Here is a 57,671-nt window from a genome sequence, read left to right on the forward strand (position 1 = left end):
TAATCCCACCGAGCATTCCACCACTGCGATTACTCATAAAGCCCTGAGAATCCATACAATCGTTATATTCGCTCCCTTTCATCATAGCAGATTCTTTCCCTGCACCGATTTCCACAGCTTTCACGCCGTTTAATCCTAACATTAACGCACCAATAGCAGAATCTAGCTTATAATACAACGGCTCGCCAAGCCCAATGGGGACACAAAAGGCTTTGATTAACGCCACGCCACCCACGCTATCGTGCGCTCTTTTTGCTTCTAGCACGCGCTCTTTTTGTGCTTGGGCAAGATTTTCATCAAGGGTGAAAATCTCGCACTCTTGCGCACGCTCAAAATCACTCAAGCCAAAATCTAATCGCGGGGATTGAATCTCTCCCACACCGATAATCCCTCCGCCTATGCGTATGCCAAATTCTTGCAACAAAAGTTTAGCAATCGCGCCACTTGCTACTCTAAGTGCGCTCTCGCGCGCCGAAGCTCTGCCACCACCGCGATAATCCCTAATGCCATATTTGTAAAAATAAGTAAAATCGGCGTGAGATGGGCGAAATATATCTTTAATGTTTTCATAGTCTTTGGACTTGCTCGCGTTATTGGCGATATAAAGCCCGATTGGCGCACCTGTGCTCACACCATTAAACACACCACTAAGAATCTCCACCTCATCAGCTTCTTTACGCGCTGTGGCATAGGCATTCCTCCCGCCTTGTCGCAAGAGCATTTGGGCGTGGATAAACTCCTCATCGATACGCAACCCCGCTGGAATCCCATCAATCACACACCCAATTCCTTTGCCGTGTGATTCTCCAAAGGTGCTCACGCGTAGGCGCGTCCCAAAAGTGTTCATTCCTCATTCCTTAATTTCTTATACACGATTTTTGCGCATTTTTGCTGTGCTTTTTTCTTAGAACCTCCACTTGCACGGGCATATTCCTTGTCATCTAAAAACAAAGCCACTTCAAAGGTCTTTTTGTGGTCAGGTCCGCTTTGATTGATAACCCTGTATTCTGGGATTGCGTTAAAGCGTTCTTGGGTGAGCTCTTGGAGAAGTGTTTTGTAATCGCTTGAGAGGCTAAAATCAATTTTTTCATAGCAAGATTCTAGCAATTCATAAGTGATTTTGCTCGCCACGCTAAGACCAGATTCTAAATACACTGCGCCAATAATCGCCTCAAAAGTGTTAGACAAAATAGAGTGCTTGTGCCTGCCCTCGTTGTGCTCCTCACTTTGAGAGACAAAAATATACTTGCCTAAATTTAACTTTAATGCAAATTTTGCTAATCCACTTTCGCTCACAATACACGCACGCAATTTAGACAAATCGCCCTCATCATCACGCGGAAACTTCCTAAAAAGATACTCACCAATAAGCAAGTCCAACACCGCATCGCCTAAAAACTCCAAGCGTTCGTTATTAGGCGCATCTTTACAGCTACGATGTGTAAGTGCCTTTATCAATAGCTTCTCATCGTTAAAGTAATAATTGATGGCTTTTTGCAATTCTTCTAAGTTTGCCTTATTGACTTCGCTCAAGTCCTCCACCTCTAAATCCTTGATAAAGAAATCCTTGAAAGTTGCCTAGCCATTATAGCAAAAATACTTTTTTATGGAATCTAATTTGCTACACTTTAGCGCAAAAATAAACCAAAATAGGCATAGAGAGGCAGTTGTATGAGAGTGAGTGAGGCAAAAGAAATTGTAAGGGGGAAGCTCATCGGAATCCCATCAATTAGTGAATTTGAAAACATCACAAACCTTGCAGATAAAATCAAGCGTGGGTGGCTTTTCATAGCCAGAGATTGCTCGAGTGCCACTCTTGCTAAAGCTATCGAAAATGGCGCGTATGGTGTGATTTATGCCAAAGATTCTCTTAATTTAGAGCAACGAGATGAAGAAATCGCGTGGATTGAAGTTGATGACTTGCAAGATGCCGTTGTGCGCTTGGTGCGAGATAGTATTTTGCGCAATGATATTGATGTTGTGAGTTTTAGCGAGATTCAATGTGCTATTGGTGCGCAAATCATCGTGGATAGAAGTGTGATTTTTAGCGATGGGGATTTTTTCGCCCTTTTGGAATCTCTCACCCCTCACACGCGCTACATAATAACAAACGAACAAAAACTTCTTACTATCGCCTTTAATGTCCTATCCCTACTTAAACCGCTTAGTATGCCTTTTAACCTCATTTCTTACACGCTTTTTGATATGCGCGTTTTTTATAATTCAAAAGAATACTTGCTTAATATGCCATTTTTGTTTGTCGATGATTTGAGCGCGGTGGTTGGCTTTTGTGAAGATAGAGGCGTTTTGTTTGATATAGCGAAGTTTCAATCACTCCCCTTTTTAAAGCCAAACTTTATCGACTCTTTTGGTAGGCGCAAGGAATATGGTGAAAGCCAACGCGTGCTTATCATAGAAGAGAATCTGGGTTATTTTGAGAACTATGTGCGTTACTTGGATAAATTTGCCAAATGGGGGAAAAAGGTCTATCTTTTACCCAAAGACAAAGAGCACGCGAGCTTTATGTTTATACACGGACAGCGGTTTTTGTTTTACAAAAATTATGAGGAAATTTTCCACTTTATAAGAAATGAAGAATTTAATTTTATGCTTATTTTTGGCTTACATAGCGATGGGTTGGCACGCATTTTTGAACTTGCTGCATTTGAAAATGCTCCAAGTCTCTTTGATGGGGTTTGCTAGGACTAAGGACAACTTTAAAATTTTGGGGGCAGAGGTGAATTTCTACTTAGAACAATATCTACAACACAAAATCAATCAACGCAATCAAAGCAGGGACTTTATGGCATTTTTAGAAAGCCTTCGTGCGTTGGATTACATAGATGATGAATTTGAGCTTGTCTTAAAGCCAAAGGACATTCAAAGCAATGGAATCGTTTTACAACCCAAAAAACCCCTAAGTGCTGACAAAAAAGAGCGCATACTCTCCATTGCTAAATCTCTCAAGCCGTGGCGCAAAGGACCATTTTTCATTGATGATTTGCATATAGATTCTGAATGGCGGAGCTGTATAAAGTTTAATATCCTCGCTCCGCACTTGGATTTGGATGGCAAAAGTGTGCTTGATATGGGGTGCAACAATGGCTATTATCTCTTTGAAATGCTTCGTTTCGCGCCAAGAGAGCTTTTTGGGTTTGACCCAAGTGCTGCAAGCAAAGCGCAATTTGACTTTATCAACCATTTTGCCAAAACTCCTATTGCATTTTATCGTTTGGGAATCGAGGAATTGCGAGACTTTTGCGAAGCACACAACAAGCGATTTGATAGTATCTTTTGTTTGGGTGTGCTCTATCATCGAAGCGACCCCATTGCGAGCCTTAAGCACTTGAGCGTGGGGCTGAAAAAAGGTGGGGAGTTATTTTTGGATTGTTTGTTGTTTGAAAACGAACAAGAGGTTTGTTTATGTCCAAAACAAAGCTATGCAAAAATGCGTAATGTGTATTTTATCCCTAGCATTAGTGCCTTGCAAGGCTGGTGTGAGCGAGCTGGGTTTGGGGAGTTTGAACTCCTCGCGCTTAACCCCACCACTACACAAGAACAACGCAAAAGCGATTGGATAGATTCTCTTAGTTTAGAGAGTTTTTTAGACACCAACGGCAAGACCGTAGAGGGATATGAACCTCCGCTTAGAGGATATTTTAAACTAAAAAAACTATAAGGATACACAATGGATGAGCAAAATCAAGAGCAACAACCACAAGATGGAAGCACCGCCCTAGAAACCGATGATATAAATGTTTGTAAGGATTTGTATAATTGCGGGAATATCACAAAATTAGCAAAAGGCAGGGCGGTAGTGCGATTCGTGCCTGATGAAAATATGGTTATGGATAAAAATGAACGCAACCAACTCATTCATTCAGGCTATGTGTTTAACGCTGCCTCTTATGCTGCAATGGTAACTATAAACAAGCGGTATAGCATAATGATTGCCTCTGATGTGAAATTTTTAGCACCTATTGAATTAGGACACGAAGTGTTTTTTTATACTCAAAGTATCCAAGATGATAGCAAAAAATGTGAAGTTAAAGTAGAAGGCTACTTGCTTGATATTAAAATTTTTGACGCGGTGTTTCATATCGCTGTGTTTGATAAAGCTCCGTTTTCTATCGCACTGGAAAAAATGAACTAATACCCCCTGCGCTAAGATTCTCCAAATACAACAACAAAATTTACTTAAAGTGTATTTTGATAGATTAAAAGCATTGCTTGCAAAAAGCTACCTCCTCTTACCACAACAACATAAGAGGAGGTATCAACAACAAATAAGGAAGGAAAAAGATGCTTGTTTCAGCCCAAAACCCACCCAACCTAAGCTTGATACACCAAGCCATAGCCTAAGCATCTTTTTAGAATTACCATAATAGCACAAAATTAAGAATGATATTTAAAAAATCAAATTTTTAAATATTTGACAACATTATACACAAAAAATAGTAAATGAAAAACAAATAATCGTTCTTATATATAAATTTTGTAACTATTTTCTTATAAAAGTAGCTACTTAAAGCCTGCCACGAGATTCCCAACCAATAAATTAAATCCATCAACGAGCACAAACACGAGAATCTTAAATGGCAGTGAAATCATCACAGGTGGAAGCATCATCATACCCATCGCCATAAGCACCGAACTTATCACCATATCAATCACAAGAAATGGCAAATAAAGCAAAAATCCTATCCAAAACGCTGTTTTGAGCTCGCTAATCATAAATGCTGGAATAGCCACAGTAAGTGGCACATCGTCCATTGTTTGAGGATTATCAAGGTTGCGGATTCTAAAAAAGAGTGCCAAATCCTTCTCACGCGTATTAGTAATCATAAATTCTTTAAAAGGCTTGATAGCAATATCAAACGCCTCATCATAGGAAATCTTGCTCTCACTATATGGCTTAATGCCCTCATTATAAGCCCTTGTAGCGATTGGCTCCATAATAAAAAATGTCAGCACCAACGCCAATGAAACTAGAATCTGCGTAGGTGGGGATTGTTGTGTGCCAAGCGCAGTGCGCAAAAATGCAAACACAATCAAAATCCGCGTGAAACTTGTCATCACTAGCACAAGCGAGGGTGCGAGCACCAAAAGCGTGATGACTATGATGATATTAAGCGTGCTTACAAGCTCATTTGGCTGGCTTGGTGGTGTAAGCGAGAGATTAAGCTGTGGAATCTGCACCGCTGGAGGCATTTTCACATTTGGCTTAGATTGTATATCTTGCGTGCGCCTCTCTGGTGTAACCTTATCTGGCACTTGTGGTGCAAGAGGGCGGATATTTGGCTCTTGTGGCAAATAGGGATTTTCTACTTCAATCATATAAGGGTGGGTTGAGCCATCAAGGGTTTGTTGTGGTGGCACTTGCGCGGGCACTTTTTGTGTTTGTTGAGATTCTACATTTGCGCTTAGCGAGACAAAAAACGCAATACAAAGAAACAATGCCCTTAGTGCTTTCAAACCAATCCTTTGGTGTAATTTCTTTAAAATCCGCGATTATAGGATTTTATGTGTTAAAATTCCATAAAAATGACTAAATTTCAAGGAATCTTAATGAAAAAATGCGCTAAATTGGAAATTTTTTCACATTCAGTTGTTATTTTATGCGCTGGAGCTGGCACACGAATGAAATCCCACACACCAAAAGTCTTACATACGCTTTGTGGGCGCAGTATGATTTCGCTTATCTTGCGCGAGAGCCTGCCAATAAGTGATGACATACATATCGTGCTCTATCATCAAGCCAATGAAATCACAGATTCCATTATGCGTGAATTTAGCGAGCATATCCCCTCACACATTCACTTCCACACCCAAGACCACAAAAACTATCCGGGCACGGGTGGGGCGTTAATGGGGGTAAAATGCAAGTATGAAAAAATCCTCGTGCTAAATGGTGATATGCCTCTAGTGCGCACCGCAAGCCTCCAAGCCCTATGCGCAAGGCGAGAATCTATCGTGCTAAGCGTGTTTGAACTAGCAAATCCGCAAGGATATGGGCGCGTGGTGTTAGATTCTAAAAAGGGGGTAAAAAGCTCGCCTCAAGTGCAAGCAATCATCGAGGAAAAAGACGCTAACGCCAAGCAAAAGGCGATTACAACGCTCAATGCGGGCGTGTATGTGTTTGAAAAATCCTTGCTTGGAACCCTTTTGCCACATTTATCAAATGCCAATGCCCAGCAAGAATACTATCTCACCGACATTATCGCTCTTGCGCGCGATACAAACCTCCTTAAAAAATGCAAAATTACACGCACCATAGACATTGGCGCGGAGTTTGTAAATAGTGAAGAGTTTATGGGGATAAACTCCAAAGCACATTTAGCAGATGCCCAAGAAGTGCTTTTAGCACGATTGCGAAATGAGGCAATGCAAAAGGGCGTGCGCTTTGACATTCCACAAAGTGTGTATATCGAATGTGGCGTGGAATTCATCGGGGAGTGCGTCATAGAAAATGGTGTGAGGATAAGCGGGGAGTGCGTCATAGAAGATTCCCACATTAAAGCCCATAGCGTGGTAGAATCTAGCACTATTAAGCGTAGCGATGTGGGACCTTGCGCGCATATCCGCCCAAAGTGTGAAATCATAGACACACACATTGGCAACTTCGTAGAAGTCAAAGCGGGCAAACTAAATGGCGTCAAAGCGGGACATTTAAGCTATCTTGGCGACTGCGAGATAGGCAGAGGGAGCAATGTGGGGGCGGGCGTCATCACTTGCAATTATGACGGCAAACAAAAGCATAAAACACTCATCGGAGAAAATGTCTTTATCGGTAGTGATTGCCAGCTTGTCGCACCAATCAGCATAGAATCTAGCGTGATAATTGCCGCAGGCACAACCGTAACGCAAAATATCCCAAGTGGTGCGCTCGCTATCTCACGCACCAAGCAAAGCAACAAACTTGGATTTTTTGCGCGGTTTTTTGGAGGGAGCAAATGAGTGAGTCTATACAAATCCTACTTAATGGCAAACCTCATAACACAAACGCGCAAACTATCGCCATCCTCGTAAGTGAGCTAGGCATACGAGCTCAAACTATCGCTATCGCTCAAAACACACAAGTAGTGAAGCAAGAATGCTGGGAGAGTGCCAAAATCGCGCAAAATGATGAGATTGAAATCTTGCAATTTGTCGGTGGTGGATAAACCCGCCAAAAACAACTCTCCTTGCCTGATTACTTTTTCTCTTCGCGTCTTTGGATTTCATTGATATTTAGGCTAATAAACTTATATGCCAAAAAGATGACTAAAGGCCAAAAGCATATCAAAAATAACGACCATAGCATTTCACACGCTCCTTTTTAGAAAATTTTCAAACGAATATAAATCTAACAAAAAAACCAAAATCTAGCAAACCCCAGCAAGCAAAATCTAGTATGCAAAATCATAGACAATTTCGCACGCAAGATTTAAAGCAACTTCGCACCCACGATTCACACACGATTGCACCATAAAAACCAAAATCTAATACGAATGCGAATCCAAATCGCTTAGCTCCATTTTTTTGCTATCCATTTTGCGCCACACAAGCACGATATAGCCTAGCACAAAGGGGATTGTGAGGCTTACATAGCCCATCACGCTTAGCGTGTAGTAGCTTGAGCTTGCATTTGCGATAGTAAGCGAGCTTTGCAAATCGCTTAGACTAGGATAAAACGCGCTATCCCCCAAGCCCACATTCAAAAACACCGCCATCACCGCGCACACCACGCCCACGCCCAAAGCAAAAATCCCTTTTGTGCCTTTAATGCTAAAAAAGATTCCCGCTAGCACGCACACCACGCCTATAAGAAGCAACACTACAATCAATGGATTTTGCAAAAAGCTCTGCAAATACAGATTCTCCACCATTACCACTTCGCCACTCTCACTTATGCCAAAGCCCTCTTTCAAACAAATCCACGCTAAAAATCCAAGAAAAAATGGCAAAAACAACGCCGTATTTACTACTATGTCTTTGCGGGATTTTTGCGTGATATTTTCGTTTGCTATGGCGTTTATGAAATAGCTCTCCGCCAAAATCCTGCTTAAAAACACGAGTGCAAAGCCTAGCAAATAATTACACGGATTTGCCAACGCTTCTAGCCCGCGCCACTCACTTTGCCACTCTACAAAATTTTGAGAATCAAGAGTGAAATATGAACCGCTAAAAAATGTGCTCACCGCCACGCCGATAAGAAACACGCCCAAAATCCCGTTGATTTTCAAAAACACTTCATAGGTTTTTGCCCCAAGTAGATTGCCCTCTTTTTTGCGGTATTCATAGCTCACCGCTTGCACAATAAAGCAAAAGAGTATCGCTAGCCACACCCAATACGCCCCGCCAAAGCTCGTAGCATAAAACAGCGGAAATGCCGCAAATGCCGCCCCGCCAAAAAGCACTAGCGTGGTAAATCCTAGCTCCCATTTTTTGCCCAAAGTATTGATAAGCAGGGATTTTTCGCTTTCATTGCTTGATAGCCTATCGATAAGCCCTTGCCCACCTTGCACAAAAAACATAAACACCAAAAGCCCGCCTAGCAAACTCTCTAACACCCACCAATACACCTGCAAATGTGCTAATTCTAGCCCTAAAAACATTTTAACTCCTTTGAAAACATCTAAAATCCTTTGCTTATGGTTTTTTTCATAATGCCAAGCTCGGCGAGTAAGAGCGCAGTGAATAAAAACAAAAATAAGAAAAATGAAATTTGAATGTTGGTGTGCGAGAGGTTTGTCGCAGCGATATGCACAGGCATCAAATCCTGTATCGCCCACGGCTGTCTGCCCACCTCTGCGACTATCCAGCCCGCCTCTGCTGCGATGTAGCCAAAGGGTATCGCCACCACGCAACACCACAAAATCTTTCTAAACTTTTGCACATCATTTGCCATAGAAAGATACAGCACCACGATAAAAAGCACAAAAAACGCAGAACCTAACGCCACCATCAAATGAAAGCTATAAAAAGTAATCGCCACAGGTGGCACAGCCCTCTCTTTTGATTCTAAGTAGCCATAGCCAAAGTTGCTCATATTTGCCTGCAAGATAGATTTTTGCTCCTCCATAGCCTGCGTGTCATTTTGCTCTTTTGCTTCTTTGTAGGATTTTAGGGCTTGCACGGCGAGTTTGCCTGAAGCGATTTTAGAATCTAGAGAGGGGATATTTTTTCCTCATTGCCAAAGACTAAGTCATTTATCCCGGGGATAAACCCGCCACTATCCCTCGTGCCTAAGATTGAGAGCGCGTAGGGAATAGTAAAATCAAACAAAAATGTCGGCTTTTCATCGCCTAGCTTTTTTTCAGGGTTTAGTATGCCAAATGCCACAAGCCCCGCCCTATGCTCGCCATCATAGATTCCCTCCATCGCAGCGAGCTTCATCGGTTGCTTTTGGGTAACTTGATACGCGCTCTCATCGCCACTAAAAAAGAGAAAAATCGAAGTGAGAAGCCCAAAGCTAGCTCCGACTATGAGAGAGCGTTTCGCCTCCCAAATATGCCGCCCGCGAAGCAAAAACCACGCGCTTATGCCCATCACAAAAAGCGCGGAAATCACATAGCCACTCGCAATAGTATGGAGGAATTTTGCCACTGCCACAGGAGAGAGAATCACCTCTAGCACGCTACTCATCTCATTTCGCGCACTATCGGGGTTAAATATCGTGCCGATGGGGTATTGCATCCAACCATTTGCTACGAGAATCCAAAACGCAGAGAGATTGCTCCCAATGGCAACGAGCCACGAAGAGAGCAGGTGGAATTGCTTTGAGACGCGATTCCACCCAAAAAACATCACCGCAAAAAATGTCGCTTCTAAGAAAAACGCGATAATGCCCTCAATCGCAAGCGGTGCGCCAAAAATATCGCCCACAAACCAGCTATAATTTGCCCAATTTGTGCCAAACTCAAATTCCATTATAATGCCTGTGGCGACACCGATAGCAAAATTTACGCCAAAAAGGGTGAGCCAAAATTTCGTAATTTTTAGCCATTTTTCATCGCCACTTTTGACATAGACACTCTCCATAATCGCTACGATGAAGCTAAGCCCCAAAGTCAGCGGGACAAACAAAAAGTGATAAATCGCAGTCAAACCAAACTGCGCTCTACTCCAATCGACACTTAATTCCATATTTACTCCTTTTGTGTGGGATTTGCAGGATTTGTGTATGCGTGTGCGGTGCTAGATTTTGGTTGGGTTGTGCTTTGCAAAGGATTTTGACTAGCATCGCTAACATCATAGGTGAGATTCTCTGTAATGGCTTTAGAATCTAAGTCAGGGTGCGTGAGATTGCCTAGCACAAATTGAGATTTTGCCTCGCTCGTGCCTAGAGTGGCTAGCGAAGTGTCATAGACAAAGACTTTGAGCACGCCAAACATTATGATGAGCTTGATAGCTATCACTGCCCAAAGCACTCTACCAAGCGTCATATTTCTAAACCCATCGACATAAAAGATAAAGATATTTTTTAGGAGTTTTGTCATTGTTATCCTTGTTTGCAAAAGAGTAAAACTTAGGTCCAACCCTTGCCACCTTGCCAAAATCTTGCCAAACCAAATATAAAACGCGCAATTATAAATATGATATTCTTAATTTATTCTTAAAAAACCAAATTTTGATTCCAAAAAATGCTGGCAAGCACTAAAGGTTAATTATTCGCTATCTACAATGCTCACACTTAAATCTAAAATTTCCTTATGGCTTTTGATAAATGTGTTGATTTCATCTAAAGTAAGATTGGTGATTTTTTGTGTGTCGCGCTTGTGATTATCAAGTGGCAATCCCCTAAAATAGTTGTTAAACTTCGCATCAAGTCGCTGAGAGAGTGTCTCCTCGCGCAAGGGCTCGCTACCTAAGATAAACGCCTTTGCCCCATCAAGCTCCTCTTGGGTGATTCCATTTTCTACAAATTCCCTCATTACCTCGCGCACCACTCTTAGTGCCTCATCTTTAGAATCTAGTCCCGTTTGCAAATGTCCTGTGCCATAGTTTATCACATCGCTTGAGCCAATAATACTAAAATATGCCGAGTATGCTAAACCTCGTTTCACACGCACTTCCTCCATAATCCTAGAGCCAAAACCACTGCTCCCAAGCACGAAGCTCATTACCTTTGTCTTATATGCTTCGCTTACATCGGCATTAAATGGCGATGAAAAATAAATATACGCCTGTTGTGTGGGCTTCTTAGATTCTATATGAGCGAGGTTTCTGTGTGGTTTAATTTGTGGTTTGCTCACAGCATCGCCTTTGGGTAAAAAGCCAAGCCGTGTGCGCAAATCGTTCTTTATCCCCTCTTTGTCCAAATCGCCACCAGCCACGATAATAAGGCGATTAAGGACAAGATTTTTTTCCAAATAATGTGTAATGTCGGCTAGGTGGAGTGATTGTATGCTCTCAATCGTCCGCTCAAAGCCTAATGGCGTGCCAGCAAAAAAGATTTTGTTTAAATTCACTCCTGCAATATAATCAAAATCATTTTGTTTGGCTAAAATAGCACTGCGAGCGAGTGCTTTAACTTTTTCAAACTCTTCTTCAGTTGTATTTGGGGATTGCAACAATTCTGCTAGACAATCAAGTGCGAAATCCTTATACTCGCCTAAAAATGATATATTAAAGCTTAGTGTTCGTGTGCTTGTAGCAGCATTAAGGCTTACTGCCTTGCTCTCTAACTTTTCGGCAAATCCCACGCTTCCTAGCTCCTTTGTGCCAGCATTAAGTAGCCTACTTGCAAGTGAGGCAAGTCCTGCTTTTGCCTGCACACTATCTTTTGCGCTAAATACAGTAGAATCTGTGCCAGCATTTTGCCAATCATACGCACTTCCTCCGCCATTAAAGACAAGCTGGACACTACCTATGGGTAAAAGCTCGCTTCGCTCAAAAATTAGTGGCACTTGCACGCCATTTATCTCTACAAACTCTACGCCATCGATATTTTTATCACTCCTTAGCATAATAAACAACCCTCCTATGAATATAAAGATTCCGACAATAAACACAACTTTTTTCATTTTATTTCCTTTAAAGCAATCTAAAAACAGAGAATCTAATCAAATCGCTGCAAAATGTTATACGCTGTATCGCGCTTAGCCGCCCTTAACCCCAAGTCTTTTATAAGTGCAATCATTTCTTGTTCATTCATTGAATGCGCCGCTCCTGCGCTTGAAACGACATTTTCTTCCATCATCGTGCTTCCTAAGTCATTTGCCCCAAAGCACAGCGCAAGCTGTCCAATGTAAGAACCCTGTGTAACCCAAGAACTTTGAATGTTTGTGAAATTATCAAGATAGATTCTCGAGCACGCAAGCAATCGCAAATATCGATTAGAGCTTGCTCGTTGTATGTGGGGAAACTCTCGTTTAAGCGGGGTGTTATCGGGCTGAAAACTCCACAAAATAAACGCACGGAATCCGCCATACTCATCTTGAAGGCTACGCAAATGCTCCCAATGCTCCACAATGTCCTCATCACTCTCCACACTTCCAAACATCATTGTCGCACTGCCTTTCATTCCAATCTTATGTGCCTCTCTATGCACTTCTAGCCATTGTTGTGTGGAGAGCTTTTTGGGCGCGATAATATCACGCACTTTATCGCTTAAAATCTCTGCCCCAGCTCCTGGGATTGAGCTAAGCCCAGCCTTTTGTAAGCGTTTTAGCACTTCAGGGATTGATATTTTAGAAACTTTGGCAATGTAGTTAATCTCAATGGCAGAGAATCCGTGAATGGTAATTTGTGGGTATTTGTTGTGGATAAAGCTCACAAGCTCCTCATACCACTCAATCTTTAGTTTGGGATGCACCCCACCTTGAAAGAGAATCTGCGTGCCTCCCACCGCTAAAAGTTCATCGATTTTTTGACTAATTTCATCAAAACTCAAAATATACAACCCCTCTTCGCCCACTCTACGCTTAAATGCGCAAAATTTACAATCCACCCAACACGCATTGGTGTAGTTAATGTTTCTATCCACAATAAAAGTAATTGTCTTGCTTGGGTGCAAAGAATCACGAATCTCACTTGCCATTTTACCAAGCTCTTTAAGCGGGGCGTTTTGCATTAAATCTAAAATTTCGCTTTTGCTTACGCGCTTGGTGTTGATTGTAGGTGTATTACTCATTGTTTGTCCTTATTGTTAGAATCTCGTTCCCATTGTGAATTCAAAACTTGATTGAGCGTCATTTGGTCCGGGATTGATGGCGCGTGGGAAAACAATCACAATAGGTCCCATAGGGCTTACCCACTCAAGTGCCAGCCCCCAAGATGACCGTTGTGTTTCATCTATTCGTTGGATTCCAATCATACCATAATCAAAGAATACTGCCAAGCGCATTTGTGCCTTTTCTAACAAACCAAAGCTAAGCTCCACAGAATGTGTGTTGATATAATTACCACCCACGCGCAATTCACCCTCATAAGGCGTAAGTGAGCTTACATAATAGCCTCTCACGCTGTTAATGCCCCCCATATAGAAGCGACTTGTGATTGGCACATGTCCTAAATCATATATCCCACCTATTTGCATTTTATAGCGCGCGATGACATCGACCCCGATGAGATTCTTTAAATGTTTGTATCCTGCGAACTTTCCATATAATTTGACATATTTTTCATCAAAGCCTAAGAATCCAACACCCGCTACTTCTCCGTAGGCTGAAGCGATGATACCATTTTTAGGGAAGTAGTAGTCATCGGTGTTGTCAAAAGATAGGCTTGGTGTGATAGCACTCTTAATTGGTCCCTCAAGCGGAGAGACTTCATAACCTTTGCTTGCAAAATATGGCTCATAGAGTGGCTTGTAATAGCTGTAATTTGTCGAGCTGTAATAATATCCAAATCGTTGGTCTGGAAAATCAATAATGGTCTTGCTAAGCGTGTAGCCTAAAGAGACGCGAAAGGTCTCAGTAATCAATCGCCCCACATTTATCGTAGCACCCGTAGTGCGTTCTCTATATTGCCAATTATAGTAGTTAGAGACAAAAAGGCTTACAGATTCTGAATACGCGGAATCTAAAATGCGCGGATTTACCAAAGTGAGATTGACAATCTGCCTATACGCACTCCAATCTGCATACAGCTGTCCGCTATGCCCTGTGCCAAAGAGATTGCGCTCCCTAATAGAAGCATTTATCATTAGCTTATCGTAGCTTCCATAGCCAAAACCAAACATAAGCTCACCTGTGCGTTGCTCTTGGACATTGACAAGCAAATCGATATAGTCCTCGCTAACGCGCCGCTCCTCAATCTCTACTTTTTCAAAAAATCCAAGTCTCCTTAGTGCGTTTTCAGAATTTTTGATTTGTGTGAGGTTGTATTCATCTCCCGGGGAAAGCAATAACTCTCTACGAATGATTCTATCTCCCGTGCGTGTGTTGCCAGAAATGATGACATCATTAACCCGCACTTTTTGTCCTGCTTGGATATAATAAAGCACGCGAACTTCAGCATTCGTAGAATCTTTATCCAAATCAGGCGATACGCGCGTAAAGGCATAACCCATATCCGCTATCTCATACTTGATAATCTCCATATCAGCGCGTAAATTTTCAATGTTAAACACATCGCCTTTTTGGATTCTGAGCTTTTTTAGGAGCTTTTTTTCGTTGATTTGTGGAGATTGGATAATGATTTGCACATCAGAGACTTTATACTGCTCGCCTTCACTAATGTCATAGCGTAACTTCGCGCTATAATCACTAAAATCCGCCTCCAAAAACGCGGGGCTTACTTGTGCGTCTAAAAATCCTCTACGCATATACGAATCTTGAATGCGTGCATTATCATATTCTAAGTCATATAAACGCAACTTGCCATCATTTCTCCCCCAAAACCAACCAGCAAATTGTTTTTGTTTGTTTGCGCTGAGTTCTTGGATTTCGCTTACCTTGAGCTTTTCTCTGCCATTGTATGTAGCCTCTTTGATGATAATATTATCGCCTTGATTGATATGAAGTGTAATGGCATACGCGCCCTCATCGCTTCCTACGGGTTGTATCTCTTCTTTTATCACCGAGCCATAATAACCTTGATACTCCAAAATTGTTTTTATGACATTTTTAGCGCGCTCCAATCGCACCTCATCATAACTATCGCCCTTTTTAATGCCAATTTGTCCATAGAGCGATTCTTTTTCGCTCTCGCTCCCATAGCCCTTAATCTCAATGCTTGCGACCTTTGGACGCTGCTTGAAATGAAAGGTAAGGATTCCGTTTTCAAACGAAGCATACACATCTTCATAATACCCCTGTTTGAAAAACTCTTTAATCGCGTTATCAACTTTGTTAATATCAAGTGTATCGCCTGCTTTGATATTAGCAATCTCGCTTGCAAGCGTATCAGAAATCGAAGTGCTCCCCTGATATTTAACCGCGCTAATTTGCGCACCAAGACACAATGTGGCACTAAAGGACAGCAAAAGCGCAAATACAAGGCGTTTAATCATAAAATTTAGCTCCTACTAAAAGTCTTTTATATTAGGCACAAAAAATGCAAAAAATGGTAATTATACTTTGAAATAGTAAAAATTTTACAAAATAAAGCCCTATCGCCCAACCACAAAACTTGCTTATCATTGCTTGCAAATTGTTATGCTAAATGTTAGCGCGCATAAAGGGATTGTAGGGATTGTATTTCTGCTTGGCTAAATCCTGCGCTAAGTCGTGCCTGTATGTTGGGAATCTTCCCCAAAAGGCGCAAATCACTAAACTCTGCACAAAGATTGATAAAACGCGCGTCCATATCTTTATGTGGCGTGGCACGAAGAGAAAAACGCCACCATTTATCACCCTTTAAGACATGACTTACCTCATCGCGCAATATCACATCAAAAGTATATTTAATGGCTGGCTTAATATCTAGTGTGGTTTGGAGGAGCTTTTCTTGCACAAAGGGATTGGCATCTAACCCCTTTGCTTCTAGTCCGCGATGCACGATTCCCATTCGTGTGCTTAGATTGTGTTGGGTGCGCTCTAATGCGTCAAAAAGGAGATTGTGCGTAGGAAAATCGCCATATTTATATCCAATCTCGCCCAAAATAGCATTAAGCAAGCAAAAATGTGAAATTTCTTCATTTGCCACGCTAAGCCAATCTTCATAAAATGCTAATGGCATATTTTTGAATCGATATGCCGCATCAAGGGCTAAAACAATAGCACTAGATTCTATATGTGCTACGGAGTGGAGGATTTTAGCACTTGCGATAGTGGAGTTGGCGTTTTTGGGGCGGCGGATTTTGAATGGAGAGAGAGATTTGCTACCACATAAATAAAGCGCGTTAAATTCCGTGCAAGGCACACTTTCTTGCTCGTTATTAAAAGTCATCTTGTGTGATTTAAAATCCTCATAAAAATGCGTGAATCTCTCTCGCAAAGTGGCGAAGTCCTCACTTTGAAGGACGCTAAGCAGTTGGCTAAAAAACTCATTTTTCTCTTGTTTCATTTGAGATATTATAGCGAGTTGTGCTTTTATCACACGCTTTTAATGCGCAAAATTAAGAAATTTTTATTACAATTAAGATTGTATTTTGTCAAAAGTGTATAACTCAACTTTAAGGAAATGTATGGATTCTCCAATGCAGGGTAAAAACAACCTCTCACTTGCTACGCCAATCTACGCGCCTGATATGGCTGGCTTTATGCAAGATTCTTATGCCATTATTGACATTCGCGATGAGAGTGATTACAACCACGCGCATATCAAGGATTCTCAACATTTTAGCAATGCCCAAGAAGTATTTGCCTTTAGCCAAAAGCACGCGCAAACAAAAATTTTGCTTGTGTGTTATAGTGGGCACACGGCGGCAAATTTAGGCACGGCGTTGGTGCAAAATGGATGCAAAAATATTTATTTTTTTGATGATTATTTTGCGCATTTTGAGCTTTTAGGGTTGCTTAACACCCAAGATTCTCAACATCAAACACCACAGGATTAACTAAAAGGATAGCACTATGATGGTTTTTAGCACTTTTTTAGAATCTCTTGCTCACATTATAAGTATGCTTATTAACATTTACATTTGGGTGCTCATTATTGCTGTGTTGCTAAGCTGGGTAAAACCCGACCCCTACAATCCAATCGTGCAGGTTTTAACGCGCCTAAGCGAACCTTTGTTTGCTAAAATGCGTTCTTTAATGCCTACGAATTTTGGCGGTATAGACTTCGCGCCGCTTATTGTTATTGTGATGTTAAAGTTTATTGATTTGATGTTTGTTCGTTTGTTATTAAAATACGCTCAAGGATTATAAATTGTATTTTTCTCGCTCCACACAATGTATCATTATTTTTGTTGCAGGTTTGGCGTTGAGCTGTGCGTATGGTAAAGATTCTCATACCAAAAAGCAAAAAACCCCCGACATCACACTAGAATTTTTAGAATCTAAGCCCAGCGGGATTGCACGGGATTTTTATATTTGGCGGTATTTAAGCGATGAAAACACCAAACTCCAAGATGCTATCAAAGCCTATGAGCTCGTCAGTCGCAAAAATCCAAAACTCAATACCCTTATGTCAAAAAAGGGGAAGCCAGATGAGCTCCCTGCGAATTTTTATTGTCGCTCACTTGATATAAACGCCCTGTTGCAAAAGGATTTGGCTTGTCTTAAGCAAGGATTGCGCCTAAGTCAAGTGCCAAACCTGCCTCCAAAAACACTCCAAGCCCTTAAAGAAGCAATTAAAAGCGATGTAAATTTGGCGTTAAAAGTAGAGATTCTTAGCTCAAAGCAAATTCTCACACAAATGCTAAACGCCGATGCTAAGACATTTGCTGAGATTTTTAACATACTTGGAGCTCAACAAAAAGAGCGAATCATAAACCAAACCATAAAACCAGCCAGCATTAAAAAACTCGGCGACCAAAATGTGCGAGAATTTAATAAAGTGCTTCAAAAAATCCTTTTTGAAGATTCTCTGCCAAAGTTTAAAAAATCTCTACTTGGCGCAAAAATAACGGGTGCTGATTCTTATACGAGCTTTTTGCTAGGGCTCTATGAACTCCAAAATGGCAACAAAGAAGCCGCCATTGAATATTTTAAACTCTCAGAATCAAAAAGCAAAGATTCGCTATTTATCAATCGGGCGCGGTTTTGGCAGTATTATTGTGGTGGCGATGAGGAGGTCTTAAAGGCACTCTCTCAAAGCAAAAGCCCTGATTTATACACACTCTACGCAATCCAAAAGCTCGAAGTCGCCCCGAGCTACACCATTGTGAGTGGATTTGAGAATCTTAGCTCTACCAAAAAGCCCGCGTTTGACATTACAGACCCATTTGAGTGGCAAATCCTGCGTGATAATCTCACACAAGTTAAAGATTCAAAAGCTCTTATGAAATTGGCTGAAAACTTTGCTTTTAGCGAGAGTGAGGCGCATTTCGCGTATGTGCATAATCGTGCGAGTAATTTTGCCAATAGCTACTTTATCACGCCATTTAGCGACAAACTTGAATGGAAAAGCACACACCAAAAAGCAATCACTTATGCCGTAGCAAAGCAAGAGAGCATTTTCTTGCCTGCATTGGTTTCGACTTCTTACGCGCTTGGAATGATGCAAATAATGCCATTTAATGTCGAGCCCTTTGCTAGAAGTTTGGGTATAAAAGATATTACACTTGAAGATATGTTTAACCCACTTACCGCCCTTGAATTTGGGAGGTTTTATCTTGGGGATTTAGAAAGAGAGTTTAAAAACCCTCTTTTCATCGCGTATGCGTATAATGGTGGTCCGGGATTCTTGCGCCGAACCCTTGCCAAAAAGACTCTTTTTAAGAAAAATCGTGCGTATGAGCCTTGGCTAAGTCTAGAGCTTTTACCCATAGAAGAGACACGCTATTATGGGATAAAAGTGCTTGCAAACTACATCGTCTATCAAGAGCTTTTGGGGAACAAAGTGAATGTTGAGGAGATTCTCAAGGCGACATTGGTAAATTAAATCACACTAAGGAGTATAAAATGATTGACAAATGTTTATTTCCAGCTGCTGGCTATGGGACACGCTTTTTGCCCGCGACAAAGGCAATGCCAAAAGAAATGCTTCCTGTGCTCACGAAACCGCTTATCCAATATGGCGTAGAAGAAGCCCTAGAAGCAGGTTGCCACACAATGGCAATCGTTACAGGACGAGGGAAAAGAGCCATAGAAGACCATTTTGACATAAATTATGAATTAGAGCACCAGATTCAAGGCACGGATAAAGAGGACTTGCTCAAAGACATTCGCCGATTGACTAATCTTTGTAATTTCTCCTACACACGCCAAAACGAAATGAAAGGGTTGGGGCACGCGATTTTGACAGGTGAGGTGCTTATCGGGCAAGAGCCTTTTGCGGTGATTTTGGCTGATGACCTATGTGTAAATAAAGGCTCTCAGGGAATCTTAGCCCAAATGGTAGAATTGTATAAAACCTATCGTTGCTCTATTGTGGCGATTGAGGAGGTGGATTCCAAAGAAGTGGATAAATATGGAATTGTGGCTGGTGAAATGATTGAAGATGGCGTGTATCGCGTAAATAATATGGTGGAGAAACCAAATCCACAAAACGCACCGAGCAATCTAGCAATCATCGGTCGCTACATTTTAACGCCTGATATTTTTGATATTTTGCGTGTAACCAAACCGGGCAAAAAAGGTGAGATTCAAATCACTGACGCGCTTTTAGAGCAAGCAAAACAAGGCAGAGTGCTCGCATACAAATTCAAAGGCTCAAGATATGATTGTGGCTCAATTAGTGGATATGTAGAAGCGACCATAAACTTATTTAAAGACTTTAAGGGGTAGGGTTGGGCAGAGACAATGTTTGATTTAATTTTTTATGTGTTTTGTTGGGTGGTGATGCTCTCTTTGGCGTTGCCCCTCATATTTGCTGGGATTTTAAGCGTAGCGGTATCAAAGCAAAGCGATGAAGCCCCACAACAACAAGGAAATGATTTGGTTGCATTGCTTGCATTAGTAACCGCCAATAAAGAAAACAAAGAAGCCCTTACACAAAACTACGAGACTTTCAAATATAAATTTAACAAATGTGATGGGAAAGACAAAGACACTTGGATTGAGATTATCCACGAATTTTGTGTAAATCCGCTCCTTATGGAGACAAACGAAGTAGCAAACTTCCGTGATAAACTCGAAGATGATAACCCTGAAATAAAAGAAGAAATCCGCAAAAAAATCGGCGAAGCCCTGCAACAACGCGAAAAAAAATAGGAGAAAGGTATGGATTATCTAAAAATCACGCAATCACTCAATTTAAATGGTTCTGTGCGCATTTCTGGGGCGAAAAATGCCGCACTTCCACTCCTTGCGCTTACTCTGCTAAGTGATAAACCTGCTAAAATAAGCAACCTCCCTGATGTCGCTGATGTCAAAACTTTTGTCAAGCTCTTAGAGCACTTGGGCGCGAATGTGGAAGTCTTAGATTCTCATAGCATAACGCTTGAGTGCGCTAACATTATCCACACCAAAGCAATTTATGACATTGTGCGCAAAATGCGTGCATCTATTTTGGTGCTAGGACCTTTGCTTAGCCGATTTCACAAATGCCAAGTAAGCTTGCCCGGTGGGTGCGCTATCGGTGCGCGTCCTGTGGATTTACACTTAAGGGCGTTAGAAAAAATGGGCGCAGAGATTCACATAGCTGGAGGTTACATTGTCGCTACCGCGCCAAAGGGCTTGAAAGGTGCGGATATTGTCTTTGATAAAATCACCGTAACGGGTTGTGAAAATATCATTATGGCAGCAGCACTTGCGCGGGGTAAGACACGCATTATAAACGCAGCAAAAGAGCCCGAAGTAGTGCAGTTGTGCGAGATTCTCAATGCTAATGGCATTACAATCAAAGGTATCGGGGAAAGTGAGATAGAAATCTATGGAAGTGATGGTGAGTTACCAGAGTTTAAGCCCTTTGCAGTAATCCCTGATAGAATCGAGGCGGGCACTTATCTTTGCGCAGGAGCGATTACAAACTCTACAATCAGCCTTGAGGGTGTAAATACCGCTCATTTGGGTGCAGTTATGGATAAACTTAGAGAAATTGGCTTTAACTTCGAGCAATCGCCCTATGAAAGTGATTGCGCGCTGTGTAATCTCCAAATCCTGCCAACCAAAAAATACAAGCCCTTTGAACTCACAACCACTGAATTTCCCGGATTCCCCACTGATATGCAGGCACAATTTATGGCTCTAGCCACACAATGTAATGGTGTGAGTAAAATTGAGGAGCGATTGTTTGAAAATCGCTTTATGCACGCCAGCGAGCTAGTGCGACTTGGCGCAGATATTAAACTCAAAGGCAATGTGGCTAAAGTGCGCGGAGGGAGAGAACTTTTAGGTGCGAGCGTGATGGCTACGGATTTGCGTGCGAGCTCAGCTCTTGTGCTCGCTGCCCTTGTGGCAAAAGGAGAAAGCGAAGTGCATAGAATCTACCACCTTGACAGAGGGTATGAAAACTTAGAGAGCAAGCTAAAACAACTCGGCGTGCAGATTGAGCGACTAAAGCGCGACTAAGCCTACTCAAAAAAGAGCAATTTCACGCACATCGCCACACACACGATGACTACTAATGGCTTGATAATGCTAATTCCATAGCGCAGGGCAAGCTTCGCGCCGATATTTGCACCCACAAACTGCCCCACAGCCATAGCCACACCCACCGCAAACAAAATATGCCCAAATGCCAAAAATACAAGCACGGAAGCGAGATTGGTAGCGAAGTTATACAGCTTTGCTTGCGCGAGCGCGTCTTTTATCCCAAAGCCTCCTAACGAGATTAGAGCGAGCATAAGAAACGAGCCTGTGCCCGGACCAAAAAACCCATCATAAAAGCCTATGCCACCGATGATAAAGGCTAGAGCGATTTTGCCAACACGCGCATTTATAGAATCTTTGTGCGATTCTTGCTTGATTTTGGGCGAAAAGAGAAAATAAAGCGCGAAAAAGAGGAGTAAAAACGGAATGATTTTACGCAAAAAATCCGCGCTCACCACCTGCAAAAACAATGTCCCACACAGCGAAAATACAAAGGCAAAAAGCGCGAATAACGCGCATTTTTTCACATCTAAATGCCCCTTTTTGTAAAAATGCAATGCCGCGCTAAAACTCCCAAAAACCGCCTGAAATTTGTTTGTCCCTAGTGCTTCGTGCGGCGGGATTCCCGCCATATATAGCGCGGGGATTGTTATCATTCCCCCGCCACCCGCGATACTATCCACAAACCCCGCCACAAGCGCGACTAACGCGAGCAAGATGAGCGTGCTCATACTTATGTCAAAATCCATTTTTGTCCTTTTAAGAGAATCTATTCGCTATTGTAGCGATTTTTGGCGTTTGATTTGTATTGAGATTCTGTTGTGGTGTTTTGAAATTGTAAAATTTTGGGGCAAATCCACCTTAATCACACAAAATAAGCAAATTTATGGGAATCACACGCTTTTTATTTAATTTGGTGTGAGTTTTACACTGCCCTTACATAAACAATATAGACATTTTTCAATATAGATTTAGAATCTCGCACAAAGTCTAACTGATAAACCAGTGGGCTTTTAACATCAAATTAAGGAGATTTCAATGAATAGGCGAGATTTTATGAAAAATTCGGCTTTGGGATTAGGGTATGTGAGCTTTTTTGCACCCTCTTTTGTGAGTGCTACAAGCACGAAAAATGTGCCCTTGCTTGGATTTAAAGGCATTGCTTCAAGCACGGAGGATACTATCAAAGTGCCAAAAGGCTATGAGGCAAAGCCTCTTATAAGCTGGGGTGATAAACTTTTTACAAAGGCAAATGCGTTTGATGAGCGCAAGATTATCGATAAAAAGGCGATTGTCAATGCGAATCTAACCTTTGGCGACAACACCGATGGAATGGCATATTTTGCTTTGAGTGAAAATCGCGCGATTTTGGCGGTGAATAACGAATACATTAACCCTGAGATAATGTTTAACCACAAGGGCAAAGATATAAATCTAAGCGATGTCAAATATATGCAAAACTCGCTTGGAGTGAGCATTTTTGAGATTGCAAGGGATAATGATGGATATTATAAAGTCGTGCTAGATTCAAAATACAATCGTCGAATCACAGCGCACACAGCGATGAAAGTAAGTGGCTATGCCAAAGGTTCGCCACTGCTTCAAACAAGCGCGGATAAAAATGGCACAACCATAAAAGGCACACTCAATAACTGCGCAAATGGGCAAACGCCGTGGGGGACTTATCTCACTTGCGAGGAAAATTTCGATGATTTCTTTGGGTGCAGTGATAAAAACTTCGTATTCACAGAGGCACAAAAACGCTACGGGCTAATAGGGAAAAATCGCTATGGATTTGCGTTAGATTCACGCTTTGATATTGCCAAAACGCCAAATGAACCCAATCGCTTTGGCTATGTGGTAGAAATCGACCCATATAACGCAAACTCTACGCCCATAAAGCGCACTTCTTTGGGGCGATTTAAGCACGAAAATGCGGAGATTGTCATTAGCAAAGAGGGCAAGGTTGTCGTGTATATGGGCGATGATGAGGCAAATGAATTTTTATACAAATTTGTCTCTAAAAATACCTACAACCCAAACAACAAAAGCGCGAATAAAGACATTTTGGACGAAGGCACTTTGTATGTCGCTAAATTTTACGACAATGGGCATAATTTAGAGGGCGAAGGCGAGTGGATTGCGCTTGTTTTTGGCAAAAATGGATTAGATAAACGCAATGGTTTTTCTAGCCAAGCTGATATTTGTATCAACACGCGAATCGCTGCAAGTATCGTAGGTGCGACAAAAATGGATAGGCCTGAATGGATAGCAGCCGATAATAAAGGACAATACATCTATGCCACGATGACAAACAACACCAAGCGCAAGGAAACTCACAGCGCGAATCCGCGCGCTAATAATATCTATGGGCAAATCATTCGTTTTAGAGAAAATGATGATAACCACGCGGGGAGCAAATTTCGCTGGAATATCTTTGCCCTAGCTGGGAATCCGCTCGTATATAAAAAGGGCGATTTACGCGCTGGGAGTAGCAATATCACCAAAGATAATCTTTTCAATAGCCCTGATGGGTTGAAGTTTGATAGATTTGGGAGGCTGTGGATTGAGACAGACGGCAAATACTCCAATAAAGATGAATACAAGGGTATGGGAAATAATCAAATGCTTTGTGCTAATCCAAACACAGGCGAGATACGGCGATTTCTAACCGCACCCGTAGCCTGTGAGGTAACGGGTATCGCATTTTCGCCTGATAATGAAGTGATGTTTGTGGGGATTCAGCACCCCGGAGAATTTCTCGCACCAAGTCATTATCCAAATGGCGGTGAATCTACGCCACGAAGCACGATAATCCAAATCAAAAAAAGCAATGGTGGCGTGGTGGGGAGCTAAAATCCACACTCACCACCTGCAAAAGCAGTGTCCTACACAGCAAAAACACAAAGATAAAAAGCGCGAATAACGCGCATTTAGCTAAATCCAATGTCCATTTTATAAAAATGCAAGGTCGCACTATTGTAGCGATTTTTGGCGTTTGATTTGTATTTAGATTCTTCCTCGTTATGGCTTTTTTACAATTTTTAGTGTTTTTTACTTTTTGGTAGAGTTTTTTAAGGAGAATTTAAGGGGGGGGGGTAGATAGAATGCTTTGGTTTTTTGTTTTTTGACTTTAGATTCTTAGAATCTTAGGAAATAAAAACAAAGCAAATCTACCTAAAAGGAGAAAGAATGAAATACAGAAAGATTTTGGCAGGTTTTGCCATAATTGCAGGTGTGGCTTTTAGCGGATGCAGTGGTATACCTGATTGTGATGATAGCGATGTGAAAAACTTATTGACACAAATCGCAAAAGACAATCATTGGGTTTCAAGGGACTCGAAACTCAGATATGATGCTTTTATAACACAATTTAAGGACAAGGACACCAAGCAAATCAGTTGTAAGGCAAGAGTAACAATCAATGGTTTAAAAACTAGCTATGTTACTTATACCGCTCAATATACAGATGATGGACAGCTTTATGTTGAAGCGATGAGAGATTGATTAAAGATTGAGGCGGAGTTTTAACTCTTAACACTTTTGGGATTTGAAAATCCCTAAAAAAATAAAGGATACACAATGGATACAAACTCGATTATGATGATGTTGCAGGACAAACTGCCAAAGGACATTCAAAGCCAACAACTCTTGCGCGACAAACTTGATAAACTAAATGACACGCAAAGAGATGAGTTAGTGCAAAAGCTTCCACTACTAAATCTAAAAAATCCTGTAGTGGGGCTTGTTCTTGGATTATTCTTGGGGGGCGCGGGTGCTGATAGGTTTTACAAGGGCAACATAGGATTAGGTGTAGTAAAACTTTTTACTCTTGGCGGACTCGGCATTTGGACAATTATAGACTTATTTATTGTCCATAAAGGAATCAGAAAGGACAATTTTGAAAAAGTTTTCCTCAACATCTAGCCACAATGTTATTCATCTCATAAAGAAAACTGATGAGTATGGCAGAATCTATGCACTAAAAACAACACAAAAAAACAGATAAAAATACTTTGTTTGCGCATCAAACCAAACATTGCTTTAATGTCCTTTGGCAAAATTGCTACTCCAAAATCTTTTTGGAGTGTTTTGGTATAAATGGACTTTATAAAGACATAGGACTAGGCGTGGTAAAACTTCTATTTTGTTGGCTGACTTTAGGGATATGGTGGCTGGTGGATTTATTCTTAGTGTGTCAAGGGATAAAAAATCACAATATCGCTAAAATCGCTCAAGCCATAGCATTTGCTAAAAAGAAATGAGCTTTTTGTATCGCTATCCCAGCGTTTTTACAAAATTTTACCAAAATTTGCGCTAAATTTTTGTATTGTTAATTTTTTCCACTTACAATTCTGCCATTTAATCTCAAAATAAAGGATTGTGTTATGAATATATTTGATGCGATAGGCATTTTGTTGGGGAAGTTTCTGCCTTGTATGAAAATTTCTTTTAATTTTAGTAATCTCTCTTTAAAAAGCAATGAGATTCTCTCACATAGGGTAAAGTTGTTAAGTTTGCTGGGCGTAGCATTGTGTGCGGGCGTGATAAGCGCAAAAAGTATCGACAAAGAAAGCATCAAAGTGGGCTTTAGTGCGTATAAAACGCAGAACAAAGTCGCTGTAAATGGCACATTTAGCGATGTGGCGTTTAAATTTGGCAAAAAGAATGAGAGCATTGCTAGCACGCTTAATAACGCACAAGCGACCATTGACCCAAGCAACATTAGCACAGGAGAGAATCTGCAAGATAAAAACATTAAAGAGTTTTTTATCAAAAAGTGGGCAAAGCCAGAAATCAAAGTAACGCTTAAAAATATCATTGAGGGCAACAATGTAGGGACAATCCTCGCAAATGTGCGAATGAATGGCAAGACACAAAAAGTCCCAATGCAATACACCATCAAAAATGGAATCTTAAAGGCAAATGGTGTGCTTGATTTAAGCGAATTTAAGCTCGATGAGGCACGAGAAAATCTCATCAAAAACACTTCTGATGCTATCGAGGGGCTCATTTGGAGTGAAGTGCAAATTGGCTTTGAAGCAAAGGTAGTGGATTAGACCCTTTGTTGTCTTTGTTGCGTTGCTTTTACGCATAGAGGATTACAGCTTTACGCGTTAGATTCTGCGTTTTGAGCGGCTTTTTGAGCGGCTCGAAGCGTGGTATTGTAGAGCGTATCCTCGCCTTGCAAGTGGTTAAGCCACGCCACTTGTTTAAGCACTTCTGAAACCGCACGGAATAAATCTGGATGCACAAAATCATTGATTTCTACCATTGCATACAATGCGCGTGCTAGCGGAGGATTCTCGATAATTCTTACGCCTGATTCTCTAGCTAGAGCTTTAATGCGTATCGCAAGCTCATCAATGCCCTTTGCCACCACTCTTGGAGGGAGATTCATATCCACATACTCATCGGTATAAGTAATAGCCACCGCGTAATGCGTGGGGTTGGTAATCACCACGCTTGCTTTTGGCACTTCTTGCATCATTCTGGTGCGTGCGATTTTTTGTTGCATTTGGCGAATGCGCGAGCGCACTTCTGGATTCCCCTCGTATTGTTTGGTTTCATCTTTGAGCTCCTTTAGGCTCATTCGCAAGGATTTCATATACTGAAACCGCTTAATCATAAAGTCCGCTACCGCCATCACGGCAAAAATCACTAGCAAGATTCCAATGAGGATTAACGCCTTATCACGAAACCACAGAATCTGGTCATACAATCTAAAGCGCGACACCGTTGGTAAATCCCCAAAAAACCCCAAAAACACTACAAAGCCTACAATAAAGGCAATAAACACCTTAAGTGTTATCATAAAGCCATCAAGTGCTTTTTTTAGCGAAAAGAGATTCTTCGCGCCCGTAACGGGGTTAATTTTAGAAAGTTTTGGCTCAATGGGTTTTGTGCTTAGCAAAAATCCAAACTGCCCGACATTTGCCAGCACACCCATAACCACAAGCCCCAAAAATATGGGCAAAATCATCTTTAACATTTCTAATCCAAGTGTCGCGCTTAGCAAAAGGAGCTCTTGGGAGCTAAACTCGGGCAGAGAAAAAAGCGAGGCGGTATAAGCAAAAATATTGCGACAACCCTCCACCCAATATGGAAGCATAAAAAACAACAACGCCAACCCAACAAGCATCACAAAAAACCCGACTAACTCTATGCTTTTACCGACATTGCCCTCTTGCTTGGCTCGTCTTAGTTTGTGTTGGGAGGCTGGGAGCGTTTTTTCATCATCAGCTGCCATTGTGCAATCCTTTCACCTCTCCCCATTCCTTTGGGGGATTTCTAATCTTTATAAACCCTCAACGACTTCTTGTAACACACCATAGCTTAACTGCAAGAAAACAGGTGCAAACTCATTGATATTGCTAATTGGTGCTTCTTTGGTGATATTAAGGCTTTTTTCTACGCCAAGCGTTTTAGAATCCACCACTTCACAATCAAGCGCGATATGCGCAAAATTGCTATTTCCTCGCTTAATGATAAGTAATCTTGCAATGTGGATTTTGAGAATCTTTTGGATTTTTGCCCCACCAAATGGCTGTCTAATGGCATTAAGCCCTTTGGCGTTCATTAGGCTTAAAAGCGTGGTTGAGAGCATTTCTTTTGGTTTGGCAGCCCATTGTGTGTTAGACAATGGCTTGCTTCGCAATGTAGATTCATCAAGGCGGAAAATATCCGTGCTATCATAGGGCTGAGCCGCGCTAAACATCACTCCATAAACCTTTTGAGACTTTTTATTTGTGTTCTTTTGTGTGTCTAAGGTGGCTTGAGCGGATATATCATAGAGGTGCAATTCGCCTAATTTCGTGCTACAAGAGCCAAACAACGCTACCAAGAGGCAAACAAGCAGGGTGTGTTTCATTTTCTAATCCTTTGTTTCTTTTCTCTTGCCAAAAATGCTATCATAGGGGCTCTGCTCGATTTTATCCACCAAGCGCGTAGCTTTGGCAAAGAAATTATCCATTTCAAGCAACGAGTTCTCTAACTGCAACATTGTGGGGCTAATAATCGCACGCAAATCGTATTGCCCGTCTTTGAAGTTATTATCCACCCTATGCGTGATAGAATCTAGCCTATGAGTAGCTTGGGCAATGTCTTTAGAGATTTTTGAGAGATTGGCGAGGATTTCATTAAGGTTTTTTAAGTTGTCCTCGTTTGTGAGATTTGTCATCAAATCCGCCGTCCTATCGCCTATATTCTCTACTTTTTGAAGCAATATATCAAACCCGCCTTTTTGGAGCTCTAGCACTTTGGTGGTATTGGGCTTGGTGCTTTGTCCTTGATGAAGTGCGAGGTAGTTCGCCCCAGCAAGCCCACCAGAACCAACACTAAGATAAGAATCTTCTCTCACCTCTAATTCTGCATCTAAAATGAGCGAGATTCTCACTAGTCCCATTTTATAATCCTCAAAACGCACATCGCTCACCCTGCCAACGCCTATGCCCTTAAACTTTACGGGGGTATTCACGCCGATATTAGAAACTTCATCTTGAGTGTAAATGTAGTAGGTGTTGTCAGCATTTGAGTTAAAGTCAAACCGCCCAAGCCATAGCACAAAAAACACAAGCCCTATCACAATGGCAAAAAACACAACACCAATGCTGATATAGCGCACATTTCGTTCCATCACATCTCCAAACATATAAAATATACATTTCTAGCGACAATTTTAGCAAAACTTTCACAATTTCTCTAAGGTCAAACAATAGAATCAATCATAAGTGGGTATTTTATGGAGAAACAGCAAGTTAGCTTATGGCGTGCTCGGAGGGATTCAAACCCCCGACCTACAGGACCGCAACCTGTTGCTCTATTCAGCTGAGCTACGAGCACAAAGAATCTAGCGTTTCTAAAAAAACGATGAGAATTTTAGAAAGCCAAATGCGCATTGTATCTAATATTGCATAAATTTTAGTTGAATTTTAGTTGATTTTAGCTACAATCTCTCTTTGCTTTATGCAAAATATTTTATAAAAGAAAGAGGGTGATAGTATGCCGGGTATGAAAGTGCGCGAGGGCGAAAGCTTCGATGAGGCGTATAGACGCTTTAAAAAGCAAACCGATAGGAATCTTGTCGTTACAGAAGCGAGGGCGAGGCGATTTTTTGAACCAAAGACTGAGTTGCGTAAAAAGCAAAACATTAACGCCAAGAAAAAACTTCTCAAGCGTCTGTATATGCTAAGACGCTATGAATCTAAACTCTAAGCATAATCCCCTGCTTAAGCGGGGGTTGCTTATCTCCTTAATGAAACCTTAGATATTTTAAATAAAATTTACAATACAAAGGATAGCAATGAATCTCCTTGATATTGAAATGATACGACAAGCAAGGGAAAGGCTACAAGGCATTATCACATACAACCCACTTGCCTTTGCGCCACGACTAAGCAAACTTACAAATACGCAAGTCTTCTTAAAAAAAGAGAATCTCCAGCTCACAGGGGCGTTTAAGATTCGCGGGGCGTTTAACAAACTCGCCAGCCTTAAAAGCGCAGATGAGCGCAATGGCACAAATATTTTGCAACAAGGCGTTATTTGTGCCTCTGCGGGCAACCACGCACAAGGTGTAGCATACAGCGCACAGCACTTTGGCGTGCGCTCTGTAATCGTAATGCCCGAAGCCACGCCATTGCTTAAAGTAAGCGGGACAAAGGCTATGGGTGCTGAAGTCGTGCTCGCGGGGAATAATTATGACGAAGCATACGAGCAAGCCCTCCAAATCGCCAAAAAGCAGAATCTGCACTTTATCCACCCATTTGCAGATAGCGATGTCATCGCGGGGCAAGGGACTATCGCCCTTGAAATGATTGAAGAACAAGAGCTTGATTATGTTTTTGTGCCTATTGGTGGCGGGGGCTTGGTGAGTGGCATTGCAAGCGTGTATAAGACACTTAGCCCAAAGACAAAAATCATCGGCGTGCAATCAAAAGGCGCAAATGCGATGACAAAGAGCTTTTTGCAAAAGCAGATTCAAAACGCTAAATCCGTGCGCACTATCGCAGATGGTATCGCTGTGCGCGATGTGGATAAGGAGGTCTTTGAGTGCGTATTGCAGGGAGTGAGCGATATTGTGGAGGTCGATGAAGAGGAGATTGCTAGTGCGATTTTATTTTTATTAGAGAATCAAAAGCTCGTGGTCGAGGGAGCGGGTGCAGCAAGCGTGGCAGCAATAATGCACAAAAAAATCCCGCTTGATTCTACTATGCGTGTGGGTGCGGTGCTAAGCGGGGGGAATATCGATGTAACAATGCTTAATATGATAATTGAAAAGGGCTTGTTTAAATCTCACCGCAAGATGAAAATCGAAGTGGTGCTCATCGATAAGCCCGGCTCTATGCAAAAATTAAGCGATATACTCTCTCACTCTGGCGCAAATATCGTGCAAATCACTTATGATAGGACGCCAAGCAACTTAGAATACGGCGATGTGCTCATCAGTATGGGATTAGAAATCAAAGGCTTAGAGCACAAGCAAGATATACTCACAAACCTCAAAAACGAGGGTTATGAGTTTAACGAGATTGTTTAGCTATAATTCTATGACAAAACGAGAATCTAAAAATCATATTTGACCGTAATCCAATAGTTTCTGCTTGGCAAGATTCTTTGATATTGATTGGTGTATCCTCCGTTTGCTACACCAGCAGTGGAGGTATAGAGAATAGGACTATAAAAGTTCGTATCAAACAAATTGTTAATTGCAAATGTCGCGCTTAAGCCTTTATAAATTTTATAGCTTAACGCCAAATCGAGGATTTGATAATCTTTGTAGTATCTGCCTATTGTGTTGCGCGCATCTGTGCTGGTTGGAGAAGAAACATTAGAAGTCGGTGTGAGATATTTCCCGCTCCAGCGCACATACATATCAAAATCCCCATAAGCATATCGTGGTGTAATGGTAAAATTATGGCGTGGGATATTATTTACAGGTCCTCCCACGAGATAGGCATTAGTCGCTGTGGTAGATTCAAGCACTTCACTATAAGTAAGTCCATAATTTACATCAAGCGAGAATCCACCCACAGGTTTTAGCTTTACGCCTAACTCCGCGCCTGCCAAAAGAGATTTAGAAACATTTTGATAATAATTGCATTGAGACACAGGGCACGCATTTCCTGTAACCGAATATGAGGCGATTTGGTCGCGAAAGTCTGTGTAATACCCTGTCGCAATGCCTAACACATACTCTGTGTCTAAAACCACACTAAATTCATAATTCCAGCTTTTTTCAGGTTGGAGGTTTTGATTCCCATAGGTATAAATTGTATTTGCACCGCTTGTAGATTCTGTATAGCCCTCATAGAGGTAGCTTAGTTGAGGCACAAGCACACCACTTGTTACACCAGCCTTAAAAGTAAGCCAAGTCGTGGGATTGACATTGATATACAAACGCGGGTTTGGAATCGCGCTAAATATGTCGCTATAATTATAGCGGAAGCCTAAAGTCGTGCTGATATAATCATTGATGACATATTCGCCCTCTGCGAACAATGCCACTTGATTCATCGCACGATTAGAGCGCGAAGCGGGATTGGTGTTATACACTTTTAGTTGCTCCCACATATAATACACTCCACCGCTAAAAACAAGATTCCCAAATTTGTCAAAATCAAAAATATTATTATAAGTGCTTTGGAAAATGGCATCTTTATTGTCTCTACCATTCCCCTCATTGCCCCAATTTACTTTATCGCCCTTTGTGCCACCAATGGGGACATTTGCGTGTCCGCCCCAAAGCGTTTGGCTATATTGCACATAGCTCTCTAGCTTCCCCCAATCATAATCTGCAGTATGACTTAGCACATTGTTAATCTTATAAAAATCTCTAATCGCCGTTATAGAATTGCCCGAAGTGTTAAGCGAACCCGTGCGAGCGAAATACACTTCAGAATCGAGGTAAATATAATTATTGAGATTGGGCGTGTAGTTTACTCTCAATCCTGCATTCCAATTTGTAAAACCCGTAGAACTCCAACTCGCATAGGGATTATTTAATGCAGCTCCACTTTGCCCTTGCAATCCCGCAGGTTTATAAAAGCTATTTTGCTCGCCATATTTATACCCGCCACGCACATTGAGTGAGAGTATGTCTTTGATTAAAGGCACATTGACATAGCCATTTGTCCCATAAATATGCCCAAAGGTTTCGTGGTGCTCGGCGAGCTTGCTATCCACTTGCACGCCCGCGCTTAGCTCGCTGGTGTGTTTTTTAGTGATAATGTTTATCACGCCACCCATTGCATCTGAGCCATACATCGTGCTAGCAGGACCACGGATAACTTCGATTCTCTCTATCATACTTGCAGGGGGCATAAAGCTCGAAAATGTCCCAGCCCAACCATTAGCATCAAATCCGCGTGCGACATTTTGGCGTTTGCCATCGATGAGGATAAGCGTATAGCTCGTGCCAAGCCCGCGCATTTTGATTTCATTGCCACCGACTTTTGTCGCCTCGACATAGACGCCGGGCACATCTTGCACCGCATCGCCAATATCACGGATTGGGCGAGTCATAATCTCCTCTTTAGGGATAATGGCAATGCTCGCGGGCGCGTTTTTGATGTCTTGCTCATAGCCACTTGCTGTAACTGTCGAGCGTTCTAATCGCACAGATTCTTCGGTTTGGGTAGATTTTTTTGTTTTTGAGGATTGTTTGGTATCGGTGTTTGACAAATCACCTTGCGATGTGCTCTCATTAGCCAAACATAGGGTTAAGGACAATGCGCCTATAAGCAATATGACTTTTTTGATTAGGGGGGGGGGTATGTAACATTTCTGCTCCTTGTTGTTTTATTTCATTATCAAGTCAATAATAAGAATGACTTGTAAAAGTGCAGAAATATAGCTTATTTTTCCTTAATTTTTTCTTATAGTAGTAAAAATTCTCAATTTTTGCCAAAAGATTCCAATAATCAATGCAAAAAGTGTCGTGTGTGCGTGAAATACATCGCTATGCCAAATTCATCGCACGCTTTAATCACCTCATCATCGCGTATGCTCCCCCCGGGTTGCACTATCGCGCTCACTCCTACGCTTTGTGCCATATCAATGCTATCTCTAAATGGGAAAAACGCCTCGCTTGCAAGCACACAACCATTCAAATCTAATCCCATATCCTTTGCTTTGGCAATCGCAGCACGCGCCGCATCTACGCGACTTGTCATTCCCATACCAATGGCGAGCAACGCGCCGTCTTTGACATAAGCGACACAATTTGACTTCGTGAGGGCAGCGATTTTATACGCGATTTCTAAATCCAAAAGTTGCGCCTTACTTGCGCTCCTTTTTGTCATCAATTCAGAATCCACCACTTCGTTTGCCCTCACACTATCGCTTTGTTGATAGACATAGCCTCCACTAATGTGCTTGAAGTCATAGCTATCGCGCCCTCTTGGAAGCACAGCGCAATCTGCGTCTTGCAAAGTAAAGATTTTCATTCGCTTCTTATTTTCAAACACACTTAATGCCTCATCGCTAATATCCACGCACACAAGCACTTCGATAAAAATCTCATTGATTTTTTGCGCGAGGGGCTTCTCTACCCTGCCATTGACTGCCACCACACCACCATACGCGCTAACGCTATCACACCGCAACGCACTCACATAGCAATCTAATAAATCCTCTTTTAACGCAAATCCGCAAGGATTGCCGTGCTTGACTATACACACCGCCTTTTTCTCTCCAAACGCACTCGCGATATTTACCGCACTATTTATATCTGTGAGATTATTGAAGCTCGCCTCACCCTTTTTGCTCATAAAATGCGTGCTAAAAAAGTCATCAAATTCATACAGCGCGCCTTTTTGGTGTGGATTCTCGCCATAGCGCGTTTCACACACTTTAGAGCCCACGATGAAGTTCTTTGCCCCAAATCCTGCATAAAATCGCTCATTTAAATAATTCGCAATAAACGCATCGTAGCTCGCGGTATGCTCGAATGCCTTTATCATTAGCTCACGGCGAAATTCTAGCGTGTCTTTGGTGTGCTTTAATGCCTCTAGCACGCGCACATAATCACTCTTATGCGTTACCACAAGCACAGATTGGAAGTTCTTTGCTGCAGCGCGGATAAGGCTAGGACCGCCAATATCGATGTTTTCAATGATTTCATCAAAATCATCGGTGCGCTTGGTGGTTTGCTCAAATGGATAAAGATTTACACACACAAGCTGTATAGATTCTATGCCATTTTGCTGGGCTTGCACTATATGGGAATCTTTATCACGCCGATATAAAATCCCGCCGTGAATCTTAGGATGCAGAGTTTTCACTCTCCCATCAAAGAGCTCTTTACTATGAGTGTATTGACTCACTTCAATCGCGCTAATCCCGCTCTCTTGGAGAGCCTTAAGCGTCCCACCCGTGCTTAAAATTGTATAGTTGAGCTTTACTAGCCCTTGCGCAAACTCGATAATGCCCTCTTTATCACTCACGCTTAATAACGCATACATTTACTCTCCTTTTTTGGTAAAATAAAGCATAATTGTAACTTGAATTGGATTTAAGGAGGCTTAAATGGTGTGCGTTTTTGATATAGAATCTGTGCCTGATATTGACTTATTGCGTGATAAATATGGCTTTGATGGCAGTGAGAGAGAAATTTGTCAGCAGGCTTTTAACGCACAAAAGGAAAAAAGCGGGAGTGAGTTTCTCCCTGTGCCCTTTCATCGCATTATTAGCATTGCGTGCGTGGTGTGCGATGAGTTTGGGCGGTTTAATCGTGTGGGGAGCTTTGGCAAAAACGCAAAAGAGGAGCTTTTAGCAAGTCTAGATTCTCAAAACACACAACCTTGTGCGCAAGATTTCACCAACGCGCTTGATAACTTTGAAGAGAATCTCTTGCGTGAATTTTGGAGATTTTTTAATAAGCACCAACCTGCGTTAGTGAGCTTTAATGGGCGCGGGTTTGACTTAATCGCACTCACCTTGCGCGCTATGCGCTATAATATCGAGGCAAGTGCGTATTTTGAAAAGCACAATCCGCAATTTAATAAAGATAAGTGGGAAAATTATCGCTCGCGATATAGCGAGCGGTTTCACACCGATTTGCTTGAGAGTTTGGGGAATTTTGGCAGTGTGCGTGCGCTCAATCTCGATACACTGTGCCAAATGTGTAAAATCGTGGGGAAGTTTGATATGCAGGGCTCGCAAGTTTTTGAGATTTTTTATGGAAGTGAAAATACGCCAAATGCCAAAAAGCTCGCCCTAGAGCAAATTGAGAGCTATTGTCAAAGCGATGTGCTCAACACTTATTGGGTGTATTTAAAATTCCTTATTTTAAAAGGCGAATTATTACTCAGCGATTATGCAGATATTTTAACGCAAATGCGCGAAAAGCTCCCATTAGAGCAAAATTACTATGAGCCCTTTAGCCAAAGCATTGACGCGGAGCTAGCAAGGCTAAAAAATGCAATAGAGATTCCATAATTTATTAAGGAGGGTTTATGGATTTAGACGCACCGCACATTAGCTCAAATGGCGAGATTATTAGCAAGCGCGAATTGATAGGCGAAATTGAGAATCTCCTTAATGGCGTGGGCTCTCACAAAGACGCACCCGCACGCTCTAGCGCACTTAGCCAAACCACTCTTAGCACACAAATAATGGCAACTCTTAGCTTTGAAGAGCTTTTGGGCTTGCGTGATAGTATCTTGCAAAAAGACAGCCTAGAGGCAAACAAAGATTGGCTGCTCAATCTTAGTCAAAAGCCATAATATCACCCAACCTTAGTATTTCACACGATTATAAAAGAGTAAATCCAAACTTGGCATTACATTTGCTTTTGTCTCAAAGGCTGTTTTATACACGCTTAGGCACTTTGTAGCTTAAAAAATGTTTAAAATAGACTAAATTTTTGTAAGGAGACAAAGATGAGAATCTTTTCTAACCTTTTGGTAGCCTCATTGCTACTATGGGGGGGGGCTGTTTATGCTGATGATGATGATAGAGAGGCATTTAATGAAAATATAAAAGCAGAGCAAGAATCAAAGCTATCGCTTTTTATCGGTGGTGAAATCGGCTATGCAGCCGCACTTTTAGGCACTACTTCTAACGCTACTAACGGTGCGACAACGAGTGATTTCCGCGTGCCTTATGGCGTAGTCGGTGGGAAAGCTGGTATTATTGGATTCTTTGGTGAGAAAAAGCGCACAGGCTTGCGAGGCTATGTAAGCTACCACTACTCAAGCGATGGCGAATACTATTCACACCAGACTGCCTTTAACGCAGAGGCGATTTGGAAACTTGGCAGAAAGTTTGGTATCTATGCTGGTTTGGGTGTAGGCTATGCACATAATGCTTCAATAGAATCAAGCAACATTGCTGGTAATACTAATGCTACCACGCTCATTACCGAGCCTAAAGGAAGTGGATTTATCCTCCCTGTGAATATTGGCTTTGAGGTGGCACTAGATACTCATCATACAGTAAGTGTGAATGTGCGTGGCTCTAGTATCGCTGCGAGTGAGCGATTGGGTGCTGCTAACGGCACGACAACATACTCCGCAAGAAATATCTTGCTTACCGTTGGATATGCGTATCAATTCTAACGCATAAGGATTTTGGGACTTCGCTATTTTAGGCTAGCTTGTAGCTTAGTCGCAAGCTCTGCTTAAGAGGGCTACTCCCAAGCCTCTTTATTTATCTCTTTTTATTTGTTTTTATTTACGCCTTAATGAGATTTATTGCATTGATTGGCGTCTTATTAGATTTGAGAATCTTGCTTATAGCGCAATAAATAATGCGCAACTCACTCCAAACAATCAACCTCAAAACACAATTTCTCTCAATCGCTCTTGTAATCTCAATAATAAAATAGGGGAAAATAAGGGGGGGTTAAACGAGGAATGCGACCTAAAGATAGGAAGTCCTATCTTTAGAATCAATGCAGTTACTTCTTAGCAACAGTGTCTTTAAGACCTTTACCCGGTCTAAACTTAGGCACTCTTTTTTCCTTTGTGCTGTAAGTTTTGTTTGTTCCGGGAACTTTACCTGTTTTTGCTTTTTGGATTGCAGTTTCAAACTTACCAAATCCTACAAGCTCAACACTATCTTTTTTAGAAAGTGCTTTAGTTACCGCATCTGTGAAAGCATTTACTGCTCTTTCCGCATCTTTTTTGGTCTCAAACTTACCAGCAGTTTTTACCAACTCTACAAAATCAGCTTTATTCATAGCTTACTCCTTAGAATGAATTTGAAAACGCCGTGATTGTATAGGCTTTTTTACATAAAGTCAAGGATTATAAGCGTTTTTGTGTAATTTTTATAAATTTTTTGCCTTAAATGCGCAATTTTTACTCATTTTTGTATATTTTCGTGCTGTAATGGCGTGCCAAATGCTAAATCTTTGGCTGCTTTTTTGCCTAAAATATACTTATATTCTCTTGGGTGGATTTCACCACTAGGGCGCAGGACTTTGATATTTTCCCTGCTAAAAACTTCGCCTTTTTTAATGTCCTTTGCCACCCAAATGCTTCGCGCAAACTCACGCCCACTTTTTTGTGTGTTACTTTTTGGTGCAGTGGATACATTTTTAAGGGTATTATCTTTATATGGAGCATTGCCTAACGCAAGATTTGCGCTTTTCACTTGCTTAACAAGCTCGCTAAATCCACGAGAATCTAGACTAAACGCGCTATCAGCACTCGTAATAGAGGAATCCAAAATAAAATGTTTCTCTATCATACTCGCCCCAAGCGCAGTAGCAAGTGTCGGGGCAAGCGTGCCAATGGTGTGGTCAGAAAGCCCAAACTTCACACCGAACTTCTCTCCAAGCAATGGCATTTTGTGGAGCTCTAAGGATTCCAAACTTGCAGGATAGCTACTCGTGCATAAAAGAAGCGTTATATCATTCACACCATTGCTCTTACAAATCTCCACCGCCTCACCTAACTCATCATCACTCGCAATGCCCACAGAGAGAATCACGGGCTTGCCACACTTCGCCACACACTCGATAAGCTCCAAATCAACCACTTCAAAGCTCGCTATCTTATACATTGGACAACTTAGAGATTCTAAAAATTCCACGCCTTTTGGAGAAAATGGTGAGCTAAATACCACCAAACCAAGCTCCTTCCCAAGCGCAAAGAGCTCTTTATGCCAGCTAAATGGTGTTTGCGCTTGCTTGTAGAGCTCGTAGAGATTCATATTATCCCACAAAGTCCCTTTAATACGAAAGTATTCATTATCACAATCTAGTGTAAGGCAATCGGGCGTGTAAGTTTGGAGCTTCACGGCGTCCGCGCCACTCCTCGCAATCGCTCGCAGGGAATCTTTTGCCACTGCTAAACTCCCCCCGTGATTTGCACTCAGCTCGGCGACAATAAGCGGGCGTGGCAGGCAATGGTTAGCGCGGCAGTCGCTAGAATATTTGGTGGGGGATAAAAGATTGTGAGTAGAAATGGCAAAGTTTTTTAACGCGTCTTGCTTTTTTGTTTCTGTGGGATTTTTCTTGCTCATCACCACCACATCGTAATAGTGTGAATCTCTATACATATAATCACGCAAAAATCCACATTCCTCATAGCCATATTTCTCATAAAACTTCAATGCACGGGCATTCTCACTCATCACTTCTAAAAAAATACTATGCAAACCAAACTCGACAAAAGCAATATGCTCGATAATTTTTAGAATCTGCTCGCCTTTGTTTGGGAGTTTGAGTGATTTGTTGGTGTAGATTCCAAGATGAGCGTGCTTGTGCGTGATATGCAAACGCGTTAAAGAGCCCACACCATAGATTTGCTCATCTTTTAAAATCACAAAATACCGCTCGCTTTGAGTTTTTAACAATCTGCCAACAAACTCAAAATGCGCCTTTTGGCTAATACTCTCGCTATACATCCATTGAGCGACTTGCGGGTCGTTACGAATACGCAGGATTTCTAGCAACAATTCCTTGTCGCATTGGATAAAATCACGCGCTTCAAAACCATCAACATTATAATTCATCACTTCTATGCCTTTGGATTAAAATATAAGCCGTATTTTGACATTATAAATCTACAATTTAAATATTTGCTTTAATGCTGGGGCTAAATGCACTCCAAGCGGGAGTTGTGCCAATATATCCGCCTTGTTTTGACGCACACATTGTGGAGCGAGGGAGGACAAAAGCGCGGGGATTTGGGCGAAATCCTTTGCCTCTATAAACGCGCCTAACTCTTTAAACTGCGCGACTTGAAAGGCTTGGTTTGGTGCTGTCGCAAACATAATAGTTGGCATTTGACTTTGCGCGAGCTCTAAGAGCATTCCCCCTCCAGCACTTATGGCTACATCACAGCACGCAATGAGCGCGTTTAGCTCGTTTGGGCTGAGGTTATGATAGAGCGTTACATTGGCTTTTGGTTGCAATGTATGAGAATAAAGCTCGCCTAGCACAAGATGAGCGTGGTAGTGTCGCGGGATACACTCTAGCACCTGCGCGCTAAAGTTTAGAGAATCTGCACCCCCAAAGTTTATAAAAATATCTTGGATTTGTTCCTTGTGTGTGGGCTTTGGTGTGAAATGTGGCGAAGTAAGCGCGTAGGGCAATCCTAAAGCATAATGCACGCCTTTAGATTCTCTAATGCAATGCGTGGGAGCACAATCTGTGTGTAAGGGGTGTTGTTTTTGACATTGTGGATAAAGCAAATGCGCGTTTGGCGCACCATTAAGCACAAAGCTCCCAGCAGGATACACACCGCGATTTTCATCATCAAAGCACAAAAGCGCGACATCAAAGCGTGCGAGTAAAGCATAATGCGTGCGAGTAAAAACATAGCTATCAACGATAATCCCATCAAAAGATTGCCCTGCAAGACTTTTTATATACGCTATCGTAGCGTTTTTAATAACGCTATACTCACAATCACACAAGGAATCAAGCAGGCAAAAGAGCTTTTCACACCGCCTCAAATGCCCCAAACCTACATTCTGGCTATAATCACAAAAAGCTAAGAATCTCATAGATTGTTGTTTATGCGGTATTGCCACTCCGCTCGCTCCCAATCTTGCTGTGTATCAATGTCTATGGCATATTGAGATTCTACAATCAATGCGAGCGAATGCGGAGCAAAAATGGGCTGTTGCTCTATGAATGCTTGGGCTTTACCAAAATAAAATTGCCCGCTATCGTGGAAAATAGGCTCTAAATCCTGCGAGCGCGTGGAGTGAAATTGCTCAAAAAGCATTGTGGGTCGCCCTGTAAGAATGCCCTGCTCTCCACTTGATTGCGCGAGCTTAAAGGCACGCAGGGGATTGCACGCATATTGTAACGCGCCAAAAACATACAGCGCATTTGGATTTGTATCAAGCAATTCTTTGGCTTGGAGCAAATGAGTGCTTTGCAAAAGTGGCGTAGCAGGATAAATGCAACAGATTCTATCATCAGCCAAAAGATTAAGCTCCCTCGCTGCGTGTGCCACGACAGGAATCGTGGGCGTGCTATCATCACTCAAATCTTTAGGACGCATAAATGGCACGCTCGCCCCAAGCTCCCTTGCTACGCTAGCGATTTGCTCACAATCTGTGCTTACCACCACTTCGTTAAAAATCCCGCTTTTAAGCGCGTTTTGGATAGGATACGCGATGATTGGTTTGCCAAAAAAATATTTGATATTTTTGTGTGGGATTCTCTTAGAGCCACCTCTTGCGGGGATAAGCGCGATTGTTTTCATTTTTTAGATTCTTTATAAGTGTTTGCTCTTTTAATATGCAATCGCCCACTTTAAAATATCAAAATGGATAGAAGCTCTCAATCCCGTCATTGATAGGTTTTTTGCTTCGTGTTTGGCTGATTGGTCCTACGGAATGATAGGCGATTTTGGCGTCTGCTAGGTATTTGCTTTGCACGGTGTTGTTTTTCTCCACATCATAGGGGCGCACCACACCGCTTATTTGGATTATTTGCTTTTCGCCATCGACAAGGATTTCTTTTTGTCCAGCGATGAAGTAGTTGCCATTCTCAAGCACTTTGATAATCCTTGCTGTAATGGTGGCATTGATAGAATCTGTATGGCTCTGATTCCCGCCACCATTGAAGTTTGTCGTATTGTTTGATTTGGTAAGTGTGTAAGCGGTTTGGTTGTTGAGCTCTTGGGTGATTTGTTGCTGTTCCTCATCTTGTCCACCATATTGCAAGACTGGAGGAGTGATATTCCCACCGCTTGTGCCGTTATAGGTTTTATTGGCACTAAAGTTTGCATTCGCGCTCTCACTAATAATCACCGTGATTAAGTCATCGGGCTTCATTGCCCTCCTATCAGCAAAGAGCGGTCTATCTCCTGTGCCAAAGAGACTTCCCGCACGCGGAATCTCAGGGATAAACTCTTGGGCTGGAGATTCCTCGACATAGTTAGGCACTTTTGAAAAATCAATATCCGCCTCAAATCCAAACGCTACACTTACGCAAGCTACACAAAGCATTCTTTTCATTAGACACTATCCTTAGTAATAATTTGCTCTTCTTAAAGCAATGCGCGTTCCGCGTTGATTGTATATGTATCACCTCTGCGTGCGCGTGATAAGACTTTGAGGAAGTGTAAAATGCTCTATCCACCTTTGCTCCTCCTTGCGTTGCTCGCCATTATCACATTCGTGGTCAAACCCAAAAATATGCAAAAGCGCGTGGATAAAAAGGAGTTTGAGCTCATCATCAAAACTATGTTGAAATTTTTTGGCGCATTGTCTTGCCTGCTCGACATTGATGAGAATACTACCAAGTGGAATGTTGAAATTTTTTGGCGCGCAAGATTCCAAAACCTGCCAATCAAACTCCATAATCTCTAGCGGGAAACTTAACACATCGGTTTGTTTGTCTATCCCGCGCTCTTTGTGGTTGATAGCACGCATTTGTTTGGCATTTACCAAAAGCACTTCGAGCAATCCATAGCGCAAAATACCATCACGCTTGTGAGAATCTAGCCCACAAAGATAAGATTGGCTTAGTGTAAAAAAAATGTGATGAAATTCTTGTGTCCTTTTTTTTGCATTTATAAGTCTAAAGGTGCTTTGATTGTGAATTTTTAGCAATATCGCTCCTAAAAGAAAAGGCTTTTTGTGTCAAAATTTTATGTCATTATAGCCTTAAAAATGTATAATGCGCTTTTGGTTTTTGGATTTTTAGACTAAAATGCAATGCGATTACAACAAGGTATGAAAGAATGGTTGATTATGGAATAAATTTTTGGTCAAATAATGACTTTATCATTGATGATGGGCAAGTGCGCGTGAATTTTAAATCCAAACCCGCGCTTATTGATATTGTCCAAGAGATACGCGAAAGGGGCTATCGTGGTCCCCTGCTTTTGCGCTTTCCGCATTTGATTCGCTCCCAGCTTGATAAAATGTTTGGGGCGTTTGAAAAAGCAATCAAAGAATATTCTTACAAGGGCAAATTTAAGGCGGTTTTTCCACTAAAAGTAAATCAAATGCCAAATTTTGTCCTGCCTTTAGTCGAGCAGAGCAAGGGTCGATGCTATGGGCTAGAAGCAGGGAGCAAGCCTGAACTTATTTTAGCAATGGCTTATACCAACAAAAATACGCCCATCACCGTCAATGGCTTTAAAGATAAAGAGATGATTTCGCTGGGTTTTATCGCAGCAAATATGAATCACAACATCACACTTACCATTGAGGGATTAAACGAGCTAGAAACTATCATTGAAGTGGCAAAAGAAATGGGTGAGCCCTATCCAAACATAGGACTTAGAATCCGCTTGCATAGCACAGGCACAGGCATTTGGGCAAAAAGTGGTGGATTTGGCTCAAAATTTGGGCTCACCTCAACAGAATTGCTCGAAGCTATCAATATGCTTGAAAAGAATGATTTGCTCCATAAATTTACAATGATTCATTTTCATATAGGTAGCCAAATAAGTGATATTTCGCCACTTAAAAAGGCATTGCGCGAGGCGGGCAACATTTATGCGGAATTGCGTAAAATGGGGGCAAAAAAATTGCGCTGTGTGAATATCGGTGGTGGTTTAGCCGTAGAATACACACAACACGAGGGCGAAAACAATCGTAATTACACACTTAATGAATTTAGTGGCGATGTCGTGTTTTCGTTGTGCGAAATTGCTAAAAACAAAAAAGAACCCCAACCAGATATTTTTATAGAATCTGGTCGCTTCATCGCGGCAAATCACGCCGTGCTTGTCGCGCCTGTGCTTGAGCTCTTTAGCCAAGAATACGATGAAAAGGCGTTAAAATTAAAACAAAAAAATCCACCGCTTATCGAGGAATTGTATGATTTATACAATAGTGTGAATGAAAAAACCGCCATTGAATATCTGCACGATAGCCTCGACCATATGGAATCATTGCTCACGCTTTTTGATTTGGGTTATATTGATTTGCAAGACCGCTCTAATACCGAAGTGCTCACTCACTTAATCATCAAAAAGGTGCTAAAACTCCTCAAACACAAAAATCACAATGAAATCATTCGAATCCAAGAACAAGTTCAAGAGCGTTATTTGCTTAATTGTAGCTTTTTTCAAAGTCTCCCAGATTATTGGGGATTGGGACAAAACTTTCCTGTAATGCCACTTGATAGACTTAATAACAAGCCCACAAGGAGCGCGAGTTTATGGGATATTACTTGTGATAGCGATGGTGAAATCGCCTTTAATGCCAACAAACCTCTGTATTTACACGATGTGGATATTACGCGTGAAGAATATTTTTTAGCTTTTTTCCTCGTGGGAGCATATCAAGAGGTGTTAGGAATGCGCCACAATCTTTTCACTCACCCCACTGAGTTTAGCATTGTCTTTGATGATGAGCTTAGCAAGGGTTATGAGCTTAGCAATCCCCTAGAAGCGCAAACTATCTTAGATGTGCTTGATGATTTAGATTATGACACGAAAGATATTGAGCGGCGATTAAAGCAATATGTCGAGGAAAACCAAGCATTAGATACAGAAGAGAAAAAAGAAGTGCTAGGGCAACTCTATATAATGCTAAGCGAAAATGGCTACTTGCGCACCATTAGCAAGAAAGATAATGAATAAAATGCAAAAAACAAGTCTTTTTGCCCTTATAAAAGAAGATTTTAGCGTAGTCAAGCAACGCGACCCTGCGTTTGAGAGTATTATTGAGGTGTTTTTTTATCCCGGTGTTATGGCAATCGTGCATTATAGAATCGCCCATTGGCTTTATATGCGTGGATTTAAGCGTTTGGGACGCGTAATTATGGGAATCACGGGCTTTATTACCAATGTTGATATTCACCCACAAGCCCAAATCGGCAGGCGCGTATTCATCGACCACGCTATTGGCGTTGTGATAGGGCAAACCGCCATTGTGGGCGATGATGTAACAATCTATCAGGGAGTGAGCTTAGGTGGTGTGAGCTTAGCAAAGACTAAACGACATCCAACCATAGAATCTGGTGTGGTGATTGGAGCAGGAGCGAAGGTTTTAGGAGATATTACCATTGGGAAAAATGCCAAAATTGGCGCAAATTCTGTGGTGATTAAAGATGTGCCTAGCGATTGCACCGCTATTGGAATCCCAGCGCGCGTCATCATAAAAGGGCGTGCCAAAGACGCCAACCAAGCAAACAAACTCCCAGACATTGATAGGGCACTTTTTGAATATTTACTCAAACGAATGCAGGTGCTAGAAAAATGCGTAGATGACAAGCAATGCCAACAATCGCTCAAAGAACTTGAATTGCTATATGAAAACTTCCTTGCCACATTAAAACGATAAGCAATCAAATATTGTGGGTGTTTCCCTGCATAAAGTGGTGCAATTTGTTGTATTCATTTCTGTTAAAATATCGCCATTTCCCTGCTGGAAGTCCATTAAGCGAGCAAAACCCATAAGCCACGCGCTTTAAATCACGCACTTCATAACCAAAATGCGCAAACAATCTCCGAATCTCTCTGTTTTTACCCTCGCGTAGCGTTACGCGCACGCGCGGGAATCTTGGAGAATCTTTAAGAATCTCAAAATCCACAAAAGGTGCGATAAGAATCTTCTCTATCGTGCTTTTTGCGTGCGCCCCCTTTTTATCAGCGATTTCTATCCATTCGCCATTTTCCATACTTTTGGCGATACAATCTAAAAATTTATCACTCAAGCCCCTATCGAGTTTGACATTATAAGTGCGAGGGAGTGAAGATTCCATAAGGGCGGTTGCTACCTTTTTATTATCGCTTAAAATAAGCAACCCCTCACTCGCATAATCAAGTCGCCCCACATACACAAAATGCCTAAACTTGGAATCAAGACTATCATAAATGCTCCTGCGATTGCGCTCATCTTTTTTGCTTACAATTTCCCCTTTTGGCTTATGATAAATAATCGCTGTATAGCCTTGTGCTTGCCTTAATCGCTTCCCATCGACAAAGACAATATCACCATCTTTTAGCACGGTGGTAGGATTGGCAATGTTATTGTTAATACGCACGCGCCTAGATTCTATAAGTGCATCTGCTTCACGGCGAGAATATGTGGAATGATGAGCGATATATTGATTAAGTCGCATTGCAAAATCCTTGTTAAAAGCAATTTTATGGTATTGTAGCAAAAGTTTATCGTGTGCTTGAATAATCAAGCAAGAATTATCGTAATTGCAAAAGGAGCTCTAATGCGTTATAAACTTTTTATGTTTGGATTCCCAGCGATGTGTATAGATTTAGATGAAGTAAGGGATAGGCTAAAGATTTATCCAAGTGAGCGCGCAAATTATGAGGGATTAGACCAATGCTACCTTGTTGATTTGCAAACGGGCGAGCAGTATAAAATAGGGCTTAATGAAACAAATCACTTCATAGTGTTAGGACTAACATAAAGAGCTCTAAAATCGTTTTATTATGCCATTAAATCTATCGTAATGAATTTTTAGAGGTGGAAGTTGAAAATGAAATAAAATCGTTTTAAACGCATTTAAATGCGTTTAAAACGGCAGAGCGTCCAATGAGGCAGGAGCAAGGATAGTAGAGAGGAAAGAGAGCTCAAAGCTCTGCACGCGCTCTATTTCCCCATTTTTTAAAACAAAGGCATCAATCCTATAAATGTCTTGGTTGCTCGCATCTACGCCTTGAATCCACACCAAACTACTATTTGCCTGCGAAGAAATACGCAAGTCAAAAGGTGCACCGACTTCCTTGTATGTCGCTGGGAACTCAACAACATCGCCATTTTGCACATTTACCGCGCCCACGATAGTTTGATTCTCCCCTTGTGGCAAAGTATAGAGCACATAGCTTCCTGCAAAGTCAATGTGTTGTTTTTTAAGTGCGCTCTGTGGTCCTCCCTCGCAATTCACGCACTCATCGCCCATATTTACCCATTCACCACGATACACTAGCGCAGGAAAGGCACTAAATCGCACGAGTCCATTTTGTTGTGTAAAGATTTCATCGCGTTTATTGGCACTTGTGCGCTTATTTTGCTCTTCTAGCTCTTTTTGGTCAGGTTGTGCGATAGCAAGATTCTCATCTACAATGGCGTTGTTTTCATTGCTTGCTTGCTTGTCCTCACTATTTTCTCCCTCGCCACTTTCTTGTGGAGCTGTGGGCTCATAACTACTAGGGATAGCATTATTTTGCGAAAACTTTAAAAGTCCTGTAACCCCAATCCCAACAGCGACACCAACCACTATCACCGTAGCCAATAAAATATTTCTTTTATTATTATCCATTTGAAAGCTCCTTAAAAGTTTTGGGTATCTTAATCTTGTAAAAAAGAATCTAGGACGCTTGCGTGTAGCACGGGGCTAAACTCGATGATTTCATAAGTAGCAAGGTTAGCTAAAAAATACGGGTCGCTTTGAGTGAATTTTTGTGCTTGGGCTTTATCGGCAAAATGCCCTATGATAAGCCCACCAACTCGGGGGTTAAGAGGACCTGAAGCAAGCAAAAACCCTGCATCATAGCCCGTTTGCAAATATCCCCTATGCGCCTGTAAGACTTTCTCAATCTCTTCTAGTGGCTTAATGTAAGTAACAATAATGCAAAATAAATTTTTCATATCTCTGCCTTAGATTCTCTTTATAATGCTTACACTTTAAAATGCGCTACATAATCACGCAATGCCGTTGAAATCTTCTCCAATGCCACGCTCGCGCTAGAATTTTGTCCCATTAAAACAGAAGTTTCTTTACAGCTTTGTTGCATATTTTCAATATCCTTAGTAATTTGCTCCATTACAGAAACTTGCTCTTTTGAGGCATTAGACACATCTTTGGCATTTGAGAGTGAATTATTTGCTTGCTCATAAATTTCTTCGAGAATCTCGCGTGCCTCATTAACCAAATGCAAGCCCTTTTCTACTTGTGGGACAGCTGTTTGCATCGCTAAAACGCTATTTTGTGTCTCATCTTGAATAATTTGAATCATTGTGGCAATTTCACTTGTAGCATCCTGTGTTTTCTCTGCGAGTTTGCGCACCTCATCAGCCACCACAGCAAATCCTCGTCCGTGTTCGCCAGCTCTTGCGGCTTCAATGGCGGCATTAAGCGCGAGGAGGTTTGTTTGGTCTGCGATGTCTTTAATGAGTTGGGTAGAATTACTAATATCTTGGGAATTTTTCTCTAAAGAGCGGATATGCTCGCTGCTTTCACTCACAGTTTGCGAGATTTTTTCAATCTCAGTGGCAGTCTCTTGCACCGCATCTTTGCCCTTTTGAGAAAGTTCAGCACTGCGGATAGAATTTGATTCTGTCTGTGTTGCGATATTTACGACATTATCAATGGCTTTTGCCATCTCCTCAATCTTCTTCGCAGAATCTTCAGAAATCTCCATTTGCTCGTTGCTTGCCTTGCTCGCTTTTTCGGAAGAAAGGGCTACGGTTTGGGCTTTTTGGTTTAAGTCTTTGGCATTAGCAACAATGTCGTTAATGATAGTTTTTAGATTGTCTTGCATTTGTGCAGTGGCACTAAGTAGGCTATTTTGAGCTGTGCTGCCGATAGCTGTGCGCAAATCCCCAGAGGCAATAACATTCATTATATTTGCCGCTACGCTTGGCTCTCCACCAAGTGTGCGCATAAGATTCCTAATGATATACACCGCCACACCGATTCCTGCGACTATTCCAAATATCGCAAGCCACAGACTCTGCACAAGGTATGAGGAAACATTATCCTGCGCCAAATTGCTTGATTTTGTGTTTTTTGCTTCTTGGTAATCAATAAAGTTATTGATAGCTTTAAGCCAAGCGACAAAATCGCTACGAACGACTTCATTGAGAAAATCTCTAGATTCTAATCCGTGCCCGCCCAACTCCAAATCCATAAAATGTTTTACTTCTGGGACAGCCTTGATACGAATGTCTTTAATCGCCGTCAAAAGCTCTTTATCTTTGCTATCAAACATATCTGGGTTTTTGGAAAGTTTATCCAACTCATCTGCGTTTTGGGCATATTGCTCATCAAGCTCTTTAATCAACGCCACAGTGTCATTGAGCTCGTTAATGCTATCAACAAGCATCAAATCTCTAATGCCAATCGAGGTGTCGTGCACTGCTCCACGCAAATTGATAGCATATCGCTGTTTGAGCGCATTTACTTCGTTGATTTCCTTAAGCACAGAAGAAACAAAACTCACTCGCATATAACCTGCTATCACTATCACAAGGATAACAAGCACCAAAACTCCAAACCCGAACGCTAATTGCGCACGCACGGACAAACCACTTTTCTTTACTTTCATCACTCAATCCTTTTAGAGAATTTTTATTGTTAAATATTAAATTCCAAAATAATTATACTCCACAATAATAACCAAAAAGAAATATAATCGGCAAATTAAGTGTGGAGATTCTCAAAGTATTGCTAAATTTCTTGTAAATTTACTCTTTTAAAAGCAAATATTTGCTTGCTTGTTCGCGCTCTAAGGCGGTAGTATGCAAAATTTCCTCCCCTATGCGGACCTGATAAGTTTGATTGGTGTTGGTTTTTGCATAGCTTAGCATAAGACGCGCACCCAAAAGTCTATCAACAGAATCTGCGCTCTTTTCTATAAGCCCCACAGGACCGATACAATCAAGCAAAGTCATTGTGTCCATTGTGGGATTTGGCGCACTAAGTTTAGCATTTTCGCCCTCATTTCTCCCAATCACACAGCGTGCGCCATTTTCTAGCACAAGATAACGACCTACTTTTATCATTTCAATATCCTCAAACACCATTTGTCTATGTGATTGTAAATCTTTAATTTTTTGCGCGATAGAATCTTGGGTAAGCAGGCAACCTCCTCCGGGCTTCTCAAAATATTTAAACCCATAATCTTGTATCATTTGTAGCTGTCGTGTGCGCCCTCGCCCACTCACATCAAGTAATTTTTCCCTATCGACCCAACCCATTTTTTCAGGAAAACTCGGTGGCAAAAGTTTCGCGCACATCGGGCGCAAAAGCAATTCATCAAGCGTTTGTGGCTTGCTTTTGTCGCTCCCATCACGACTTAAAATGGCATCAAATTTGGAATCTTTCCCAATCTCGCGCACGAGCTTTTTAACCTCATCGAGTGCTTGTCGGCGTTGAGACTTTGGACGCTGTCCTAACACTTCCCCGCTAATCACAAAATCCGCACCACTCTCAAGTAAATAATAAAACGCATTGCCAAACATATTAGCGTGGCAATCAATACACGGATTAAAATACTTGCCATACCCATACTTTGGCTTAAAAAGCACGGTGTTAAAAAATTGCTCTCTAATATCTAAAATCTTTAACTCCACAGGAATCTGCGCAGTAGCGTTTTTGAAATATTCCTGCTTGTCTTTGTTGCCACCAAAGCCTATATTAAAATGCAAGGCTATAACCTCGATTCCTTGGTCTTTTAAAAGTTTCATTGAAATAAGGCTATCACAGCCTCCGCTAAAAAGTGCTAATGCTTTCATAACTTACTAATTCTCCTTTGCTAAGTTGTTGAATTTTTTTGTTGATATATTTAAGGGCTTCAATCTTTTGAGCACTTTGGATAGACGCATTTGAAATGTGCTGTTTGTCGCGCTCATAGGCTTTTATGATAATCAACTTAAGCTGTGCCTCGAACTCTTGAGGACTAGAAATCTTTTTGATAGTATCATTCACCCATAAAGCACGCAAGTGTGGCTCATCTTGTGGCGTCTTACCAGCAAGAAGCAAATCATACTCCCTCTTATACACTTCAAGCGCACTAGAATCGATATATTCCACCGCAATATCAAGCCATTTTGGATTCTCTAACAAACTTATAATAAGCCCGCTTTCAGCTAGATTCTCATTTTTATGTGTCAAAAATTGCGGGGTTTTGTGTTTGGTAATTTTAATAAGATTTGGCGCGATTGCTAAACTCTGCGCAACGAAGTTAATATATTCGCGTTGTAAAAGTGGCTCAAGCGTTTTAAGGAAACTTTGAATTTCTCGAAGTGCTTTTTGCTTTTGGAGTGGCTTGGTTATGTCAAAGCGCGCGACAATGTGCTCAATCACAAATTCAATAAATGGCTTTGGCGCGCTAAATAGGGCATTTAATTCTTCTAATTTGCCCTGCGCTACCATATCCGCTGGGTCTAAGCCATCATTAAAAATCACCACACCACCGCTCATACTTGCACTTGAGAGAATCTGTGCTGCACGAAATGCCGCATTTATGCCTGCATTATCACCATCATAGCTTACAATCACTTCTGGCTCGCCTTTTTTTAAAAGTGGGATATGTTGGGCGTTTAGTGCTGTGCCAAGTGTCGCTACGGCATTTTTAAAACCCGCCTGATGGAGCATTATCACATCGATATATCCCTCGCATACGATGATTTTTCGCTCTTTATAAACGCGCTCTTTGGCAAAATGATACCCATACAAAAGACGCGATTTGTTAAAAATCCTGCTTTGCGGGGAATTTTTGTATTTCGCTGGGTCGTTTGGATTTATACTTCGTCCGCCAAATCCCACTACTTTGCCACTTGTAGAATGTATAGGAAACATCAAGCGTTCGATAAAAAATGCCCACTCTCGTGTTTTATCCCGCCCAATAAGCCCAAATTCACTTGCTTGAGTTTTGTCATAATTATTGGCATTTAAAAAATTTATGGTCTGAAAGCTATTTCCACTAAATCCAAGCCTAAATTGCTCAATACTTTGACGCGTAATCCCACGATTAGCAATGTATTCTAACATTTGTGGATTCTCAACTAAAAGCGATTGATAAAACTTCGCTATGTCCTCTAAAATGTGAAAGTTTTTGGGTGTATTTGATTTTTCATACTCCAATGGAAAATTCATCATCTCCGCCACACGCTCAAGCGCGTCAGGATAGCTTAGATTCTCATATTTCATCACAAATCCTATGCTATCCCCACCTTCACCACAACCAAAGCAATGCCAAATGTTGCGCGAAGGACTTACAGAAAAACTTGGGGTTTTTTCACTATGGAATGGACAAAGGGCGACAAAATTTCCATTACCAGCGCGTTTAAGCTCAATATATGAGCTAATAACATTCACCACATCAACTTGCTCTTTTAATCGCTCGATAGAAAGTTGGGCTATCACTTTGGGATTCCTAATGGCTTTTTGTTACCTAAGCTTGGCGGGAGAAATGCCTCTATGTCTTTTGGTTTATTTTGGGCGTGTTCTTTGTGCCATTGTAAAATGGGGTCTTGTTGTGGGTTTTGGGAATTGTCATATTGTTTGTGTCTATAATATTGGCTTCTGTCATTGTATTCCAAAAAATTTTTCCACGCGCCAAAATTGCTATGGTTTTCTCGTATGTGAGCATATTCATCGTATGGATACAAAAACGGCGTATATGCGTTGCAATGCACACAAACACACATTGCCAAAAGCAATCGCTTCATCATCATTGCCTTATGTGGCTGGTGTCTGGTCGGCTGTTTCTTTAGAATCTTGGGCTGGTGAAGTTGGTTGATTTTTGCTCTCCATAATCTCCCTTAGTTTTTGTGCATCAAGATTCTTTAAACTCACGGCTTTAAGGAGCGCGAATTTTGTGTTGGCATTAAGCCTTGAGGTGAGCACGGATTTTGCAGCGGCTCTTGGCTCTGTTAGGCGTAATTCCGCATCAATGAAACAAAACTCAAATCGCAAACGATTCATCGCGCTAAAGCACTCGATTTCTTTTTGAAACACATACACGCAGGTATTTTTAGACAATGCGAGAATCTTTACCTTCAACTCGACTTCAAAATGCTCATTATCAGTAAAAATAGCGTAGTTTTTGTAAGTCTTTTCATATTGCTTGTAGTAGTTATATACCACGCTTTCATTGTTCCCCATTTTGCCTTTATCAAGGCGATCAACGTGGTGCTTGACAAAAGTCATCGCGCAAAATGGCGTATTGACATTTTGCCGAAAAAAGACATTTTTAATTGATGCGGATTCCATTGCTAAATGCCACGCCTTATCATCAAGCCTCGTGCCGACCACATCAAGGGCTTCTTTTGTCTTGGTGATAAGGACTTGATACATTTTGTTAAACACCACTTCAAAGGCTTTATAATTGTCTTTAACGAAGTTTTCGCACATTGCTTTGAGTTTATCCATAAGGGCGTTAATGGTATCTGAATCTGCTTGTGTCTTTTTAATCATACCTTGCACTTCTGTCTGGCGTGCTTGTAAAACATTCACATCGCCTTTTTTTGCATCAATTTTGGATTGCAATGAACGGATTTCCATATTACACACGCGGATTTTGTTATCAATTTGGAGTTTCTTTTCCTTAAAGGCCTCAATGGCACGCAACACGCCTTTGTAGTGATGTTGGGAATCAAGAAAGGTTTCTCTATAAATTTTATCAATGTTGATATTGACATTCACCTTAAAGGCATTGTGCGAATATTCTAATTGTTTAATGATTTGGAGCTCCTCAGCAAAACTATCCATTGAGGCGTGCTTGTCGTTATACACCAAGTAATCAACAGCTTTTTGTAAAAACGGCTTTATGATAAGGTAATTAAGTGGCTTATCTTGCAAATCACAAGAATCTTTGTTTTCTTGCTTAATTTTATCCAAAAAGCTAATGGCATTAAACTCATCTCTAAAGTGCTCTCTAATGGATTCTTGTGCGTCTGCGCTAAGCTCTATGCTCTCTAGCTTGGCGTAGTTGGTTTTTGTGAAGATTTCTTTGGCTATGGCTGCTTTAGCATCAGCTTCTTTTTGTTTGAGCTCTTCATCTGTATTGGTGCGCCAAAAATCAATCTCGCGCACCAGCGAACCCTCAGGGAAACTCTGGTAGCTCGAAGCCCTGCAATCCACAATGGTATAACCCCCCTCATCAGGAGTGCGAAACTCCACAAACATTCCAACAGATGGCATCATTCTTGGGTCGTGCCAGCTATTAGCTCGAAGTTCAAAGATTTTTTTGTTAATATCTGAAACCACACCATTTTTGGTTTGATTAGAATACCGCAAAATTTTCCCGTGCAAGTTTTCCTCCAAAAGTTTGAATTATAAAAAATCAAATCGCCAAAACTGAATCAAACATAAAGGCTAATCATAACAAAAAATATGCTTTTATGGGGTAATTATGTCATATTCTCTTAATTTTTTAAAAAATCTAAACACAAATAAAGCTGAGAAGTTAAGCTTGCCTTATAAAAGGTGTGAATTTTGGCTATAATGCCAAATCTTTTACAAACTTTAAGGATAAAGCACAATGTCAAAAAAACACAAAAATAAAGATAAAATGCCCAAAGATTCAAACCCCCAAGCGTTCAAACAAACAAGAATCTACCCCTATATTTTGTTTAATGTGTTTGTTGTGTTTAGTTTCTTGGCTACTTTAGCTGGTGAAAATGGTGCGGTTGGAGTGATTGGAGAGAAGATTGGCACACTTAATATTCGCGTATTTGGGTATGTGGGCTATGTGTATTTGCCATTATTGCTCTACCCTGCTTATTGTTTATACAAAACGCCACATTTAACCTTTCATCAATTAGAGGTTATTGTTGCTTCTTCTCTTGGGTTTGTAAGTGTGTTGCTAGGGCAAAGTTTGCTATTTGGTGTGGGAGATTTTGGTAACATCGTGGTGGGTGTGTTGCGCGGATTTATTGGCGATTTTGGAATCTGGGTGTTCGTGTTTGGCTCATTGCTCTTGGCATTTTTTGTTGGGACACAAAGTAGCGTAGATTCCCTAATTCGAGCCCTAAACCCTTACATTAAGCCCATATTTAGCACTCTTAGCGAAATCACAAACGCGATATGTGCTGAAATAAAAGATTGCTTTATCTTGCTAGGCAGAGGGTTGAAAAAATGTGGCGCGTTTTTAGGTGGGGGGTTTTTACACCTTAGCACAAAGAGCAAAGAGCAAATGCTCCAAGCATACCAAAACTACAAAACAAACGCGCTAGAGAAAAAGCAACAAGCGCAAGCGCAAGAGGAGGAGCGCATACGGCATTTGCAAGGCATTCAAAACCTACGACTTGATAATGATGAACCACACAATCAAGCCCCCACACAACCTGCGCCATCTATGCCACAAAACGAACAATACAATGCCCCCATAGATTCCCAAATGCAACAACCACAAGAGCCAAACATTGTCCTTGAACTCGTAGAATCAAACAAAGAGCAATCAAAGCAGTTTTTAGAAGAACAAATCGCGCGATATTATAGGGATAGTGCCCCTCAAGCCGTGCCGATTCCAAAAGATGTGCAAGAAGAATCTAGTGGCATTATCATAAAAGAAATACACAACGCCACACACCAAGAGAACACAAAAAACACTAACGCCCAAACACCACAAGACATTTATAAACCAACGATTGAAGCACACCAAATCAATGCTTCTGGCGTATATCCATCATTGCAATCAAAAAGCCAAAGCGAAGTGCAAGGCATTATGGAAATTACCCAGCCACTAGACATTGCCTCACTTATCGCGCCACAAGATTCCCTCGCACAGCAAGCCAGAGAAAAGCACGCAAATATGCAAAACCAAAATACACCCACACCACAAACTTCATCACCCAAGCAAGATGCTCCATTGCAACAAACAAAATCGCTGATAAAAAGTATGCAGGAATTGCCACCTATGCAAAATATCACCATTAAAAAAATCGAAGTAGGTGCGCCACCCACAGAAGAAAAACTCCCGCTTAGAGCCATAGATGGTGCGCCACCGCCACCGCCCAAAAGACCTGAGCGCGTAGCGATTAAAGAGCTCGCCGAAAACCAAAAACTACTTAAAGACTTGGAGCGAGGTGGAAGCGTCTCTCCGCTTAATTACAAGCTTCCCACCACAAGTCTTCTCAACAAGCCAGATGGTGTGAAAAATCAAATTGATGATGGGGAAATTGACACAAAAAGCCAGATTCTCCTAGAAAAACTTAAAACCTTTAAAATCGATGGCGATGTAGTGCGATTTTACACAGGACCTATCGTTACGACTTTTGAGTTTCGTCCTGCCCCAAATGTCAAAGTCTCTCGCATTTTAAACTTAGAAGATGATTTAGCCCTCGCGCTCTCGGCTAAGTCTATTCGTATCCAAGCTCCCGTGCCGGGCAAAGATGTGGTGGGCATTGAGATTCCAAACAACAAAATCGAAACCATTTATTTGCGTGAAGTCTTAGAATCTGATTTGTTTAAATCCACTCTCTCCCCGCTCACACTTGCTTTTGGGAAAGATATTGTAGGCAATCCTTTTGTGCAAGACTTACGCAAACTCCCACATCTACTTATTGCGGGGACGACAGGCGCGGGGAAAAGCGTGGGATTAAATGCGATGATTCTCTCACTTTTGTATAAAAACTCGCCCGATAACCTTAAACTAATGATGATTGACCCAAAACGCGTAGAATTTTCGCTATACAGCGACATTCCTCACCTCATCACGCCCATTATCACCGACCCTAGAAAGGCAATCGCTGGTTTAGTAAGCGCAGTTAGCGAAATGGATAGGCGATATGAAATGATGAAAGAGTTGCGCGTGAAAGATTATGAGGGCTACAACAAACGAGTTAAAGAAGAAGGTGGGCGAGAAATGCCTTATCTTATCATAGTGATTGATGAATTAGCAGATTTAATGCAAACCGCTGGGCGCGAAGCAGAATCTCCATTAGGGAGAATCGCTCAAATGGGCAGAGCGTGTGGAATCCACCTTATCATCGCCACGCAACGTCCAAGTGTCGATGTGGTTACAGGCACGCTAAAGGGTAACCTCCCATCGCGCATAAGCTACAAAGTAGGAAGTAAGGTGGATTCTAAAGTGGTGCTTGATACCACAGGGGCGGAGAGCTTGCTTGGCAGAGGCGATATGCTCTTTAAAATTTCAGATTCTATGATACGATTGCACGCGCCACTAAGCACGGAAGAAGAGATTGAGCGCGTGGTGGATTTCATCAAGCAACAGCGCAATGTGGAATATGATGAGAATTTCTTGCTTGACAAAAAAGAAAGTGTGCTTGCTGGTAGCGATGAAAACAGCGAAGAAGATGGTGAAATTTTAGGGCAGATTAAACGCTTTATGCTAGAGAGCAATTCGACTTCTATTAGTGCTGTGCAACGAAAGTTTAGCATAGGCTACAACAAAGCGGCGAAATTTGTCGAGGAGCTTGAAAAAGAGGGGTTTTTAAGCAAGCCAAACCACAAAGGTGTGCGTGATATTTTATAATGCCCTTAGGCAAGGATTAAATCTTGCCTAAGACAGGGTTACTTGCGGATTAAATACCGAATGCTTGAGCCAATTTGCTCGACTTTTAGCACTTCATAGCCGTGATTTTTCGCATCAATGGGAATGTTGTTGATACTTTGTGCGCAATCACTAATGACCTCTAAAATCTCGCCTTTTTTAAGACTTGGCAATGCTTCAAGTGTCGCAATCGCAGGATATGGACAGGGCTCTCCTTGTAAATCAAGCTGATAAGTTGGGATTATTTGATTACTCATTTTTGCCTCCTTAGTCATTTGTATCTGTCTTTTTAAAATACGACCTTTGCACTAAAAGCACAAAACCCAAAAAAAGCAATAACAACGCGTAATTTGCCACCAATCCACCATAGTTGCCAAAAGATTCTAAAAGGTTGATTTTAGGGAAATCTGTCGCCAAAGGTGCGGCATAATAATCCCAAGTAGCAGCAAGCAATGTCGCACCGATGATATTGCCAACGCCCACTACCCAATAATGTGTCTGTCCCTCAACAGCACGATACATCCAGCCACACTCACAGCCTCCAGCCACCACAATTCCAAAGCCAAAGAGCAATCCACCAATTACGGCA

At 41.5% G+C, this 57,671-nt stretch carries 55 protein-coding genes, 1 tRNA gene and 3 pseudogenes (2 of these 59 cut by a window edge); 25 read left to right on the forward strand and 34 right to left on the reverse strand.

Annotated elements, in window-relative coordinates:
- Both aroC and rnc read right to left on the reverse strand, forming a co-directional pair.
- Positions 1–847 carry the 5' portion of a chorismate synthase gene (gene aroC / locus ACWIWK_RS01210; RefSeq protein ID WP_454150096.1) on the reverse strand. 242 nt of this gene lie to the left of the window's left edge, so only the first 847 of its 1,089 coding nucleotides appear in the window; the start codon lies at positions 845–847; its stop codon lies beyond the left edge, outside the window.
- On the reverse strand, positions 844–1,542 hold the full coding sequence (gene rnc / locus ACWIWK_RS01215) for a ribonuclease III (protein WP_454150098.1): 699 nt from the start codon (positions 1,540–1,542) through the stop codon (positions 844–846). Before rnc ends, aroC begins: the two co-directional genes overlap by 4 nt.
- Positions 1,543–1,671: 129 nt before the next feature.
- Here rnc and ACWIWK_RS01220 point away from each other — a divergent pair, with 129 nt between their 5' ends.
- The 3 genes from ACWIWK_RS01220 to ACWIWK_RS01230 are packed head-to-tail and all read left to right on the forward strand — an operon-like array spanning position 1,672 to position 4,153.
- The gene (locus tag ACWIWK_RS01220; RefSeq protein WP_454150100.1) at positions 1,672–2,703 is read left to right on the forward strand and encodes a hypothetical protein; all 1,032 of its coding nucleotides are present in this window, start codon (positions 1,672–1,674) and stop codon (positions 2,701–2,703) included.
- Positions 2,690–3,679: a tRNA 5-methoxyuridine(34)/uridine 5-oxyacetic acid(34) synthase CmoB gene (gene cmoB / locus ACWIWK_RS01225; protein WP_454150102.1), complete on the forward strand. Its 990-nt coding sequence runs from the start codon at positions 2,690–2,692 to the stop codon at positions 3,677–3,679. The genes ACWIWK_RS01220 and cmoB overlap by 14 nt, the downstream gene beginning before the upstream one ends.
- A 9-nt stretch (positions 3,680–3,688) precedes the next feature.
- Positions 3,689–4,153 carry a PaaI family thioesterase gene (locus ACWIWK_RS01230; RefSeq protein WP_454150104.1) on the forward strand — a complete coding sequence of 155 codons (465 nt, stop codon included), beginning with the start codon at positions 3,689–3,691 and terminating at the stop codon, positions 4,151–4,153.
- A 368-nt stretch (positions 4,154–4,521) separates the two neighbouring features.
- On the opposite strand, the gene fliP is transcribed toward ACWIWK_RS01230, so the two are convergent.
- Positions 4,522–5,211, reverse strand: coding sequence for a flagellar type III secretion system pore protein FliP (fliP, locus tag ACWIWK_RS01235; RefSeq protein ID WP_454151997.1), 690 nt, complete (start codon positions 5,209–5,211; stop codon positions 4,522–4,524).
- 357 nt (positions 5,212–5,568) lie between these two features.
- Between fliP and glmU the strand changes: the two genes are divergently transcribed.
- Positions 5,569–6,957 carry a bifunctional UDP-N-acetylglucosamine diphosphorylase/glucosamine-1-phosphate N-acetyltransferase GlmU gene (gene glmU / locus ACWIWK_RS01240; RefSeq protein ID WP_454150106.1) on the forward strand — a complete coding sequence of 463 codons (1,389 nt, stop codon included), beginning with the start codon at positions 5,569–5,571 and terminating at the stop codon, positions 6,955–6,957.
- Complete coding sequence (gene thiS / locus ACWIWK_RS01245) at positions 6,954–7,163, forward strand: sulfur carrier protein ThiS (RefSeq protein WP_454150108.1); 210 nt, start codon at positions 6,954–6,956, stop codon at positions 7,161–7,163. The genes glmU and thiS overlap by 4 nt, the downstream gene beginning before the upstream one ends.
- 318 nt (positions 7,164–7,481) lie before the next feature.
- Here the strand turns inward: thiS and ACWIWK_RS01250 are convergent, their stop codons facing one another.
- From ACWIWK_RS01250 to ACWIWK_RS01280, 7 genes and pseudogenes are all read right to left on the reverse strand, one after another.
- Positions 7,482–8,597: a cytochrome d ubiquinol oxidase subunit II gene (locus ACWIWK_RS01250; RefSeq protein ID WP_454150110.1), complete on the reverse strand. Its 1,116-nt coding sequence runs from the start codon at positions 8,595–8,597 to the stop codon at positions 7,482–7,484.
- Positions 8,598–8,617: 20 nt separating this feature from the next.
- Positions 8,618–10,128, reverse strand: a pseudogene (locus ACWIWK_RS01255) (cytochrome ubiquinol oxidase subunit I).
- 152 nt (positions 10,129–10,280) lie between these two features.
- Positions 10,281–10,481: pseudogene (locus ACWIWK_RS01260) on the reverse strand (DUF4492 domain-containing protein); the annotation flags it as partial.
- A gap of 168 nt (positions 10,482–10,649) precedes the next feature.
- Positions 10,650–12,008 carry a M16 family metallopeptidase gene (locus ACWIWK_RS01265; protein WP_454150112.1) on the reverse strand — a complete coding sequence of 453 codons (1,359 nt, stop codon included), beginning with the start codon at positions 12,006–12,008 and terminating at the stop codon, positions 10,650–10,652.
- Between the two features lie 35 nt (positions 12,009–12,043).
- Positions 12,044–13,117 (reverse strand): dehypoxanthine futalosine cyclase, encoded by a 1,074-nt coding sequence (locus ACWIWK_RS01270; protein ID WP_454150114.1) that lies wholly within the window; start codon positions 13,115–13,117, stop codon positions 12,044–12,046.
- A 15-nt stretch (positions 13,118–13,132) separates the two neighbouring features.
- A complete protein-coding gene (gene bamA / locus ACWIWK_RS01275; protein ID WP_454150116.1) occupies positions 13,133–15,439 on the reverse strand; it encodes an outer membrane protein assembly factor BamA in 2,307 nt (768 codons plus the stop codon).
- Between the two features lie 155 nt (positions 15,440–15,594).
- A complete protein-coding gene (locus ACWIWK_RS01280; protein ID WP_454150118.1) occupies positions 15,595–16,434 on the reverse strand; it encodes a ferritin-like domain-containing protein in 840 nt (279 codons plus the stop codon).
- A gap of 121 nt (positions 16,435–16,555) precedes the next feature.
- Between ACWIWK_RS01280 and ACWIWK_RS01285 the strand changes: the two genes are divergently transcribed.
- From ACWIWK_RS01285 to murA, 6 genes are read left to right on the forward strand one after another with little or no spacing between them, the layout of a single operon-like run.
- Positions 16,556–16,927 carry a rhodanese-like domain-containing protein gene (locus tag ACWIWK_RS01285; protein WP_454150120.1) on the forward strand — a complete coding sequence of 124 codons (372 nt, stop codon included), beginning with the start codon at positions 16,556–16,558 and terminating at the stop codon, positions 16,925–16,927.
- A 19-nt stretch (positions 16,928–16,946) separates the two neighbouring features.
- Complete coding sequence (locus ACWIWK_RS01290) at positions 16,947–17,240, forward strand: YggT family protein (protein WP_454151998.1); 294 nt, start codon at positions 16,947–16,949, stop codon at positions 17,238–17,240.
- A 1-nt stretch (position 17,241) separates the two neighbouring features.
- A complete protein-coding gene (locus ACWIWK_RS01295) occupies positions 17,242–18,918 on the forward strand; it encodes a lytic transglycosylase domain-containing protein (RefSeq protein ID WP_454150122.1) in 1,677 nt (558 codons plus the stop codon).
- A 20-nt stretch (positions 18,919–18,938) separates the two neighbouring features.
- Complete coding sequence (galU, locus tag ACWIWK_RS01300) at positions 18,939–19,763, forward strand: UTP--glucose-1-phosphate uridylyltransferase GalU (RefSeq protein WP_454150124.1); 825 nt, start codon at positions 18,939–18,941, stop codon at positions 19,761–19,763.
- 15 nt (positions 19,764–19,778) lie between these two features.
- The gene (locus ACWIWK_RS01305) at positions 19,779–20,189 is read left to right on the forward strand and encodes a hypothetical protein (protein ID WP_454150126.1); all 411 of its coding nucleotides are present in this window, start codon (positions 19,779–19,781) and stop codon (positions 20,187–20,189) included.
- Positions 20,190–20,198: 9 nt separating this feature from the next.
- Entirely contained in the window at positions 20,199–21,488 is a 1,290-nt protein-coding gene (gene murA / locus ACWIWK_RS01310) for a UDP-N-acetylglucosamine 1-carboxyvinyltransferase (protein ID WP_454150128.1), read from the forward strand.
- 2 nt (positions 21,489–21,490) lie between these two features.
- Here the strand turns inward: murA and ACWIWK_RS01315 are convergent, their stop codons facing one another.
- On the reverse strand, positions 21,491–22,258 hold the full coding sequence (locus ACWIWK_RS01315; protein WP_454150130.1) for a TSUP family transporter: 768 nt from the start codon (positions 22,256–22,258) through the stop codon (positions 21,491–21,493).
- Positions 22,259–22,547: 289 nt separating this feature from the next.
- Between ACWIWK_RS01315 and ACWIWK_RS01320 the strand changes: the two genes are divergently transcribed.
- The 5 genes from ACWIWK_RS01320 (at position 22,548) to ACWIWK_RS01340 (ending at position 26,569) form a co-directional block, all read left to right on the forward strand.
- A complete protein-coding gene (locus tag ACWIWK_RS01320) occupies positions 22,548–24,365 on the forward strand; it encodes a PhoX family protein (protein ID WP_454150131.1) in 1,818 nt (605 codons plus the stop codon).
- Positions 24,366–24,701: 336 nt separating this feature from the next.
- The gene (locus ACWIWK_RS01325) at positions 24,702–25,016 is read left to right on the forward strand and encodes a hypothetical protein (protein WP_454150133.1); all 315 of its coding nucleotides are present in this window, start codon (positions 24,702–24,704) and stop codon (positions 25,014–25,016) included.
- Positions 25,017–25,091: 75 nt separating this feature from the next.
- Positions 25,092–25,436 carry a TM2 domain-containing protein gene (locus ACWIWK_RS01330; protein WP_454150135.1) on the forward strand — a complete coding sequence of 115 codons (345 nt, stop codon included), beginning with the start codon at positions 25,092–25,094 and terminating at the stop codon, positions 25,434–25,436.
- 89 nt (positions 25,437–25,525) lie between these two features.
- The gene (locus tag ACWIWK_RS01335; RefSeq protein WP_454150137.1) at positions 25,526–25,774 is read left to right on the forward strand and encodes a hypothetical protein; all 249 of its coding nucleotides are present in this window, start codon (positions 25,526–25,528) and stop codon (positions 25,772–25,774) included.
- A gap of 123 nt (positions 25,775–25,897) precedes the next feature.
- Positions 25,898–26,569: a YceI family protein gene (locus tag ACWIWK_RS01340; protein WP_454150139.1), complete on the forward strand. Its 672-nt coding sequence runs from the start codon at positions 25,898–25,900 to the stop codon at positions 26,567–26,569.
- A gap of 50 nt (positions 26,570–26,619) precedes the next feature.
- Here the strand turns inward: ACWIWK_RS01340 and flhB are convergent, their stop codons facing one another.
- The 4 genes from flhB to ACWIWK_RS01360 form a co-directional block, all read right to left on the reverse strand.
- Positions 26,620–27,759, reverse strand: a complete 1,140-nt coding sequence (gene flhB, locus ACWIWK_RS01345; protein ID WP_454150141.1) for a flagellar biosynthesis protein FlhB — start codon at positions 27,757–27,759, stop codon at positions 26,620–26,622.
- Between the two features lie 48 nt (positions 27,760–27,807).
- On the reverse strand, positions 27,808–28,380 hold the full coding sequence (locus ACWIWK_RS01350) for a hypothetical protein (protein ID WP_454150143.1): 573 nt from the start codon (positions 28,378–28,380) through the stop codon (positions 27,808–27,810).
- A gap of 3 nt (positions 28,381–28,383) precedes the next feature.
- Entirely contained in the window at positions 28,384–29,145 is a 762-nt protein-coding gene (locus ACWIWK_RS01355) for an MlaD family protein (protein ID WP_454150145.1), read from the reverse strand.
- 129 nt (positions 29,146–29,274) lie between these two features.
- A tRNA-Arg gene (locus ACWIWK_RS01360) sits at positions 29,275–29,351 on the reverse strand.
- A gap of 159 nt (positions 29,352–29,510) precedes the next feature.
- Here ACWIWK_RS01360 and rpsU point away from each other — a divergent pair.
- Positions 29,511–29,723, forward strand: coding sequence for a 30S ribosomal protein S21 (gene rpsU, locus ACWIWK_RS01365; protein WP_454150147.1), 213 nt, complete (start codon positions 29,511–29,513; stop codon positions 29,721–29,723).
- Positions 29,724–29,811: 88 nt separating this feature from the next.
- Entirely contained in the window at positions 29,812–31,047 is a 1,236-nt protein-coding gene (gene ilvA, locus ACWIWK_RS01370; protein ID WP_454150149.1) for a threonine ammonia-lyase, read from the forward strand.
- 26 nt (positions 31,048–31,073) lie between these two features.
- Here ilvA and ACWIWK_RS01375 read toward each other — a convergent pair whose 3' ends face one another.
- Positions 31,074–33,239, reverse strand: coding sequence for a TonB-dependent receptor domain-containing protein (locus ACWIWK_RS01375; RefSeq protein WP_454150151.1), 2,166 nt, complete (start codon positions 33,237–33,239; stop codon positions 31,074–31,076).
- A gap of 191 nt (positions 33,240–33,430) precedes the next feature.
- Entirely contained in the window at positions 33,431–34,972 is a 1,542-nt protein-coding gene (gene purH / locus ACWIWK_RS01380; RefSeq protein WP_454150153.1) for a bifunctional phosphoribosylaminoimidazolecarboxamide formyltransferase/IMP cyclohydrolase, read from the reverse strand.
- 64 nt (positions 34,973–35,036) lie between these two features.
- On the opposite strand from purH, the gene ACWIWK_RS01385 reads away from it, so the two are divergent.
- The 3 genes from ACWIWK_RS01385 to ACWIWK_RS01395 all read left to right on the forward strand — a co-directional run bounded on the left by ACWIWK_RS01385 (position 35,037) and on the right by ACWIWK_RS01395 (position 37,069).
- A complete protein-coding gene (locus ACWIWK_RS01385; protein WP_454150155.1) occupies positions 35,037–35,948 on the forward strand; it encodes a 3'-5' exonuclease in 912 nt (303 codons plus the stop codon).
- 17 nt (positions 35,949–35,965) lie between these two features.
- On the forward strand, positions 35,966–36,235 hold the full coding sequence (locus ACWIWK_RS01390) for a hypothetical protein (protein WP_454150157.1): 270 nt from the start codon (positions 35,966–35,968) through the stop codon (positions 36,233–36,235).
- 156 nt (positions 36,236–36,391) lie between these two features.
- Complete coding sequence (locus tag ACWIWK_RS01395) at positions 36,392–37,069, forward strand: outer membrane beta-barrel protein (RefSeq protein ID WP_454150158.1); 678 nt, start codon at positions 36,392–36,394, stop codon at positions 37,067–37,069.
- A gap of 341 nt (positions 37,070–37,410) precedes the next feature.
- Here the strand turns inward: ACWIWK_RS01395 and ACWIWK_RS01400 are convergent, their stop codons facing one another.
- The 7 genes and pseudogenes from ACWIWK_RS01400 to ybeY all read right to left on the reverse strand — a co-directional run bounded on the left by ACWIWK_RS01400 (position 37,411) and on the right by ybeY (position 42,533).
- The gene (locus tag ACWIWK_RS01400; RefSeq protein ID WP_454150160.1) at positions 37,411–37,692 is read right to left on the reverse strand and encodes an HU family DNA-binding protein; all 282 of its coding nucleotides are present in this window, start codon (positions 37,690–37,692) and stop codon (positions 37,411–37,413) included.
- A gap of 125 nt (positions 37,693–37,817) precedes the next feature.
- Positions 37,818–38,861 (reverse strand): pseudaminic acid synthase, encoded by a 1,044-nt coding sequence (pseI, locus tag ACWIWK_RS01405; RefSeq protein WP_454151999.1) that lies wholly within the window; start codon positions 38,859–38,861, stop codon positions 37,818–37,820.
- Positions 38,862–38,990: 129 nt separating this feature from the next.
- Positions 38,991–39,473 (reverse strand): annotated as a pseudogene (gene pseH, locus ACWIWK_RS01410) (UDP-4-amino-4,6-dideoxy-N-acetyl-beta-L-altrosamine N-acetyltransferase); the annotation flags it as partial.
- A 51-nt stretch (positions 39,474–39,524) separates the two neighbouring features.
- Positions 39,525–40,496, reverse strand: a complete 972-nt coding sequence (locus ACWIWK_RS01415; RefSeq protein WP_454150162.1) for a hypothetical protein — start codon at positions 40,494–40,496, stop codon at positions 39,525–39,527.
- Positions 40,466–41,179 carry a pseudaminic acid cytidylyltransferase gene (gene pseF / locus ACWIWK_RS01420; RefSeq protein ID WP_454150164.1) on the reverse strand — a complete coding sequence of 238 codons (714 nt, stop codon included), beginning with the start codon at positions 41,177–41,179 and terminating at the stop codon, positions 40,466–40,468. Before pseF ends, ACWIWK_RS01415 begins: the two co-directional genes overlap by 31 nt.
- A 58-nt stretch (positions 41,180–41,237) precedes the next feature.
- Positions 41,238–41,936, reverse strand: coding sequence for a flagellar basal body L-ring protein FlgH (gene flgH, locus ACWIWK_RS01425; protein WP_454150166.1), 699 nt, complete (start codon positions 41,934–41,936; stop codon positions 41,238–41,240).
- 69 nt (positions 41,937–42,005) lie between these two features.
- On the reverse strand, positions 42,006–42,533 hold the full coding sequence (gene ybeY, locus ACWIWK_RS01430) for an rRNA maturation RNase YbeY (RefSeq protein WP_454150168.1): 528 nt from the start codon (positions 42,531–42,533) through the stop codon (positions 42,006–42,008).
- A gap of 131 nt (positions 42,534–42,664) precedes the next feature.
- Between ybeY and speA the strand changes: the two genes are divergently transcribed.
- Both speA and cysE read left to right on the forward strand, forming a co-directional pair.
- A complete protein-coding gene (gene speA, locus ACWIWK_RS01435) occupies positions 42,665–44,518 on the forward strand; it encodes an arginine decarboxylase (protein WP_454150170.1) in 1,854 nt (617 codons plus the stop codon).
- A gap of 1 nt (position 44,519) precedes the next feature.
- A complete protein-coding gene (cysE, locus tag ACWIWK_RS01440; RefSeq protein WP_454152000.1) occupies positions 44,520–45,221 on the forward strand; it encodes a serine O-acetyltransferase in 702 nt (233 codons plus the stop codon).
- 4 nt (positions 45,222–45,225) lie between these two features.
- On the opposite strand, the gene ACWIWK_RS01445 is transcribed toward cysE, so the two are convergent.
- A complete protein-coding gene (locus ACWIWK_RS01445) occupies positions 45,226–46,002 on the reverse strand; it encodes a pseudouridine synthase (protein WP_454150172.1) in 777 nt (258 codons plus the stop codon).
- Positions 46,003–46,104: 102 nt separating this feature from the next.
- Here ACWIWK_RS01445 and ACWIWK_RS01450 point away from each other — a divergent pair, with 102 nt between their 5' ends.
- Entirely contained in the window at positions 46,105–46,308 is a 204-nt protein-coding gene (locus ACWIWK_RS01450; protein WP_454150174.1) for a hypothetical protein, read from the forward strand.
- 105 nt (positions 46,309–46,413) lie between these two features.
- Here the strand turns inward: ACWIWK_RS01450 and ACWIWK_RS01455 are convergent, their stop codons facing one another.
- From ACWIWK_RS01455 to ACWIWK_RS01485, 7 genes are all read right to left on the reverse strand, one after another.
- On the reverse strand, positions 46,414–47,160 hold the full coding sequence (locus ACWIWK_RS01455) for a hypothetical protein (RefSeq protein WP_454150176.1): 747 nt from the start codon (positions 47,158–47,160) through the stop codon (positions 46,414–46,416).
- A gap of 29 nt (positions 47,161–47,189) precedes the next feature.
- Positions 47,190–47,489 (reverse strand): YciI family protein, encoded by a 300-nt coding sequence (locus ACWIWK_RS01460; protein WP_454150177.1) that lies wholly within the window; start codon positions 47,487–47,489, stop codon positions 47,190–47,192.
- A gap of 29 nt (positions 47,490–47,518) precedes the next feature.
- Complete coding sequence (locus ACWIWK_RS01465) at positions 47,519–49,168, reverse strand: methyl-accepting chemotaxis protein (RefSeq protein ID WP_454150179.1); 1,650 nt, start codon at positions 49,166–49,168, stop codon at positions 47,519–47,521.
- A gap of 139 nt (positions 49,169–49,307) precedes the next feature.
- Complete coding sequence (locus ACWIWK_RS01470) at positions 49,308–50,357, reverse strand: 7-cyano-7-deazaguanine synthase (protein ID WP_454150181.1); 1,050 nt, start codon at positions 50,355–50,357, stop codon at positions 49,308–49,310.
- Entirely contained in the window at positions 50,335–51,990 is a 1,656-nt protein-coding gene (gene dnaG, locus ACWIWK_RS01475) for a DNA primase (RefSeq protein ID WP_454150183.1), read from the reverse strand. The genes ACWIWK_RS01470 and dnaG overlap by 23 nt, the downstream gene beginning before the upstream one ends.
- Entirely contained in the window at positions 51,987–52,295 is a 309-nt protein-coding gene (locus tag ACWIWK_RS01480) for a hypothetical protein (RefSeq protein ID WP_454150185.1), read from the reverse strand. The genes dnaG and ACWIWK_RS01480 overlap by 4 nt, the downstream gene beginning before the upstream one ends.
- 10 nt (positions 52,296–52,305) lie before the next feature.
- Complete coding sequence (locus ACWIWK_RS01485) at positions 52,306–53,865, reverse strand: hypothetical protein (RefSeq protein ID WP_454150187.1); 1,560 nt, start codon at positions 53,863–53,865, stop codon at positions 52,306–52,308.
- A gap of 244 nt (positions 53,866–54,109) precedes the next feature.
- Between ACWIWK_RS01485 and ACWIWK_RS01490 the strand changes: the two genes are divergently transcribed.
- Entirely contained in the window at positions 54,110–57,064 is a 2,955-nt protein-coding gene (locus ACWIWK_RS01490; RefSeq protein WP_454150189.1) for a DNA translocase FtsK, read from the forward strand.
- A gap of 38 nt (positions 57,065–57,102) precedes the next feature.
- Here ACWIWK_RS01490 and yedF read toward each other — a convergent pair whose 3' ends face one another.
- Together yedF and yedE are read right to left on the reverse strand one after the other, a co-directional pair.
- Positions 57,103–57,339 (reverse strand): sulfurtransferase-like selenium metabolism protein YedF, encoded by a 237-nt coding sequence (gene yedF, locus ACWIWK_RS01495; protein ID WP_454150191.1) that lies wholly within the window; start codon positions 57,337–57,339, stop codon positions 57,103–57,105.
- A 10-nt stretch (positions 57,340–57,349) separates the two neighbouring features.
- A protein-coding gene (gene yedE, locus ACWIWK_RS01500) for a selenium metabolism membrane protein YedE/FdhT (RefSeq protein WP_454150193.1) crosses the window boundary here: on the reverse strand, positions 57,350–57,671 show its 3' portion. The gene runs 908 nt beyond the window's last position; the window shows 322 of its 1,230 coding nt (coding positions 909–1,230); the start codon falls outside the window, past its right edge; it ends in the stop codon at positions 57,350–57,352.

This window comes from Helicobacter sp. 23-1048 (assembly GCF_053654545.1).

What these genes read in the sequence shown, in the direction of transcription:
- rpsU (WP_454150147.1), top strand. Translation starts at nt 29,511, where the DNA reads ATGCCGGGTATGAAAGTGCGCGAGGGCGAAAGCTTCGATGAGGCGTAT.
- ACWIWK_RS01280 (WP_454150118.1), bottom strand. Translation starts at nt 16,434, where the DNA reads ATGAAACAAGAGAAAAATGAGTTTTTTAGCCAACTGCTTAGCGTCCTT.
- ACWIWK_RS01270 (WP_454150114.1), bottom strand. Translation starts at nt 13,117, where the DNA reads ATGAGTAATACACCTACAATCAACACCAAGCGCGTAAGCAAAAGCGAA.
- ACWIWK_RS01355 (WP_454150145.1), bottom strand. Translation starts at nt 29,145, where the DNA reads ATGGAACGAAATGTGCGCTATATCAGCATTGGTGTTGTGTTTTTTGCC.
- ACWIWK_RS01230 (WP_454150104.1), top strand. Translation starts at nt 3,689, where the DNA reads ATGGATGAGCAAAATCAAGAGCAACAACCACAAGATGGAAGCACCGCC.
- ilvA (WP_454150149.1), top strand. Translation starts at nt 29,812, where the DNA reads ATGAATCTCCTTGATATTGAAATGATACGACAAGCAAGGGAAAGGCTA.
- ACWIWK_RS01480 (WP_454150185.1), bottom strand. Translation starts at nt 52,295, where the DNA reads ATGAAGCGATTGCTTTTGGCAATGTGTGTTTGTGTGCATTGCAACGCA.
- ACWIWK_RS01460 (WP_454150177.1), bottom strand. Translation starts at nt 47,489, where the DNA reads ATGAAAAATTTATTTTGCATTATTGTTACTTACATTAAGCCACTAGAA.
- ACWIWK_RS01490 (WP_454150189.1), top strand. Translation starts at nt 54,110, where the DNA reads ATGTCAAAAAAACACAAAAATAAAGATAAAATGCCCAAAGATTCAAAC.
- fliP (WP_454151997.1), bottom strand. Translation starts at nt 5,211, where the DNA reads ATGCCTCCAGCGGTGCAGATTCCACAGCTTAATCTCTCGCTTACACCA.
- ACWIWK_RS01320 (WP_454150131.1), top strand. Translation starts at nt 22,548, where the DNA reads ATGAATAGGCGAGATTTTATGAAAAATTCGGCTTTGGGATTAGGGTAT.
- ACWIWK_RS01350 (WP_454150143.1), bottom strand. Translation starts at nt 28,380, where the DNA reads ATGAAACACACCCTGCTTGTTTGCCTCTTGGTAGCGTTGTTTGGCTCT.
- cysE (WP_454152000.1), top strand. Translation starts at nt 44,520, where the DNA reads ATGCAAAAAACAAGTCTTTTTGCCCTTATAAAAGAAGATTTTAGCGTA.
- cmoB (WP_454150102.1), top strand. Translation starts at nt 2,690, where the DNA reads ATGGGGTTTGCTAGGACTAAGGACAACTTTAAAATTTTGGGGGCAGAG.
- bamA (WP_454150116.1), bottom strand. Translation starts at nt 15,439, where the DNA reads ATGATTAAACGCCTTGTATTTGCGCTTTTGCTGTCCTTTAGTGCCACA.
- purH (WP_454150153.1), bottom strand. Translation starts at nt 34,972, where the DNA reads ATGTATGCGTTATTAAGCGTGAGTGATAAAGAGGGCATTATCGAGTTT.
- ACWIWK_RS01315 (WP_454150130.1), bottom strand. Translation starts at nt 22,258, where the DNA reads ATGGATTTTGACATAAGTATGAGCACGCTCATCTTGCTCGCGTTAGTC.
- ACWIWK_RS01395 (WP_454150158.1), top strand. Translation starts at nt 36,392, where the DNA reads ATGAGAATCTTTTCTAACCTTTTGGTAGCCTCATTGCTACTATGGGGG.
- ACWIWK_RS01265 (WP_454150112.1), bottom strand. Translation starts at nt 12,008, where the DNA reads ATGAAAAAAGTTGTGTTTATTGTCGGAATCTTTATATTCATAGGAGGG.
- ACWIWK_RS01285 (WP_454150120.1), top strand. Translation starts at nt 16,556, where the DNA reads ATGGATTCTCCAATGCAGGGTAAAAACAACCTCTCACTTGCTACGCCA.
- ACWIWK_RS01470 (WP_454150181.1), bottom strand. Translation starts at nt 50,357, where the DNA reads ATGAAAGCATTAGCACTTTTTAGCGGAGGCTGTGATAGCCTTATTTCA.
- ACWIWK_RS01250 (WP_454150110.1), bottom strand. Translation starts at nt 8,597, where the DNA reads ATGTTTTTAGGGCTAGAATTAGCACATTTGCAGGTGTATTGGTGGGTG.
- glmU (WP_454150106.1), top strand. Translation starts at nt 5,569, where the DNA reads ATGAAAAAATGCGCTAAATTGGAAATTTTTTCACATTCAGTTGTTATT.
- ACWIWK_RS01290 (WP_454151998.1), top strand. Translation starts at nt 16,947, where the DNA reads ATGGTTTTTAGCACTTTTTTAGAATCTCTTGCTCACATTATAAGTATG.
- ACWIWK_RS01455 (WP_454150176.1), bottom strand. Translation starts at nt 47,160, where the DNA reads ATGGATAATAATAAAAGAAATATTTTATTGGCTACGGTGATAGTGGTT.
- murA (WP_454150128.1), top strand. Translation starts at nt 20,199, where the DNA reads ATGGATTATCTAAAAATCACGCAATCACTCAATTTAAATGGTTCTGTG.
- flhB (WP_454150141.1), bottom strand. Translation starts at nt 27,759, where the DNA reads ATGGCAGCTGATGATGAAAAAACGCTCCCAGCCTCCCAACACAAACTA.
- ACWIWK_RS01390 (WP_454150157.1), top strand. Translation starts at nt 35,966, where the DNA reads ATGGATTTAGACGCACCGCACATTAGCTCAAATGGCGAGATTATTAGC.
- ACWIWK_RS01325 (WP_454150133.1), top strand. Translation starts at nt 24,702, where the DNA reads ATGAAATACAGAAAGATTTTGGCAGGTTTTGCCATAATTGCAGGTGTG.
- ACWIWK_RS01400 (WP_454150160.1), bottom strand. Translation starts at nt 37,692, where the DNA reads ATGAATAAAGCTGATTTTGTAGAGTTGGTAAAAACTGCTGGTAAGTTT.
- pseF (WP_454150164.1), bottom strand. Translation starts at nt 41,179, where the DNA reads ATGAAAACAATCGCGCTTATCCCCGCAAGAGGTGGCTCTAAGAGAATC.
- ACWIWK_RS01340 (WP_454150139.1), top strand. Translation starts at nt 25,898, where the DNA reads ATGAATATATTTGATGCGATAGGCATTTTGTTGGGGAAGTTTCTGCCT.
- ACWIWK_RS01445 (WP_454150172.1), bottom strand. Translation starts at nt 46,002, where the DNA reads ATGCGACTTAATCAATATATCGCTCATCATTCCACATATTCTCGCCGT.
- galU (WP_454150124.1), top strand. Translation starts at nt 18,939, where the DNA reads ATGATTGACAAATGTTTATTTCCAGCTGCTGGCTATGGGACACGCTTT.
- yedF (WP_454150191.1), bottom strand. Translation starts at nt 57,339, where the DNA reads ATGAGTAATCAAATAATCCCAACTTATCAGCTTGATTTACAAGGAGAG.
- ACWIWK_RS01305 (WP_454150126.1), top strand. Translation starts at nt 19,779, where the DNA reads ATGTTTGATTTAATTTTTTATGTGTTTTGTTGGGTGGTGATGCTCTCT.
- ACWIWK_RS01385 (WP_454150155.1), top strand. Translation starts at nt 35,037, where the DNA reads ATGGTGTGCGTTTTTGATATAGAATCTGTGCCTGATATTGACTTATTG.
- ACWIWK_RS01450 (WP_454150174.1), top strand. Translation starts at nt 46,105, where the DNA reads ATGCGTTATAAACTTTTTATGTTTGGATTCCCAGCGATGTGTATAGAT.
- speA (WP_454150170.1), top strand. Translation starts at nt 42,665, where the DNA reads ATGGTTGATTATGGAATAAATTTTTGGTCAAATAATGACTTTATCATT.
- ACWIWK_RS01220 (WP_454150100.1), top strand. Translation starts at nt 1,672, where the DNA reads ATGAGAGTGAGTGAGGCAAAAGAAATTGTAAGGGGGAAGCTCATCGGA.
- thiS (WP_454150108.1), top strand. Translation starts at nt 6,954, where the DNA reads ATGAGTGAGTCTATACAAATCCTACTTAATGGCAAACCTCATAACACA.
- ACWIWK_RS01330 (WP_454150135.1), top strand. Translation starts at nt 25,092, where the DNA reads ATGGATACAAACTCGATTATGATGATGTTGCAGGACAAACTGCCAAAG.
- ACWIWK_RS01465 (WP_454150179.1), bottom strand. Translation starts at nt 49,168, where the DNA reads ATGAAAGTAAAGAAAAGTGGTTTGTCCGTGCGTGCGCAATTAGCGTTC.
- flgH (WP_454150166.1), bottom strand. Translation starts at nt 41,936, where the DNA reads ATGAAAAGAATGCTTTGTGTAGCTTGCGTAAGTGTAGCGTTTGGATTT.